At 42.7% G+C, this 57,671-nt stretch carries 60 protein-coding genes (2 of these 60 cut by a window edge); 4 read left to right on the plus strand and 56 right to left on the minus strand.

From position 1 onward, the window contains the following. From J2736_RS19250 to J2736_RS19265, 4 genes are all read right to left on the minus strand, one after another. On the minus strand, nucleotides 1-298 hold the 5' portion of the coding sequence (locus J2736_RS19250) for a tyrosine-type recombinase/integrase (protein WP_310500220.1). It extends 626 nt beyond the left edge of the window; the window shows 298 of its 924 coding nt (coding positions 1-298); it begins with the start codon at nucleotides 296-298; the stop codon falls past the left edge of the window. Nucleotides 299-467: 169 nt separating this feature from the next. Next, on the minus strand, nucleotides 468-719 hold the full coding sequence (locus tag J2736_RS19255) for a YolD-like family protein (RefSeq protein WP_310500221.1): 252 nt from the start codon (nucleotides 717-719) through the stop codon (nucleotides 468-470). Between the two features lie 23 nt (nucleotides 720-742). Next, nucleotides 743-946, minus strand: coding sequence for a YwbE family protein (locus J2736_RS19260; protein WP_310500372.1), 204 nt, complete (start codon nucleotides 944-946; stop codon nucleotides 743-745). Nucleotides 947-1,045: 99 nt separating this feature from the next. Further along, nucleotides 1,046-2,245, minus strand: coding sequence for an MFS transporter (locus J2736_RS19265; RefSeq protein ID WP_310500222.1), 1,200 nt, complete (start codon nucleotides 2,243-2,245; stop codon nucleotides 1,046-1,048). A gap of 131 nt (nucleotides 2,246-2,376) precedes the next feature. Here J2736_RS19265 and J2736_RS19270 point away from each other — a divergent pair, with 131 nt between their 5' ends. After that, nucleotides 2,377-3,228 (plus strand): AraC family transcriptional regulator, encoded by an 852-nt coding sequence (locus tag J2736_RS19270; RefSeq protein ID WP_310500223.1) that lies wholly within the window; start codon nucleotides 2,377-2,379, stop codon nucleotides 3,226-3,228. A gap of 91 nt (nucleotides 3,229-3,319) precedes the next feature. After that, nucleotides 3,320-3,604 carry a hypothetical protein gene (locus J2736_RS19275; protein WP_310500224.1) on the plus strand — a complete coding sequence of 95 codons (285 nt, stop codon included), beginning with the start codon at nucleotides 3,320-3,322 and terminating at the stop codon, nucleotides 3,602-3,604. A 105-nt stretch (nucleotides 3,605-3,709) separates the two neighbouring features. On the opposite strand, the gene J2736_RS19280 is transcribed toward J2736_RS19275, so the two are convergent. From J2736_RS19280 to J2736_RS19295, 4 genes are read right to left on the minus strand one after another with little or no spacing between them, the layout of a single operon-like run. Then, nucleotides 3,710-3,970 (minus strand): DUF3892 domain-containing protein, encoded by a 261-nt coding sequence (locus tag J2736_RS19280; RefSeq protein ID WP_310500225.1) that lies wholly within the window; start codon nucleotides 3,968-3,970, stop codon nucleotides 3,710-3,712. A gap of 55 nt (nucleotides 3,971-4,025) precedes the next feature. Continuing rightward, nucleotides 4,026-4,268 carry a hypothetical protein gene (locus tag J2736_RS19285; protein WP_310500226.1) on the minus strand — a complete coding sequence of 81 codons (243 nt, stop codon included), beginning with the start codon at nucleotides 4,266-4,268 and terminating at the stop codon, nucleotides 4,026-4,028. A gap of 59 nt (nucleotides 4,269-4,327) precedes the next feature. Next, nucleotides 4,328-5,215, minus strand: a complete 888-nt coding sequence (rsiV, locus tag J2736_RS19290; RefSeq protein WP_310500227.1) for an anti-sigma-V factor RsiV — start codon at nucleotides 5,213-5,215, stop codon at nucleotides 4,328-4,330. Between the two features lie 2 nt (nucleotides 5,216-5,217). Further along, nucleotides 5,218-5,727, minus strand: a complete 510-nt coding sequence (locus tag J2736_RS19295) for an RNA polymerase sigma factor (protein WP_310500228.1) — start codon at nucleotides 5,725-5,727, stop codon at nucleotides 5,218-5,220. Nucleotides 5,728-5,872: 145 nt separating this feature from the next. On the opposite strand from J2736_RS19295, the gene xerS reads away from it, so the two are divergent. Continuing rightward, nucleotides 5,873-6,955, plus strand: a complete 1,083-nt coding sequence (gene xerS, locus J2736_RS19300; protein ID WP_310500229.1) for a tyrosine recombinase XerS — start codon at nucleotides 5,873-5,875, stop codon at nucleotides 6,953-6,955. On the opposite strand, the gene J2736_RS19305 is transcribed toward xerS, so the two are convergent. The 13 genes from J2736_RS19305 to J2736_RS19365 all read right to left on the minus strand — a co-directional run bounded on the left by J2736_RS19305 (nucleotide 6,952) and on the right by J2736_RS19365 (nucleotide 18,790). Beyond that, nucleotides 6,952-7,281 (minus strand): antibiotic biosynthesis monooxygenase family protein, encoded by a 330-nt coding sequence (locus J2736_RS19305; protein WP_310500230.1) that lies wholly within the window; start codon nucleotides 7,279-7,281, stop codon nucleotides 6,952-6,954. The genes xerS and J2736_RS19305 overlap by 4 nt on opposite strands. Before the next feature lie 126 nt (nucleotides 7,282-7,407). After that, nucleotides 7,408-8,286: an oxidoreductase gene (locus J2736_RS19310; protein WP_310500231.1), complete on the minus strand. Its 879-nt coding sequence runs from the start codon at nucleotides 8,284-8,286 to the stop codon at nucleotides 7,408-7,410. A gap of 274 nt (nucleotides 8,287-8,560) precedes the next feature. After that, nucleotides 8,561-9,124, minus strand: coding sequence for a TetR/AcrR family transcriptional regulator (locus J2736_RS19315; RefSeq protein WP_310500232.1), 564 nt, complete (start codon nucleotides 9,122-9,124; stop codon nucleotides 8,561-8,563). An 85-nt stretch (nucleotides 9,125-9,209) separates the two neighbouring features. After that, nucleotides 9,210-9,875, minus strand: a complete 666-nt coding sequence (locus tag J2736_RS19320) for a YjgB family protein (RefSeq protein WP_310500233.1) — start codon at nucleotides 9,873-9,875, stop codon at nucleotides 9,210-9,212. A 172-nt stretch (nucleotides 9,876-10,047) separates the two neighbouring features. Then, complete coding sequence (gene mgrA, locus J2736_RS19325; protein ID WP_310500234.1) at nucleotides 10,048-11,037, minus strand: L-glyceraldehyde 3-phosphate reductase; 990 nt, start codon at nucleotides 11,035-11,037, stop codon at nucleotides 10,048-10,050. A 178-nt stretch (nucleotides 11,038-11,215) separates the two neighbouring features. Beyond that, complete coding sequence (locus J2736_RS19330) at nucleotides 11,216-12,241, minus strand: phosphotransferase (protein ID WP_310500235.1); 1,026 nt, start codon at nucleotides 12,239-12,241, stop codon at nucleotides 11,216-11,218. Nucleotides 12,242-12,265: 24 nt separating this feature from the next. Next, nucleotides 12,266-12,772, minus strand: coding sequence for an ADP-heptose synthase (locus J2736_RS19335; RefSeq protein ID WP_310500236.1), 507 nt, complete (start codon nucleotides 12,770-12,772; stop codon nucleotides 12,266-12,268). Nucleotides 12,773-12,931: 159 nt separating this feature from the next. Further along, nucleotides 12,932-13,525: a ribonuclease H-like YkuK family protein gene (locus J2736_RS19340; protein ID WP_310500237.1), complete on the minus strand. Its 594-nt coding sequence runs from the start codon at nucleotides 13,523-13,525 to the stop codon at nucleotides 12,932-12,934. Nucleotides 13,526-13,670: 145 nt separating this feature from the next. Beyond that, entirely contained in the window at nucleotides 13,671-14,630 is a 960-nt protein-coding gene (locus J2736_RS19345) for a C40 family peptidase (RefSeq protein ID WP_310500238.1), read from the minus strand. A gap of 141 nt (nucleotides 14,631-14,771) precedes the next feature. Continuing rightward, nucleotides 14,772-15,068 carry a hypothetical protein gene (locus J2736_RS19350; RefSeq protein WP_310500239.1) on the minus strand — a complete coding sequence of 99 codons (297 nt, stop codon included), beginning with the start codon at nucleotides 15,066-15,068 and terminating at the stop codon, nucleotides 14,772-14,774. 92 nt (nucleotides 15,069-15,160) lie between these two features. Further along, nucleotides 15,161-17,464 (minus strand): thiamine pyrophosphate-dependent enzyme, encoded by a 2,304-nt coding sequence (locus J2736_RS19355; RefSeq protein WP_310500240.1) that lies wholly within the window; start codon nucleotides 17,462-17,464, stop codon nucleotides 15,161-15,163. 34 nt (nucleotides 17,465-17,498) lie between these two features. Continuing rightward, nucleotides 17,499-18,509 carry a 2-oxoacid:acceptor oxidoreductase family protein gene (locus J2736_RS19360; RefSeq protein ID WP_310500241.1) on the minus strand — a complete coding sequence of 337 codons (1,011 nt, stop codon included), beginning with the start codon at nucleotides 18,507-18,509 and terminating at the stop codon, nucleotides 17,499-17,501. Between the two features lie 113 nt (nucleotides 18,510-18,622). Beyond that, a complete protein-coding gene (locus J2736_RS19365; RefSeq protein WP_310500242.1) occupies nucleotides 18,623-18,790 on the minus strand; it encodes a hypothetical protein in 168 nt (55 codons plus the stop codon). A 212-nt stretch (nucleotides 18,791-19,002) separates the two neighbouring features. Here J2736_RS19365 and J2736_RS19370 point away from each other — a divergent pair, with 212 nt between their 5' ends. Further along, entirely contained in the window at nucleotides 19,003-20,250 is a 1,248-nt protein-coding gene (locus J2736_RS19370) for a HAMP domain-containing sensor histidine kinase (RefSeq protein WP_310500243.1), read from the plus strand. A gap of 68 nt (nucleotides 20,251-20,318) precedes the next feature. Here J2736_RS19370 and J2736_RS19375 read toward each other — a convergent pair whose 3' ends face one another. The 35 genes from J2736_RS19375 to dpsA form a co-directional block, all read right to left on the minus strand. Further along, nucleotides 20,319-20,813, minus strand: a complete 495-nt coding sequence (locus J2736_RS19375; protein WP_310500244.1) for a low molecular weight protein-tyrosine-phosphatase — start codon at nucleotides 20,811-20,813, stop codon at nucleotides 20,319-20,321. Continuing rightward, nucleotides 20,810-21,544 carry a phosphonate ABC transporter ATP-binding protein gene (locus J2736_RS19380; protein ID WP_310500245.1) on the minus strand — a complete coding sequence of 245 codons (735 nt, stop codon included), beginning with the start codon at nucleotides 21,542-21,544 and terminating at the stop codon, nucleotides 20,810-20,812. The genes J2736_RS19375 and J2736_RS19380 overlap by 4 nt, the downstream gene beginning before the upstream one ends. Before the next feature lie 115 nt (nucleotides 21,545-21,659). Beyond that, nucleotides 21,660-22,124, minus strand: coding sequence for a YlbF/YmcA family competence regulator (locus J2736_RS19385; RefSeq protein WP_310500246.1), 465 nt, complete (start codon nucleotides 22,122-22,124; stop codon nucleotides 21,660-21,662). A 34-nt stretch (nucleotides 22,125-22,158) separates the two neighbouring features. Beyond that, a complete protein-coding gene (miaB, locus tag J2736_RS19390; RefSeq protein ID WP_310500247.1) occupies nucleotides 22,159-23,745 on the minus strand; it encodes a tRNA (N6-isopentenyl adenosine(37)-C2)-methylthiotransferase MiaB in 1,587 nt (528 codons plus the stop codon). A 151-nt stretch (nucleotides 23,746-23,896) separates the two neighbouring features. After that, complete coding sequence (locus J2736_RS19395; protein ID WP_310500248.1) at nucleotides 23,897-26,323, minus strand: EAL domain-containing protein; 2,427 nt, start codon at nucleotides 26,321-26,323, stop codon at nucleotides 23,897-23,899. Nucleotides 26,324-26,586: 263 nt separating this feature from the next. Beyond that, nucleotides 26,587-27,156: a phosphate propanoyltransferase gene (gene pduL / locus J2736_RS19400; RefSeq protein ID WP_310500249.1), complete on the minus strand. Its 570-nt coding sequence runs from the start codon at nucleotides 27,154-27,156 to the stop codon at nucleotides 26,587-26,589. Between the two features lie 96 nt (nucleotides 27,157-27,252). Beyond that, nucleotides 27,253-28,119 (minus strand): 2-oxoacid:ferredoxin oxidoreductase subunit beta, encoded by an 867-nt coding sequence (locus tag J2736_RS19405; protein WP_310500250.1) that lies wholly within the window; start codon nucleotides 28,117-28,119, stop codon nucleotides 27,253-27,255. Then, nucleotides 28,107-29,855: a 2-oxoacid:acceptor oxidoreductase subunit alpha gene (locus tag J2736_RS19410; protein WP_310500251.1), complete on the minus strand. Its 1,749-nt coding sequence runs from the start codon at nucleotides 29,853-29,855 to the stop codon at nucleotides 28,107-28,109. Before J2736_RS19410 ends, J2736_RS19405 begins: the two co-directional genes overlap by 13 nt. A gap of 208 nt (nucleotides 29,856-30,063) precedes the next feature. Then, nucleotides 30,064-31,005: a dipeptidase gene (locus tag J2736_RS19415; protein WP_310500252.1), complete on the minus strand. Its 942-nt coding sequence runs from the start codon at nucleotides 31,003-31,005 to the stop codon at nucleotides 30,064-30,066. A gap of 144 nt (nucleotides 31,006-31,149) precedes the next feature. Beyond that, the gene (locus J2736_RS19420; RefSeq protein ID WP_028558349.1) at nucleotides 31,150-31,410 is read right to left on the minus strand and encodes a stage V sporulation protein S; all 261 of its coding nucleotides are present in this window, start codon (nucleotides 31,408-31,410) and stop codon (nucleotides 31,150-31,152) included. A gap of 112 nt (nucleotides 31,411-31,522) precedes the next feature. Beyond that, nucleotides 31,523-32,317, minus strand: coding sequence for a TIGR00282 family metallophosphoesterase (locus tag J2736_RS19425; protein WP_310500253.1), 795 nt, complete (start codon nucleotides 32,315-32,317; stop codon nucleotides 31,523-31,525). Nucleotides 32,318-32,441: 124 nt separating this feature from the next. Next, complete coding sequence (gene rny, locus J2736_RS19430; protein ID WP_028558347.1) at nucleotides 32,442-33,980, minus strand: ribonuclease Y; 1,539 nt, start codon at nucleotides 33,978-33,980, stop codon at nucleotides 32,442-32,444. A gap of 383 nt (nucleotides 33,981-34,363) precedes the next feature. After that, on the minus strand, nucleotides 34,364-35,056 hold the full coding sequence (locus tag J2736_RS19435; protein WP_310500254.1) for a regulatory protein RecX: 693 nt from the start codon (nucleotides 35,054-35,056) through the stop codon (nucleotides 34,364-34,366). A gap of 75 nt (nucleotides 35,057-35,131) precedes the next feature. Continuing rightward, nucleotides 35,132-36,175 (minus strand): recombinase RecA, encoded by a 1,044-nt coding sequence (gene recA, locus J2736_RS19440; protein WP_068662518.1) that lies wholly within the window; start codon nucleotides 36,173-36,175, stop codon nucleotides 35,132-35,134. 169 nt (nucleotides 36,176-36,344) lie between these two features. After that, entirely contained in the window at nucleotides 36,345-37,595 is a 1,251-nt protein-coding gene (locus tag J2736_RS19445; protein ID WP_310500255.1) for a competence/damage-inducible protein A, read from the minus strand. An 80-nt stretch (nucleotides 37,596-37,675) separates the two neighbouring features. Further along, a complete protein-coding gene (gene pgsA, locus J2736_RS19450) occupies nucleotides 37,676-38,260 on the minus strand; it encodes a CDP-diacylglycerol--glycerol-3-phosphate 3-phosphatidyltransferase (protein WP_056625118.1) in 585 nt (194 codons plus the stop codon). Continuing rightward, nucleotides 38,257-39,585: a 30S ribosomal protein S12 methylthiotransferase RimO gene (gene rimO / locus J2736_RS19455; protein WP_310500256.1), complete on the minus strand. Its 1,329-nt coding sequence runs from the start codon at nucleotides 39,583-39,585 to the stop codon at nucleotides 38,257-38,259. Before rimO ends, pgsA begins: the two co-directional genes overlap by 4 nt. Nucleotides 39,586-39,713: 128 nt before the next feature. Continuing rightward, nucleotides 39,714-40,205, minus strand: a complete 492-nt coding sequence (locus tag J2736_RS19460; RefSeq protein WP_310500257.1) for a YajQ family cyclic di-GMP-binding protein — start codon at nucleotides 40,203-40,205, stop codon at nucleotides 39,714-39,716. A 146-nt stretch (nucleotides 40,206-40,351) separates the two neighbouring features. Next, complete coding sequence (locus tag J2736_RS19465; protein WP_310500258.1) at nucleotides 40,352-41,224, minus strand: helix-turn-helix domain-containing protein; 873 nt, start codon at nucleotides 41,222-41,224, stop codon at nucleotides 40,352-40,354. Nucleotides 41,225-41,275: 51 nt separating this feature from the next. Continuing rightward, nucleotides 41,276-42,019: a DUF3388 domain-containing protein gene (locus J2736_RS19470; RefSeq protein ID WP_397341162.1), complete on the minus strand. Its 744-nt coding sequence runs from the start codon at nucleotides 42,017-42,019 to the stop codon at nucleotides 41,276-41,278. A 144-nt stretch (nucleotides 42,020-42,163) separates the two neighbouring features. Beyond that, the gene (locus tag J2736_RS19475; protein ID WP_310500260.1) at nucleotides 42,164-43,045 is read right to left on the minus strand and encodes a hypothetical protein; all 882 of its coding nucleotides are present in this window, start codon (nucleotides 43,043-43,045) and stop codon (nucleotides 42,164-42,166) included. Nucleotides 43,046-43,105: 60 nt separating this feature from the next. Next, complete coding sequence (locus tag J2736_RS19480) at nucleotides 43,106-43,357, minus strand: DUF3243 domain-containing protein (protein WP_028558337.1); 252 nt, start codon at nucleotides 43,355-43,357, stop codon at nucleotides 43,106-43,108. 104 nt (nucleotides 43,358-43,461) lie between these two features. Further along, on the minus strand, nucleotides 43,462-44,217 hold the full coding sequence (gene ymfI / locus J2736_RS19485) for an elongation factor P 5-aminopentanone reductase (protein ID WP_310500261.1): 756 nt from the start codon (nucleotides 44,215-44,217) through the stop codon (nucleotides 43,462-43,464). Beyond that, complete coding sequence (yfmH, locus tag J2736_RS19490; protein ID WP_310500262.1) at nucleotides 44,214-45,503, minus strand: EF-P 5-aminopentanol modification-associated protein YfmH; 1,290 nt, start codon at nucleotides 45,501-45,503, stop codon at nucleotides 44,214-44,216. The genes ymfI and yfmH overlap by 4 nt, the downstream gene beginning before the upstream one ends. A 3-nt stretch (nucleotides 45,504-45,506) precedes the next feature. Continuing rightward, complete coding sequence (gene yfmF, locus J2736_RS19495; protein WP_310500263.1) at nucleotides 45,507-46,787, minus strand: EF-P 5-aminopentanol modification-associated protein YfmF; 1,281 nt, start codon at nucleotides 46,785-46,787, stop codon at nucleotides 45,507-45,509. 101 nt (nucleotides 46,788-46,888) lie between these two features. Further along, the gene (gene sleB / locus J2736_RS19500) at nucleotides 46,889-47,677 is read right to left on the minus strand and encodes a spore cortex-lytic enzyme (protein ID WP_310500264.1); all 789 of its coding nucleotides are present in this window, start codon (nucleotides 47,675-47,677) and stop codon (nucleotides 46,889-46,891) included. A gap of 117 nt (nucleotides 47,678-47,794) precedes the next feature. Beyond that, on the minus strand, nucleotides 47,795-50,356 hold the full coding sequence (locus J2736_RS19505) for a DNA translocase FtsK (RefSeq protein WP_310500265.1): 2,562 nt from the start codon (nucleotides 50,354-50,356) through the stop codon (nucleotides 47,795-47,797). 63 nt (nucleotides 50,357-50,419) lie between these two features. Beyond that, nucleotides 50,420-50,659, minus strand: a complete 240-nt coding sequence (locus tag J2736_RS19510) for a YlzJ-like family protein (RefSeq protein ID WP_310500266.1) — start codon at nucleotides 50,657-50,659, stop codon at nucleotides 50,420-50,422. Continuing rightward, entirely contained in the window at nucleotides 50,656-51,396 is a 741-nt protein-coding gene (locus J2736_RS19515; RefSeq protein WP_310500267.1) for a ClpP family protease, read from the minus strand. Before J2736_RS19515 ends, J2736_RS19510 begins: the two co-directional genes overlap by 4 nt. Nucleotides 51,397-51,569: 173 nt before the next feature. Next, nucleotides 51,570-53,246 carry a ribonuclease J gene (locus tag J2736_RS19520; RefSeq protein ID WP_310500268.1) on the minus strand — a complete coding sequence of 559 codons (1,677 nt, stop codon included), beginning with the start codon at nucleotides 53,244-53,246 and terminating at the stop codon, nucleotides 51,570-51,572. A 171-nt stretch (nucleotides 53,247-53,417) separates the two neighbouring features. After that, nucleotides 53,418-54,281 carry a 4-hydroxy-tetrahydrodipicolinate synthase gene (gene dapA, locus J2736_RS19525; protein ID WP_310500269.1) on the minus strand — a complete coding sequence of 288 codons (864 nt, stop codon included), beginning with the start codon at nucleotides 54,279-54,281 and terminating at the stop codon, nucleotides 53,418-53,420. Nucleotides 54,282-54,307: 26 nt separating this feature from the next. Next, the gene (gene dapG, locus J2736_RS19530; protein ID WP_310500270.1) at nucleotides 54,308-55,525 is read right to left on the minus strand and encodes an aspartate kinase; all 1,218 of its coding nucleotides are present in this window, start codon (nucleotides 55,523-55,525) and stop codon (nucleotides 54,308-54,310) included. A 46-nt stretch (nucleotides 55,526-55,571) separates the two neighbouring features. Next, nucleotides 55,572-56,609, minus strand: coding sequence for an aspartate-semialdehyde dehydrogenase (locus J2736_RS19535; RefSeq protein ID WP_310500271.1), 1,038 nt, complete (start codon nucleotides 56,607-56,609; stop codon nucleotides 55,572-55,574). Nucleotides 56,610-56,645: 36 nt separating this feature from the next. Beyond that, complete coding sequence (locus J2736_RS19540; protein WP_310500272.1) at nucleotides 56,646-57,239, minus strand: dipicolinate synthase subunit B; 594 nt, start codon at nucleotides 57,237-57,239, stop codon at nucleotides 56,646-56,648. Continuing rightward, on the minus strand, nucleotides 57,236-57,671 hold the 3' end of the coding sequence (gene dpsA, locus J2736_RS19545) for a dipicolinate synthase subunit DpsA (RefSeq protein ID WP_310500273.1). 464 nt of this gene lie beyond the right edge of the window; 436 of the gene's 900 nt are visible here — the last part of the coding sequence; the start codon falls outside the window, past its right edge — the gene reads right to left on this strand; its stop codon occupies nucleotides 57,236-57,238. The genes J2736_RS19540 and dpsA overlap by 4 nt, the downstream gene beginning before the upstream one ends.

Below are 57,671 nucleotides of genomic sequence, written 5' to 3' on the forward strand. Positions count from 1 at the left end.
TACTCGAGGGATTATGCACGACGATCTGCAGCTCCACTAGCGCTGTAAAAAAAGTGCGGATCGACGAGAGGTACCGATTCCTCGCCGCATCCCCTGCCCCGCCCTGACGCATCTTCGTCAGGAAGCGCATAATATCAATCGCAGCAATTGCTGGTAATTCCTTCTCACCGAGACTTGCGAGAAATAAACGAACATCCCCAAGGTAAGCTTGCTGCGTTCGTTTTGTGAACCCCTGGTCTTTCATCCAGGAGTCAAAAAGCTCCAAATACTCGTCATCAAACGTTAAACTAGTGTCCATGCTGTTAATCTCCGTCCGTTACAAGCTAAATTGCGTTAAATATAGATTTAGTGCAATTTTTTCGATGAAAAAATCGCTTATTCTTCACACGCTAAGCCCACCATTCTTACACTGGCTTTAGAGTTAAAGAATAAGCGTAATGTTGGAATCATTTTAGAAGATCATCTTCTTAATCCCGTGGATATTCCACCTTCATAATATCCATGAACGGCACCTTGTCCAGCTCGCCATTGCAATCCATATGTACTCTGCCCGTACGTGAATCCATCGTTGCAATTGTACCTCGTACGGTTTCTTCACGTCCCCACACGGTTAACACAATCTCAGAATTCTCCATCTTTGCTTCTGACAGCTGGTTCCCGATCTCCTCTAATACGAACTCGTCACGCGTTGGCCGTTTCGCTACTTTTGCTTTTGCCATCCCCAATTCTCCTCCATGTTCCGTCAGCTGGACGGCGTAATAATTTCTTTCACGCGACCAACTTGGCCATCTGTGAGTCTTACTTTTATACCATGAGGATGAGTGGGTGAGTTCGTCAATAAATCCTTCACTATCCCGCGTGTAAGTTTCCCGCTTCGCTGGTCTTGCTTTAACACGATATTCACTTCTTTACCGGGCATAACATCTTTTCGATTTTGTCCATTCATGCTGCGTGTGTCGCCTGCTTTCATGCCATAGTGTGATTTATTATACCATAGTTTCCCCTTCTACCCCATCTCGATAAACAATTTATTCAGGCGGGAATTCTAAGATTCCACGGCTTTCCTAACCGTCTTTTCCACGGTTTCATCGCTTTTTTTAGAAAAATACGGGATCAGTAAGACACTTGAGAAACTAAAGATCATGACAGCCTTGAAGACGAATCCATTAAAGTCTTGTATTCCGAGGATCAACGCCAACAGGAACATACGTGAAATCACCAAGATAAGCTCCCGCCATACCATAACTCTCGTTTGATGAATGGGTTCTAATTGATAGGTCATCATAAATTGTCGCGAGCTCCAAATCGTAGCGAAGAAAAACAATCCGATCGTCGTTAAGATGTTGGACAAGATCAAAATCAGCGGCGTAGGGAATAAAGCTAGCAAAAATCCTGCTGCCGCTGCCCCCATGCCAAACGTTAACCATTTGTTATCACTGATCTGACGCGTACGACTGAAGCGACGATATACAAATACACAACCAATCGTGAAGGATGTATACATAATTTGCAGCAAGGCGATGTTGAGTTTATCTTGCGTGACTGAGAAGGTAAAGATCAATGAGAAGATCCCCTGAAACTGAATGAAAAATCCGCCGGCAACCAGCGAAGGAATCATCCATTTCAACTGGGGTGTCGAGAATACTTGACCCAAGCGAAACTTACGAAACACAGGTTCATTGGCTTCTTTTAATGAAATCAGAGGAACAAAATAGGATGTGACTATCATCAGTCCGATGAAGATGAACATAATGAAGAAGGATGCTGTGAAACCCATCCACTTTATAATCACTGCGAATAGCAAAGGATTAATGAAGGAAATCAATTGACCAATGACACTTATCGCGGAAAAAAACGCGGAAAACTCCTTCCCTTTTCCAAAAAGGGAGATCCCCATATTTTGCGCAGAGCCATAAAGACCGTTCGTAATGCCAACTGGAATAGCAATCAAAGTAATATAAAGCATCTTAGGTTCAAAATGTACCCAAGATAGAAGGATGAAAGTGACACCTGCTCCAATGGCCGCAACCCGCATAACCGACCCTATCGTGAGCTTGGATAACAGATTCGCACCAAACATGAAGGCGGCTCCCCAAACTAGAAACATGATCAAATTAAACCACGCTACATCGAAGATTTGATTCCCTTTTTCCCATATAAACAGATTAATAAAGATACCCATGTAGTTAAAAATAATACCAGAGCTGACGCTCATTAATAATAATCGTTTAAGCGCGGTTGTCATGACATGTTGTGCTCTCTTTCTAAACGAATTTTTGGTAAACTGGTTATGGATGTATGAATGCTCCCTTTATAATGAAAATTACATCATACCACGGAGTTTGCTCGGAAGGAATGTATGTTATGCCTAGATTCATGGACAATACAATTAGTCCCTATCCACTAAGAATCATCACTTTACCTATTGATGCCAGTAAATTAAAGCTGCAATCTCTTCGCATTCGTCATGTGGGCCATTTGCCAGGTCGGATTATGTATCGGGAAGATGCCAAGTTCGAGAGTTTCGCAATTGTGTATATCGCAGGAGGCAAGGGGACTTACCGTGTCAATGACGGGCCGGTGCAGAAAGTCGAAAGTGGCAGCCTATTCTTCTTTCGTCCGAATCAAGTCTATCAATATGGCCCAGATCCAGGCGGATACTGGGATGAATATTACTTCACAGTAGAAGGCAGCCGTGTAGAGGAATGGCAGAACAGTTGGCTAACCGAAATAGATCAAGTGAAGCAGGTTGGCTACGAGGATACGACTCAGCTTAATCGGATCGAACGCATTTTCATGGGGATGGAAAGCGGCATTCCTTCAAATATTGATCGGGCTGCACTTCTTGTAGAGTCCCTATTATTTGAATTTATTCAACGTGCAGAAGCCACCACGGAGACGACGAAGACGCAGCAATTCATTAATCTCATTGATGAGCTCAGTCATTCATTATATCAACCCTTTGACGCGCAAAGTATTGCGAAGCGACACCATATCTCCCTTTCTACCCTTCGTAGAATCGTTAGCGAATATTCCGGTTATCCGCTAAATACCTATATGCATAGAATGAAAATGGCGGAAGCCAAAAATGTTTTGTTGAACACGACAATGTCCGTCAAGGAAATTGCTGCTTCATTAGGGTACAATGATGTCTTCTACTTTTCACGTATATTCAAGAAATATGTAGGTGTATCTCCGCTTATTTTTCGAAATACGATGCACACGTAGCTTATAAATTTATGACTACCTTGCACGACTTGTCACATCGCTGCATATGATAGATTGAAAGCAAATCTTCGTATGTGGAGGTGAATCAGACATGGCACTTACACTATCGGGTTTAATGCTTTATACTATGTGGCTTGTCTTAGGGGTCATGGGTCTTAGCTTTGTAGTAGATTTGTTCAAATCGTTCTCAGCAGGAACTTTTTCCAGCGCTACGGTTACATCCTACTTGAAAGACCTTTTGTATTTTGTTTTCCCTCTATTCTTGCTTTCCAACATGATGCCGCTCGATCATACCGATTACCTTATCAAAATCGCTTACTACATCGGTGCGCTTGGCGTCATCTACAACTATGTTGGCGGCTATTTCAAAAAGTAAAACTGCAATCGCATTCACAGCTGCTGAGACCCTCAGCAGCTTTTTTAATGCAAAAAAAGCTGTTCACCGATGGTAAACAGCTTCCTATCTCATGAACGATGCCAGCTAAAATCGAGGTAAATTCGATAAATTATTGCTAGGATCTCCATCTGGATACGAACGCAAAGTTTTTTCACCTTTTCGATTCACACCTGTGTTGGCATCCTCGATCAAATCTGCCTCGGTCATCTCAATTGCCGTCTGGACATCCACCACTTGACCATTCTGAAATTTGACAGCCTCTATACTCCCATCTTCATAATGCACGGCTTGAATCATCGCTTTATTCGGATCTATCGTATGGGGACCACTTTGACGTCGCGGCATATCGTTTCCTCCTTCGTTAGCATGAAAACCCCACAGAAGTGGGGCTACCTGCTTGCTATGACTGAGTTGACTCGCTTTGTGATTTCATTTCTTCCTTCAGTTCTTCCGTCTTTTGCTGCGCTTGCTTGATTTGTGTTTGGAGATCCTCTACTTGCTGTTCAGCTTCTGAGAGTGCCGCAGCGGTAGCCTGCGAATAGATTTGTTGTGCAACTTGCAATGTTTGTTCCGCTGCTTGCTCTGCTTTTTGGGCAACATCCTTAATTTGCGCTAAGCCAAGTTCCTTTTGTTGTTGCGGCATGGTAATACCCCCAGCTGATGTTTTGCATACCCAATTAATGTAGGCAATGGAGTCCAATTTTATTCGGGCAAAAGATAAGCATGTGTAGATAACTGAGCCGCTAATAGGTTGGTCGGAATTACAAACTCAGGCCCCCCCATAAAACCAGGCGTAACTTCATATTTCTGAAAAACAATGACAAGCTTGCCGTCTTTATTCAAGTAGAAGCTTTGATCTTTTTTTATGGACGTAAAGTTAAACTTCACCTCATTCGGAACACCTTCTACCCAATACACTTTAGCGGGATCATCCTTCATCTGTTGTCTCATTTGGGCTTTAATATAGTCACTAATTACCTGAATGTAGCCGTCATCCTTAAATAAGCTCGGCAAAGTGATTAACAACTGATTCTTCTTATCAATGGTGTCATATTGGAAAACAGTTGACGATGAAGCGGCTGTATTGACGACATACCTCCCCACCGAGAAGATCTGATCATTGTCCGTTTTTACGATATAACCACTATCTACGCCTAGATGTCCCTCTAATCCACTAGCTTTCATCTGAGCAATGTCATTCATGAAATTCGTGTAGAGCTTTTTACTCTCTTCCAAATACTTTGTATTTAAGGATTCTTCTAATGTCTTGTTCTCCAGATTCGTTATGATGGGAACTTCAACATTCGCTTTGTTTGCACCGTCATCATAGTGATATTCACGAAAGGTCAGCACTTTAATCAATTTGCCTACGACAGGTAGGTCAGATAAGGATTGTGCCATGGCTGCACTCGTATTCAGACCTGCTACGAATAGGATAGCCGCTGCAGTGATAGCTACTGGTAGCCACTTCAGATTGGTTTTAGACTTTTTTCTATGTTGGTTAATGGCTTGATTGACAATAAAATCGAGTTCATCTGGGATTGGAATCTCCATATAGGTTTGTTTCATCTTCTCTAGCTTCTCGTCCATGGTTAGTTTACCTCCACAAGCTTATCATCGTTCATTTTTATCCGTAAAAGCTTAAGGGCTTGGTAGAGCCGCGTCTTGATCGTACTCGAGTTTTCTTTTAGCACATCCGCGATTTCATCGATCTTCAAATCCTCAAAATATCGAAGCGTAATCACACTGCGATACATCGTTGGCAGATCATCCAGCGCCCGCTGCAAATCAATATTCGTATAGGCATCTTCACTCCCAGGCGTCAAAGCTTCCATGGATACATCATCCATCACGGTTAGCTTCTTATGTTTACGCAAGAAATCAAGCGAGGTATTGACGACTATTCGGTAAAACCAGCTCTTGATTGCCGCTTGGCTTTTCAATGCATCAGACCCGGCCAATGCCTTTTGAATCGCCTCTTGCACAATATCTAGGGCATCTTCTTGATTTTTCACATAGCTGTAGGCAAGCCGATACACATTCTCTTTATGTTCAGTGATGCAGGCAATTAACTCGTTTTCTAGCTTCCTATTCTTAGTCATGTCGTTGATGACGCTCCTTTTACCGCGCAGGTAATCGTGTTGTAGCTAAGACGTCTCAGGGTCTAAAATAGTTTGATTCCTATCTCTACCAATTTCGAGAATGCACTGGTATACTAACAGCAAGACGCTTATGAGGTGAACCGCTATGAATATAATTAAAGTTAAAGACCGTCATGAGTTAGATCGTCGCGTACCATCGATGCCGTGGTATATTGAGAAATTCATTAATTACAAACTACCTGATCTATCCCCATCATCCCTGCTCGAATATGTTCGCGATTATGAAATATTTCTATCCTGGCTTCTCGCGGAGGGGTTAAGTACAGCAACTGCCATGAATCAAGTTCCTCTCGAGGACTTAGAGCGATTACATATGGACAGCGTTAATAATTTTCGCATGTTCCTTGCTACTCGTAAAGCACAAGCTAATGGTAAAACAACGATCAACCGCAAGCTATCTGCGCTTCGATCCTTATTTCATTATTTGAGTCAAATTGCTGAGGATGATAACTTCTACCCGCTCCTGAAGCGCAATGTGATGGCTAAGGTAGAGATTAAGCGTGCACACAAGGCAAAAGACAGCGCGGCGAAACTGGAAGGCAAGCTGTTGCAAGAGGAAGAAATTGCGGAGTTCATTGCTTATTTGAAGGAAGGTTATGGACACGATGTCGCAACAAATAAACAAGCACTTTACGCATATGAATTAAACAAAGTAAGGGATGCCTGTATCGTAACGCTTATTCTAAATTCGGGGCTTCGTGTTTCCGAGGTATTTAATTTGAATGTCGATGATATTGATATGAAATTAAAGCTTGTCCACGTGTACCGAAAAGGTAAAAATGACGACACTTTCAAAACACCGGTCTATTTTAGACTTGATGCCATACAAACCATTACGGATTACTTGGCTATTCGCTCATCGCGTTACAAGCCAGCCAAAAAAGAAAAAGCCCTCTTCATTGCCATGGCCAATGGCAAAAAAGAAGGCGAACGTATGACGAAACGAGCGATTCAAGAACTTGTCATTAAATATGCAAAAAGGTTTGGGAAACCGTATCTTTCTGTACATAAACTGCGGCATTCATTCGCAACCGATTATTACTTACAGAACGACTTATACAAAACGCAAGAGCAGCTCGGCCATGCCTCCCCTGAGACCACGCAAATCTATGCGCATCTCACGGATCGTACGATGTCTGAAGCGATTGACAAGCGCGCGGAATCTTAATCGCCTGCTGGTTCGAAAGTTCGAACCACTTCATACATGCCGGGTTCAAATGTAGCAATCGTCATTGCTTCTTGTAGATAAGGAAGCGGCTTAGGATCGTTTCGCATAGCTTGGTAAGCTTCCGCGCTTTCCCACTGTGCATACATGGTTACTTTCGTGCCATCAACACTTCGATGAAGACGGCTAGAGATAAATCCAGGAGCGTATCGGACTGAAACGTCTGTTGCTCTGGTAAGTAACTCAATGAGACGTTCCTGATTAGCAGGTTCAACCGTAAATACATTAATGAGGGTAACCATTTCTGAATTCATAGTAATTTGTGTCATGATAGTAGGATCTCCGTTTCATATTTATAATAACTTATCCAACTGGATAAGTTTTTTTGCTTATCTTTGCGCTAAGTCTAACTTTTTATACAAGTTTAAGATAGGGACGAATGCACAGGAGCAAGCTTATTCTTCAAGCTCGTTATACATTTGTGATACGGCTGGATCCAATTTTCTTTGTTCAAAATCAGCAGAACGGCTTAACTTTTCCCAACGCTTTGTTTCGGCTAACTTGCCTGCGTCTACCGCGTTTGCGATATCAACAGCATCACTTCCGAGTAACAAGCGAAGCGGTGGATGTTCTTCATTTACCATCGTAATAATCGCTTGCGCCGCTTTATCCGGATCGCCATTCTCTTTCCCCGTTCTATCGCGCAAATGTTTCAGAAGTCCACCGACTGTTTGACGATAAGCTTCACTTGGTTCGATATGCTGCATCGATGAGCCTGCCCAATCGGTGCGGAAGCCGCCTGGTTCAATTAACGTGACCTTAAGTCCCAGCGGTGCCACTTCTTTAGACAATACCTCGGAGAAGCCCTCTACTGCCCACTTGGCTGTTTGATAAGCACCAAGACCTGGCGCGCCTGTTCGGCCACCAATCGAGGAGAACTGAACGATATGACCAAAACCTTGTTCTCTCAACATAGGCAGCGCGGCTTTCGTTACGTTGATAACACCCCACAGGTTCGTTTCGATTTGTGCACGGAAATCCTCCATCGACGTTTCTTCAATAGAAGAAACATTCCCGTAACCTGCATTATTGACAAGGACATCTAATCGTCCGAAAGTTTCAAAAGCTGTATGAATAGCTGCTTCAGCCTGATCATAACGATTCACATCCAATTTCACGATCCTTACCTGATCTCCGTAACGTGCAGATAGATCAGCTAATTGTTCGGTATTGCGGGCCGTCGCGACGAGTTGGTCACCTTTAGCAAGTACCGCCTCTGCAAGACTGCGTCCAAAACCTCGTGAACTTCCTGTAATCAACCATACTTTAGACATATCATGTGCCTCCTTCAGATGTGTTTGGAATGTTTATTCCATTGTTAGTATATCTCCGAAGAACTCTTACGTCAAGATATTTTGGAATTAATATTCCAACTTAATAATTCCGAAATATTAAATCCACCTAAATACCCCTTTATTTTACTGAGATATTATAGTTACCGGATTAATTTTCTTCTACTCGCAAGAAATATTGGAATATTTATTCCAATATATCAATAAAAAAAATAGCCTTTGTGACCACGATTCGCAGTCGTTCAAATGGCTGTTTCTATACTAGCAGCGCTTTCCAAGATGACTCTAGAACTTGTTGAATCTGGATTTCATCCAATGGATATTTCTGTACATAATATCCTTTCAGGATGGATGAAATAATACCGTGAATCAGTTGATGGGATAAGTGAGATTCCATCTCCCTAAAAATTCCTTGCTTCTGCCCTTCAACGATAACTGACAGAACAACTTCCCGGGAATTGTCGCCATCATCCATGTTACGTAACTCATGCGAAATATAAGGAGAAAAAGAAAAACTGTCAATAAACAGAAACTCCTTGGGAAAATCGATACCGAATTGAAGTCGATTCAACTGAAGTCGCTTAAAGCGCTCATAAAGACTTGCTTCGGGTGTGAATCCCTGCACGAGGTATTCACCCAAATGCATCCGCGCCTCTTTATAGACCGCATTAACGATCTCTTCCTTGTTAGCAAAATAGTTGTAAATGGTGCCAGACCCTACATTTGCTCTCTTAAATATCTTGGAGAAGGTAACTGCCTGTAACCCCTCTTCATGTATTAAGTCGAGCGTGGCAGCCATAATATCCTGTTTCTTACTCATCCATTCCACCTCTTGACACTAACATTAGTACGAGCTAGAGGCAGATGTCAAGTATACCTGGCCACACACGCTCAGTGTTGAACCATTACCCAGCCATATTGTTGACCGAATGTACGGTATCAAAGACAGAGATATGATCTACTTTACCTGTGGATTTGGGAATAATAAATTTAAGCTGAAATGCTTTGGAAGCTGTATAGATATAAATGGTATCATCCCCATTTAATTTGATATCAGCCGGTTTACCTAATGCTTGTTCAATCTGACTTAATGTCAATGTACGCAGCTGCGGATCATTGGAGCGAATATCGATAATTTGACTTCCCTTATTAAACCCAATGACAGCATTTTTCTTCGAGTATGTTGCGTAAAGCCCACTACCCGCTGATTCTGTCTTATCTGCTTTCCCCCACGATTTCTCCACATCGTCAGTAAGTCCAGTTGTAGCAGCAAACGGGATGCCGCTAACTTTTCCTGATTTCGCAAGTTCAAGCATATCTTTCAATTGTTTCGAAACCGTAGTGGTTGTTGATGAAGGTGCTGGTGTAGTAGACGGACTCGCAGACGGACTCGCAGTTGGGCTTGCCACAGAACTCGGTGTAGGCGTTGCTGATGGGCTCGATGACGCACTAGCACTAGGAGTTGGTGTGGAACTTGCCGCTGGTTCTTGTGTTGAAGAACATGCTGTTAACAGGATCATCGTTGATAGAAGCATTGTATATATGGTTGTTTTCTTATTATTTTTTTTCATCTTGGTCTCCTCTTTCTTATTACTTACTTTTTTTACTTACCTTACGGATATATGACGATCTAATTACTAAAAAGGTTGCTTAGCATTTTTATGAAATAAAATAAACCATAAGGAAAAATCCCTTATGGTTTATTTTCTTCTGTATTTGACTTTTTATGAGAAAACCAATAAATTATTTCAGAATTTGTTCAATCGCAGCCAATTCTTCAGGAGAAAACGCGAGATTCTTGAGTGCAGCAACATTCTCCTCAATTTGCGACACGCGGCTGGCACCAATTAATGCGGATGTGACGCGCTCACCGCGTAGTACCCAAGCCAGCGACATCTGCGCCAAGCTTTGTCCACGAGAGCTAGCCAATTCATTCAGTTGAATAATTTGATTCAGCTTTTCTTCCGTAATGTCTTTTTCTTTTAAGAATTGGCTTTTCCCGCCAGCTCTCGAATCCGCTGGAATCCCGTTCAAATACTTACTGGTGAGCAATCCTTGTGCAAGTGGGCAGAATGCGATACTCCCTGCACCGAAGTCATCTAAGGCATCCTGCAAGCCATCCTCGATCCAGCGATTCATCATGCTGTAAGCTGGTTGATGAATAAGTAGCGGAGTACCTAAACTTTTAAGAATTGACGCCGCTTCTTTGGTTTGCTCAGCTGAATAGTTGGAAAGGCCAACATAGAGCGCTTTTCCTTGACGCACGATTAAATCCAACGCCGCCATTGTCTCTTCGAACGGTGTGTTCGGATCTGGACGGTGAGAGTAGAAAATATCTACATAGTCTAGACCCATTCTTTTTAAACTTTGATCTAAGCTAGACACCATGTTCTTCTTAGAGCCCCACTCACCATAAGGGCCTTCCCACATGTAGTAGCCTGATTTGGTCGAGATGATAAGTTCGTCACGGTAGGCACCAAGGTCACTCTTAAGTACACGCCCCATGAGCTCCTCTGCGGAACCTGGCGGCGGTCCATAGTTATTGGCTAAGTCAAAGTGTGTAATCCCTAAATCAAATGAACGAAGCAACATCGCTCGTCCGTTCTCATGCAAATCTAATCCCCCAAAATTGTGCCACATACCGAGAGAAATAGCGGGTAACTTAAGCCCTGATTTCCCCGTACGATTATATTTCATTTCTGCATACCGCGTTGAACTTGCTTGATAGACCATGATTGTCCTCCTTCACATTCTAAGAAAATCCTTTTTAGCAAATAAATGATATCGTCACTAAAGTTTTCGCAAATAGCTCGTATCCTATGTACTAGTATAGTTGAAGGCTATCAACAAAAAAAGAACTGAAAAAAACGTGTCTTACTAACTTTCAGGTTAGTAGGACACGTGAAATAGACTACATCCGATCAAAACGTAACAAATCCTTGTGTGTTTGAAGCCATTTGGTCTTCTCATATGTATTTCGAATGATATCTACCAGTACGCCCTGTGGATCCACGCCATCTAAGTAACGACCCAAAAAATGAATGAACACATCAAGCCTGCGAAGCTCGATTAACAAGGGTAATATGCTGATTTCATCTTGTGGTAATTGAACAAACTGGCGGTATCCTTCATAGAAAGCTTTACTATTAGCATGAAGCTTTTCTTCTGGAAGCGAGGGATCAATGAGATCGGATAAACATACGGCAAGTTCCATGACTCGTACATCGACCGTTACAAATTCAAAATCTAGAATCGCCACAAAACGCCCTTCATCATCCACCAGCATGTTGGAACCATTAATATCCCCATGAACGAGCTGATGCGGCAGCTGCCGAATCGTTGGAATTGCTGAATATAAGGCCATATAGCGATTAAATATATAAGCAAGTTCCTCCTGCTGGGCTAAGAACGCCTCCGGCGGATGCTGCGCAAAAGCGCGGATCGCATCTGGCTTGCAGCTAGGATGAATATGTTCAATTTCATAATAAGGAGCATACTCCGGTTTATCCGCAATTGATATGTTAGCTAAGGCAGCGGATAATTGGCCTGCTGCTTTCCCCATTTCTTTCAGTTGACTCAAACCAATTTCGATTGGATTACTACCTGCTGTAAAAGTAAATAAAGCCGCGAGCTTTCCGTCATCATCCCCAAGCGTCACAACTGTCCCACCCGTAGGAAGCTCTAATGGCATCGGAATGTCGAAAGGAAGCTCGTCTTTCCTTTTAGCTAATTGAAGTAATACACGATGTTCAAAGTTTATTTTGTTACGGTCTCGATGTGTTTCATACAATCGCAGGACATACGTGCAGTCCTCTACTTCAACGAAACGTGTCGTATTATTCATACCACCTGCACCAACACGCAGCGTCCATGTTTGGTTTGGAAACCAATTAGCGGGAAGTAAAGCTAATTGATCTTCTTGTTCGATAACTCGCATAATGCTCAGTCTCAGCTCCTCTTCTTATACTTGATTGTCGCCTTCAACCGCGAACTCAAAATCCTCAACATCAAAAGCCTCTACGGGTATGGCAAACTCCACTAATCGCTCAATAAAGTCAAATTGATCTGTCAGCAGCTCAGCCTGCTCCTTGATCGCTGTCAAAATTAATTCTGTTTCAATAGGGTCAAATTGATCCCCGTAAGCTTCGTTATCAATCGCAAAAACAATTTGCAAAGTCACATGCTCATTAATCGGTAACGGCGGACTTTTGCCCCATGGCATAGATAATGCTTTCTCTATCTTTTTCTTATTAAAAGATTCTTCAAAGAAGGCTATAAGCTCGCCAATCATTTGTTTGACGAATCCATCATCTTCTAGTTCTAGCATAATAGGTTCGGGACTACTATGCAGCTCGTAAAGTTCTTGAATAGTCGTATAAGGTATTAAATAAGTCACAGGCTTTGATGGCAGCATGAGCTGGCCATGCACGGCTAACATCACTGCTTCGATTATAAACGTTTTGCTCATGGAATTCCCCCCTAATGCTACAATCATTCAGCAATACTTCGCTAAGTAACCGCGGAAACCCTTCTTTCTAAAATGGCATGCATAGGCTCTATACAGGGTGAATAAAACCGCCAACTCCTCGATCGCGTTGACCATGGAGCTAACGGTTGTATGCACGCTCTATAAACTGCCATCGATCACCTCATGGTCCTCGTAAGCTGGTCGGTGCGGCTTCTTCGAGTGTCGATTCGCATAAGCAGAAGCTACATAGCAATCCGGTTTAATAACGGGGACCATCCCGACAGATTCCACGCGTCTTACCATTTCTTGGACGAATTTCGCCGTCCGATTTCTATTCTCGTCATCTCCCGCATCGATATGTATGAACATATCGAATGTCGCACCTTGATAGAGATGAGGAAGAACAATATTTTCCATATCTTGTCGTTTGTTTTCGTCAAAGTACATCGCAATTTCCTCACTCAGACTAGTCTCCATGGAAAGCTTTTCTTTAATTGAGTATAGCGCCCTAGGTACAATTACTTGACGATAACACGCCCACGCTCCTTTCCCTAGCCGCTGGATCACTACACCGGTAATGAATTTTGTATGACCTGTGTGCACCTGACAATCCGTACCAATGATAAATTTATAAGTGGCTACGGGATCAAGTCGCATGAAATGTAAAATACGCTCGTGCACGGTATCCAGGTTAAGTCCTCTTTCCGTTGTGTTCCTAAATTCCAGGGGATGGTTCGTCGTCGAAGGTTTCAAAGATAAGGCTCTCCTTTTCTCCATAGCATCAAGGATAGAAATAAAGCTTATACTTTTCACACAATATGCAAAAGGCGGATGCTCAAGGCAAGCACCCGCCTCTTTCTATAGTATATGGCATACATTGCCTGTTCGAACCATCAACTTATTTTAAAACACTGCCGCCATACAAAAATCGATTATCCCACTGTTTACCCGCGATCGTATCTACACGAACACCACCGGATTCAACGGAATACGTGTGAAGCATTTGCCCATTGCCTAAATAGAGGCCAACATGAGTAATCGGCTCCGTTAAGACATTGATCCCGTCGTAATCCGATGCTTTGGACCCTTTATAGCTGCTAAAGAATAGAAGATCTCCTCTTTTCAGCTTGGTCCAATCCTTCACGATAGTGCCTTCCGAACGAACGTACATCCCTTGAGAAGCGGAATCACTCGGCAAGGACAAACGAAGCGCGTCCCAGAACATCGTCTGAACGAAATCTGAGCAATCGAATGTCGATGGATCGTTGCGAGGTGAACCGAATTCATATGGTGTTCCTAAGTAGACTTGTCCAGCATCAATGACTGCTTCGATTTCAGCCGCAACGGGCATATTCGGTTTAATAACCGAGAAATCGGCTGTGATGTATTTGGAGCTTGTGCTCACATAACCACTAATGCCATCCGCATCAATGACTTTGTACCAACTATCATTCACTTTATCCGTAACAAGTACATCTTCACCTTTGGCAAGCATTCGAATAACTTTGGAACCAGAACTTGCCTCCGAAGAAGGTAGTGTACGGAAATTTACGCCATAATTGATTTGCGCGTTGCTTACAATCGTTATGTATTTGCTATTCGTTGATACGTAACCACTTACACCTTGTGCATCCTTAACTTGAAACCAATTCGCTGTCGTATACTCGGTTACCGTTACGATTTCATTCGTCTTCAACATGCGCAGCACCTTGCTCGAAGTGCTTGGTTGGTCTCGAAAGCTTACACCTGCTACGATCTGACCTTTCGTTTCTACGCCATCTGCAGCCTGTGCAGCTTTAGGTAATAACGCCATGAAAGCTATCATACATACCGCAATAACCATCGTCCACTTTCTCATTGTCTTTCCCTCCACTGGGTATGATGTTAAAATTTTCTTTCGTACCCTTATTATAGTTTGAGGGGGTTAAATGCGAATATAGGTGGATGGTAGCGATTATTGTCAGGGGATGCGAGGCGACAAGCCTATTGACACCTAGGTTTAAATTTCCAGTTTTCGTACTTCTGGCTTTCGCGTTATGCCTGACCAAAATAACTGCCAAACGGAAGAGTTTTTAAGCTTGACATTACTTATTTTCATCTCGCTCTCTTCCCATTCAATCACTTGCCAACTATCTGGATCTTGGACAGCTTGGGATTCCAAATAGGCGTACGCTTGCTCATTCGCTTCCTCTTGCTCTATCCAGAATTTCACCCCATAATAAGCTAGTCCATAATGGTTAACAAGCGTTGTTGTATAGATTTGTTCGGTTTCTTTCTGCTGTAATACATAGGGCATTCTTCTTCTCCTCCTCGTAAAAAGGCACATTCACCACGAGGGGAATGTGCCTTCGTTTGTATGCGTGCTTCGTAATGTACGGTTACTCCGTCTTACAAATACGCATTCTCATGCTTCGCTTTCAGCATATTCCAACGACGCTCCACTTCCGTCTCGAACGATTTCAGCGAGCCTTCATATTCTGGTTTTGTTAGATGTTTCGTTTTGCCCATCGTTTTCAACCAGTCCGAAAGTGGAATCTTCTTACTCTTATCTTCGGGATTGTAAGTGATTGACGTTACCCCATGTTCAACCTCATACAGCGGGAAGAAACAGGAATCAACTGCAGCACCGACAATATTAGAGCCCTCTTGGTCATCTGACAGCCAGTTTAATGGACAAGCAATAAGGATTTTGCCATACACCAATCCCTCATGCTGTGCGTACCACTGCGCCTTCGCTGCTTTCTTCACCAAATCCTGCGGATAAGCTTCAGAACCTGTAAACACATACGGGATGTGCGTTGCGGCCATGATTTGTGCTGTATCCTTATGATGGAATACTTTACCACCTTGATGCTTTCCGACATTGGAGGTAGATGTCCGATGGCCCATTGGCGTTGAATACGACAACTGTGCACCTGTGTTCATGTAGCCTTCATTATCGTATTCCAGGATAATCATTTTATGATTACGAAGAGCAGCACCAATCGCTGGGCCCATTCCGATATCCATCCCGCCGTCACCCGTAATCATGACGAACGTGAAATCGTCTTTTAACCCCAAATGATCAAGTTCTCCGCGCCGCTTCCGCTCCCAGAACATCTCTACAACGCCTGACAAGGTGGCTGCGCCGTTCTGGAACAAATTATGGATATACGTAGCTTTATGAGCGGAATATGGATACCCCGTCGTTACAACCATCGCACAGCCTGTGTGGAAAATGGAAACAATATCGCCTTCGATCCCTTTGAAGAACAATTCCAATCCTGAGAAAATACCACAGCCTGGACATGCGCCATGCCCTGGAGCAATCCGTTTAGGCTTTTTCGTTAGGGAACGCAGTGGTGGAATACGAACATTTAACTTCCTCGTGCTTTCGTCTTGTGTGACCGTGATCAGACCCGTATTCAAATCCTCATACTTCATTGGTGTCAATACCCGCTTCGGTGTTTTCGAGGGATCTCCAGGCGTATGCCCGTAATAGTCAAAAGGCACGTCAACCTTGCCGCTTTCCATCGCGTCAATGGCGAATTGGAACAGATTATGCCCATCCTCGGCATAAAAGTCTTTGCCACCTAAGCCATAGATTCGGCTTATGACAAGCGTGTCTCTGTTCCCATGGGTGAACAGCGCCGCTTTAATTTCATTGACCATGTTGCCGCCATGCCCGCCGTAGGAATCCGCGCGATCGCCAACCGTGATCGCTTTCACGTTCGCCAGCGCCTCAGCAATTTGCTTGGCTGGGAAAGGACGGATCAGATTGGGCGCAATCGATCCTGCTTTAATGCCCTTCTCGCGGAGCTGGTCGACGACATCCTTGATGATTTCGGAAGCCGAATTCATCAGGAATACCGCGACTTCCGCGTCCTCCATCCGATATAGTTCAAGTATCGGATAGTCACGACCTGTCAATTCGGCATACTCCTGCCGAATACGGTCATAGACACCTTCGGCGTTATACATCGCCATCGACTGTTGATAACAGTTATTAATGTAATCCGGCTCATTCATATAAGGTCCGACAGTAATCGGATTATTGCGATCCAAGGTATCTGGGAAGCCCTGTGGCTTCTCACCTACGAATGCCTGCACATCAGCCCGATGTGCAAATGTTTGTACTCTGCGCTTTTGGTGTGAGGTGAAATAACCATCTGAAGCTACCATAACAGGTAGGCGCACCTCAGGATCCTCGGCTAATTTGAGCGCCATAATATTCATATCATACACAGCTTGCGGGTCACGACACATGACAATTGGCCAACCCGTATTCAAAGCATAATAAAGATCAGAATGATCGCCGTGAATGTTCAGCGGTCCGGAAACAGACCGGCAAACCAAGTTCATAACCATTGGAAAACGTGTTCCGGATTGTACCGGCATTTGCTCCAACATGTACAAATAACCGTTGGCGCTTGTCGCGTTAAATACGCGTCCGCCAGCAGTTGATGCCCCATAACATATACCTGCTGAACCATGCTCACCGTCGGCAGGAATTAACACAATATCATGCTGTCCATTGGACTTCATGAGATCTAGAAATTGAGCTACTTCCGTGGATGGTGATATCGGAAAGTATCCCATGACATGATAATTAATTTGATGCGCTGCATAGGCAGCCATCTCATTCCCTGATTCATACACGATGCGCTGTTCGACCTTGGCTACCCCAAATTCCTGCTTAATATCAATGGACATGCGTGTAGTTCCACCCTTCTCCCATAAATACTCTCTAAGAGTTTATAGCTAGATTGAAACGATGAGGCATGCGATTTAGATCAGCATAACCATCTTCTTCACGCTCACTAGAGAGCGCATCGGTTGGACAAGCCTGTACACATTTAAGACAACCTTTACAATACTGATAGTCTATGCCTTGCAGGAACATTTGGGGACGACCTTTTTTGTCAGGGAGCTCATCCCATACGAAACAAAAATCAGGACACACATTATCGCAAGAAGCGCAGTGAATACATTTATCTTCATGAAAATGCGGCATCATCCCTGCACGGGATATGCTTAAATCTTTCAATATACTATTACCAGGATTCGTAACCACACCACCGATAGGCTGCGTAGCGAAGCCCAAGACTGGGGTATCATACCGGACAAAATCTGGCATGGACTCCCCTTCTGGAAGCGCATACGTTTGGAAAACCACTTCGTTGAAGCCTCGATCGAAAGTCCGCAAAGCTGGAGCGACCGCAAGTGGGTATTTCTTCTCAAGAGACTTTCGTATTACACCACGCATGACATCCGGATCAAGGAAATCACATAATCTGAACATAGCACCTAACATCGCCATGTTAACGCGGTTTTTCTCTTCAAGTGAAATGCCAATTGCATCAATAACTGCAATCGTGCCCCCGCGAAGCTTCATCTTCGCTTTCAGTTCATCAGGTGTTTTGGTTGAATTTACTAACACGGTACTATCCTCATAGATGCCACTGATAACGTTTACAGTTTTGGAAAGTGATTCATGAAAAACACCTACAACATGCGGTCGTTCAACGGGCGATGTGTCCCGAATCTTCGTATCCATGTCACAAAATCGAATATGTGCTTTTACTGCAGAACCTTTCTTCTCAGACCCGTAGGACGAGAAACTGACACCGTTCAAACCAACGCCAACGACTCCTGCCTCTGCCAGCATCTTACCTGCTAGATTCGCGCCTAGACCGCCGATGGATTCCAGTCTTATCTCGAAAAAGCCGAGATCGTTCAATTTAGGTAAAGTTACCATGCTTGGTCTCCTTTCAAAAATGAACCGCATATAGAGTGAATAGTGTGAATAATAAATCTACTATTATTGTAACAAGAAATGGCTGGTAATCAACCTTTTTTTAAAATAGCCATTTAAAGCAAATAATCAATGATCAGTCCGCATTTTCCCAAATAAAAACTAAACGATTCCCGTTCTACTTCATTGTCACTCTCCCCTGCCTCACAATCCTCACAAACGTCTACATAATCGTCTTCAATCGGATTAAACACAACACCGCACACCTGTGAGCACAACCGCATTCACATCTCTCCTCGGCTTCAAATCCTTCAAATTTGTGAACGTTTGCAAGCTATGTTTTCTTTATTATACAGCGGTTTATACGTCAATGACTATAAGTCTTTATCAAATCTTTAGCATTCCAAACAGGGCAATTTACTTGATTCAATTTGCATTTGTGAGATAATGTAGAAACAATTACCTAATTGTCGATATATGGAAAGGATGCTTGTACTTGCTTCATTTCATCATTGCCAATGAGCTTCATAATCTCTTCTACATCTTGAGCGCTTCCCTCATACACCTTATTATTGCACCTCATTTCATGCACAAGGAACGGCAGTTAACTCTCTTTTTCGCATGCATACTAGGCACCTTTATTTTCTTATACTGGAACTTTGCGGACATAGATCCTCTGATCTACTCACTACAACTAGTACCTGTCTGTTTGCTCTTTGTTACTTTAAGCGTCGGCATCGTACCAGCGATCATGACCTGGATCGTTTTTAATATGGGTTGCATGTTCGTGCTCAACTATTATTGGGAACCCGCTTTGCTAAGCAGCACATTTTTACTCATTCTCGGCTTTCTAGTTCGAAATCGTGTAACTCATGCTTCATTGCTGATAAAACTAACGTATGCAACGGCCATTCTTCTCGTGTATGAACTCTTATATGCGCCCCTCGCACCCTATGTCTTAGCTCCAATTTCCTTATATGCTAGCTATGTAATCGGTTGTGCTTTCATCTCGCTATGGATTATGATCGCTATACTTTATTTTATTAACAAATATGAAATGCAGCGCAATCGTATCACTCATTTAGATAAAAATCGCATGCTCGCAGAGTTGTCTGCTACCGTCTCACATGAAATCCGCAATCCCTTAACTTCTACGCGTGGTTTTCTTCAATTACTACTGAGATCAGACCTATCAAATACCGATCGCAGACGTTATGTTGACTATGCTTTAACCGGCGTGGACCAAGCCATAAGCCTGCTAACAGATTTTCTCAACTTTGCAAAGCCATCGCTTAATTTACAGGAACAACTTGATATTAAAGAAGAGCTAGAACACACCATTCGGTTTATTACACCCTACGCCATTGACTTTAAAATTACGATAGATATCTCGCATGATAGTGAAGCACCTCTTTATATTCTTGGTGAGTCTCAGAAGCTTCGTCAATGCCTACTCAATCTCGTCAAGAATGCAATTGAAGCTATGCCCAATGGCGGCAGGCTGTCATTACGTACATGTAAACATCCCAGTGCTGTACAGATCTCGATTGAAGACACGGGAGTCGGTATGACGGATAAGCAATTAAGCGCCTTGGGCAAGCCTTACTATACGACTAAGGAGCATGGGACTGGTCTTGGACTTGTTGTCGTCATCAGCTTAATCAAAAAAATGAATGGCAAAATTTCTTTCTCTAGCTCTCTCAACCGTGGAACACAATGTTCGATTGTTTTCCAGCAATACTAACCCATGTCAAAAAAGCAAGCTAGACAAGAGTTTTCTCTTTTCTAGCTTGCTTTTTTATGATGATTAAGTCACTCTGTTACCAACTTCTCTTTCTCCACGATAAAAGCAAGCAAACGACTGCAGCTTTCCACTACCATCTCATATACTTCTTGAAACTTCCCCGTATAGTAGGGATCCGGTACATCGGTCGTCATCGGTTTATTCCTGGAGAACTCTAATAGTTTATGTATAGCTGCGTGCTTGGTATCTCCCACTAATTCAGGAGCAAATGATGCCAGATTGACGACATTACTTTCATCCATCGCTATGATATAAGTAAATTGATGGAAATCATCTGAACGAACCTGCCTCGCTTGTAGACCCTCATAACTGATCTCATGAGCGTCAAGAATATCGCGTGTACCTTGATGTGGGGGATGACCAATATGCCAGTCTCCAGTACCCGCTGAATCAATGGAGATGACAGCCTCAAGTCCTGCTTCCTTCACTTGATGACGAAACACGGCTTCCGCCATTGGCGATCGGCAAATATTGCCCAAACAAACGAATAACACCTTAATCATATTTGACCAAAAACAAGCATTTTTTCGTTCAATGTGAGTGGTCGAGCTGGAATATCTAATACGATTCGACCTTCCGACACACCCCAGATTCTAGTTGCGAATCGCTCAGCGAGTTCAACCTTGTGCAGTGTTGCGATAACCGTCATGTTCCGGTCTTTGCACAATGACTTCAAATCTTGCAAAATGTACTCTGTAGACTTCGGATCAAGTCCAGATACCGGCTCATCGGCCACTAGCACCTTAGGGCCAAGAATCAATGCTTTTGCAATGGCAACACGTTGCTGCTCTCCACCGCTAAGCTGACCAACTTTCTTTTCTCCTTTATCCAGCAAACCAACTTTCTCTAAGTACTCCATACTATCGATTTTTTCATTTCTCGATGATAAGCCTGTAACCATCCGAAGTGGGGCTTGATACACCCTCCCCATCAACACATTCTTGACAGCGCTTTTATTCCGATTTAGAAAAGGTTTCTCTTCGAGGTAAGCGAAATCTTTGCCTAATTTAAAACGATCCCATGGACCTGGTTTCGTAATATCATTCGAATTATAGATGAGCTGACCGCTTGTCCATTTCTCTTGATGACTAATACAACGAAGAAGCGTTGTCTTCCCGCTGCCACTGCTGCCGATTACGGCAATAAATTCACCTGCATCTACTTGAAAACTCACTTGCGATAGGACCTGAATGTCCGGAGGAAATACTTTATTTAAGTTTCGAACTGTCAGCATGACAACTCTCCTTCACGTAAGTCCATATAATTTCTATTGTTTTGAAAAAATCGCCACTCAAGTAAGCCATTGCTGTGCTCGTTGATGGCGATTTCTTACCTTCTACATGGCAAACTTAGTCACAAGAAGTCGGTGCTTCCGCCGCGCCAGCTTCAACATTAATTTTATCCGAAATCGTGTCTCTGACGACTGACATAACCAGTTGAAGCAAATAGTTAATATCCTCTTGCGTTTGTTTAAACTCATTCACAATCGGAATGCCGTCTAATTCGTCTTGAAGAACTTCGATTTCACCCTCGATTTTTTCCACCATTTTCTTGTTTTGGAACGTTTCGAAAGCAACAATCTCTTTTTGCTTTTTCTTAATCGAACTGATTAACCCTTGGATATCCGGATTTGTAGCGATTTGCTTCTCCGCTTTTTGATAGAACTGAACTTCATTAGAAGTTGTCAGCAAAGCAGCTAACTCCTTCGCTTTTGCCAAAATATCTTCACGAACGATCATTTCTGTATTCGTAAACTCCTCAACTTGAAATGCATGAGGCTGATTATCATTATGTGCATGATCACATTGGGACATTTCTTAACACGCTCCTATTATCCTGATCGAAATTTTAGACGGAAATTTGAAGAGGCTTTTGTACAATTTCACCTTTCAGAATCCACGTTTGTGCATGAGTCACTTTCACATCAATGATTTGACCAATTAAGGAAGGATCTCCTGTGAAATGGATAAGCTTATTCGTTCTAGTACGACCAGCAAGCACATCGCTATTGGTCTTACTCTCACCTTCAACCAAGACCTCAACAATTTGATTTAACAAGCGCTCATTACTGTCCTTACTTAATTTATTAACCAACTCATTCAAACGGTATAATCGTTGTTTCTTCACTTCCATGGGAACGTTATCTTCCATCTCAGCGGCTGGTGTCCCTACGCGAGGCGAATAAATGAACGTAAATGCAAAATCAAAGCCAACTTCCTCGTACAATGTCATCGTATCCTCGAACTGCTCATCCGTCTCACCGGGGAAACCAACGATAATATCCGTAGTTAACACGACATCCGGCATTGTCGCTTTAATTTTACCTGCAAGCTGCAAATAATGATCTCGCGAATACTTCCTGCTCATCCGTTTCAACACTTCGGTATTTCCCGCTTGTACAGGTAAATGGATATGCTCAACGAGATTGCCTCGTTTGCCAAGCACCTCAATCAAGCGGTCATCGAAATCGCGCGGATGCGAAGTCGTGAAACGAATACGTGGAACATCAATCTTGCGAATATCGTCCATTAAATCAGCGAAAGTGTACGTTATATCTTCAAAGTCTTTGCCATAAGCATTGACATTCTGTCCAAGAAGCGTAATTTCCTGAAAGCCTTGACGAGCCAAATCACTGACTTCTGCCAAAACATCCTGCGGTCTACGGCTTCGCTCTTTACCACGTGTATATGGAACAATACAGTACGTACAGAACTTATCACAACCGTACATAATGTTAACCCAAGCACGGATACCTTCCCGTTTTTTGGGGAGATTTTCAACGATATCGCCTTCTTTGGACCATACTTCTACAACCATTTCTTTATCGAAATAGGCATCCTTCAAAAGGCTTGGCAAACGATGAATATTATGTGTACCGAAAATCATATCAACAAAAGCATGTTTTTGCATGATACGATTAACAACCGATTCTTCTTGCGACATACATCCGCATACCCCAAGAATCAAACCTGGCTTCTGTGCTTTCAATGTTTTCAAATGTCCAAGCTCACCGAACACTTTATCCTCGGCATTCTCCCGAATCGCACATGTATTCAGTAAAATGACATCTGCTAGCTGCTTGTCTTCTGTGGCTGTATAGCCCATTTGTTCGAAAAGACCCTTCATCACTTCGGTGTCATGCTCATTCATTTGACAACCATAAGTAGTGATCAGATAAAATTTATCCGCTCCAAACTGCTGCATATCTTCCGGAATTGCGAAATCGTAATGAACCTGAATGTCCTCTTTACCACGTTGCTTCTCATCCTTATAATTGGGTGCAGAATTGATTTGGATATTCCGACCTTTAATTCGATACGTTGTTTTACCCTCTTCTTGGCTTAACACTTTCGCATCCGAGAAGTCAAAGTATTTGGAGTAATCCTTAACCTTGTCGGATTTTAAGTCCGATGTATTTTGGTTCTCCTTTGACATGATGAACTCACTTCCCTTTATCTATAAATATAGCTCTTAATTGTATTAACCCAATATCAAATTATAGCACAAAAGCTACCTGTATATCCATATGGGTTCCATAACACGCAGAATAGAAAAACCTCCTCAATAGAGGAGGCATTAAATTGGATTACCCATACGTATATTGTTGCTTAATAATACTCGTCATCTCTTTAGCGGGAACCGGCCGACTAAATAAGTAGCCTTGCGCTTCATTGCATTCACGCTGTGATAAAAATTGCAGCTGTTCCTTCGTCTCTACGCCTTCTGCAATTACCTTCAAATCCAAATTATGTGCCATTGAAATAATCGTATGTACGAGTGCAGCATCCTTGATATCATCAAACATATTTCGAGTAAACGATTGATCGATCTTTAAGCTGTCGATTGGGAAAAGTTTCAGATAATTTAAGGAAGAATAACCCGTACCGAAATCATCAATCGATAAAAAGATACCCATTAGTTTAAGTTCGTGCATCGTTTCTATCGCATACTTGGAATCTTGAATAATACTTTCCGTCAGCTCAAGTTCTAAGTATTCGGGATTTAGCCCAGACTCGTCTAACGCTTTACTCACGATATCTATTAAATTACTTTGCTTAAATTGCCTAGATGAGATGTTAACGGCCATACGGAGAGGAGCAAAACCTTGATCCTGCCAATCTTTATTTTGACGACAAGCCTCATTGAGCACCCATTCACCAATTGGAATGATTAATCCAGTTTCTTCTGCTAAAGGAATGAATTCTGTCGGTGATATAGGCCCCCACTCTGGATGTTGCCATCGAATTAGTGCTTCCACACCGATAATCTTGCCCGAATTCACGTCAATTTGCGGCTGGTAATACACATTAAACTCATTTCGCTCCAAAGCTTTGCGCAGTCCGATTTCCATCTGCATTTTTTTGGTCACAGTCTCGTTCATTTCTGGTGTGTAAAACTGGAAGTTATTCTTACCATGTTCTTTCACCCGATACATCGCTGTATCTGCATTCTTGATTAATGTCTCAATATCTCCACCATCCGATGGATATAAGCTAATTCCGATTGAAGGAGTAACAAATAATTCATGTTCAAGGATGTTAAACGATTCTGAGAAAATACGAACCATTTTGGTCGCATTCTTTATCATTTCATCTGTGGTCGTGTTCGCCCAAAGAACAATAAATTCATCGCCACCCTGACGCGATACCGTATCTCCTTTACCGATGTTAGCCTCAAATCGTTTCGCTACATCAATCAGTAATTTATCGCCCATGGCATGACCGAGTGTGTCATTAATATACTTAAATCGATCCAGATCAATAAACATAATACCAATGATTTGTTGATTCTCATAAGCTTGATCTAAGGCAAGTTCAAGACGGTCATTCAATAGTAGACGATTCGGTAGACCCGTTAGGGGATCTCGATATACCATCTGATTAATTTTCTCTTCAGTTCTTTTTCTTTCTGAAATATCTCGAATGATACAGCTGAAATACGTGCTGCCTTCTTCTTTCCAAACGGCAAGAGAAAGCTCAACTGGCAGCTCCGATTGATCTTTTCTTAACCCTTGCAACTCATGCGTTCGCCCTAGCTCATTGGGATCTTGCGTAGTTAGAAGCTTCTCCAACCGTTCTTGATGAATAGCTAAGTAGCGATTTGGAAAAATAGTTCGCAGCTTTTCACCAATAAGCTCCCCTTCCTCGTAACCAAAAATAAGGGATGCTCCTTTATTCCATGAAATGATTGTTCCATTGTCATCCGCCAAAATAATGGCATCATGAGCTGATTCTACGACAGAGCGAAATCTTTTCTCCGACATCAATAGTTGAGACTCGAAACGTTTATCAATAAACGTGCTGATAAAGGCTAGCCCAAGAATGAACAAAACACCAAAGCCTATAAGATACGCTAATAAGGACGTATTGAATGTAAGATCTGTAACTGTATGTGCATGTTCATGCTTGAAAGTTGCAGCCGCCATCCCTGTATAGTGCATACCACAAATTGCTACACCCATCACCAAGGAACTTCCTAATTTTTTTAATAGGATTCGCGGGGAACTTGCATTCTGCTTAATAGAGAAAAGTAACAGAAGTGCTACCAGTGAAACAACGTAGGCAATAACGGCTGAGAGCACCCATAAAAAGGGATTATAGACAATTGTAGCGCCCATTACCATGGCTTCCATGCCAATATAATGCATAGAAACAATACCAGTAGCAATAAATGTTGCCCCGATAAACACGTGTGATTTGTGCATAATAGGCCGGCTGATAATGTGTAGCGCTAACCAAGATGCAAATAACGCGGGTATTATCGAATAAATGACGGTAGACAGTTGATAGGTGACAGCTATTGGCAAATGAAATGCTAACATGGCAACAAAATGCATCGACCAAATGCCCATGCCCATGGCAAAAGCTCCACCAGCTAACCAAGCTTGTCTCGCAGAACCTTTGGCCTTATGAATTCGAATGCCAAGATCCAACGCAGCAAATGAGGCTAAAATGGCGATAAGAATGGAGAAGATGACGAGTGGAACGTGATACGTACTAGAGATTGTTTCCAAGAAAGTGTCTCCTAACTATAGGCAATAGTAATAACAAACCACAGGAGTCATAGGTTCTGTAGACAACTATCTTACCATGATTTACATACAGCCACTATATCTTTCGTCGAAAAAACTCGAAATCTTGCAATTCTTACATCAGAACGTAATTTCCTAGGAAAAAATCAAATAAAAAACATCCTTACACATGTCTGTCATAAGGATGTTTGTAAATTAGCTTCATTCAAATGATTAATCTAGCTAATGATTAATGACGCTAATCTTTAAAGAAGTAGTTCTGCTTCATCCCCTGTTTTAACGCCTGCTGCATTTCCTTCATCCGTATCGATATGCATATCCAATGCAAATTGGTCCGATACACGTGCAATCACATCTTCAAAAATCAAGGGACGTTCACCACGTAATTTCACTCGAAGGAGCTGTTTATCCTGAATTCCCCACTGCTTCGCATCGGAAGTATGGAAATGGATATGTCTTGCAGCTACGATAACGCCCTTTTCTAAAGTAACTTCGCCTTTGGGGCCAATTACACGCAAGCCAGGTGTATCATCAATGTGCCCGGATTCACGTACCGGTGGATGAATCCCTAAGGAGAATGCATCTGTGCGTGAAACTTCAATTTGTGTTTGCGGACGTACGGGACCTAGAATCCTAACTTTATCGAATTGTCCTTTAGGACCTACAATCGCAACCGTTTCTTGCGCCGCGTACTGCCCTGGCTGTGAAAGATCTTTGAATACAGAAAGCTCATATCCTTCGCCAAAGAGTGTTGCTAAATCCGTTTTAGACAAGTGTATGTGTCTTGCTGAAACTCCAATAGGAATTAGGAGCATGGTTTAAACTTCCTCTCATCACGTCATAAATGTCAGTATTGCCGCTCAACAAAAAAGACATACGGAATTTCACCGTATGCCTTCGTCGGAAATTGTTTATTTGAACTCAGTAAGCAATTTACTGAAGTCAGCTTCGGAAAGCTTAAGATCTTGTTTCGAAAGACCTTCTTTAGCAAATAAAGGAAGAGAATCTTCATAACTCTTCTTCTCTTTGTTTTGGTAGATGATACCTGTAAGCATGGAGTTTGTTTCCATGATTTTCGTCATCGCCATAACACGGTTCGTGTAATCATAGTCTGGAATTTCGTCCAAATCTACGATGTTCTCTTTGAACCAGTCATAGGTGTTTACTTTGTTGAAAGTTACACATGGACTGAATACGTTGATCAAAGAGAAACCTTTGTGGTTCAAACCAGCTTCGATAACAGCAGTTAACTGTTTTAAGTTACTGGAAAAGGATTGAGCTACGAAGGAAGCACCAGCTGCCATTGCGATTTCTAGTGGTGAGATAGCAGACTCGACAGTTCCTGATGGAACAGATTTCGTTTTGAAACCTTCCGCACTACGCGGGGATGCTTGACCTTTTGTCAAACCGTAGATTTGGTTATCCATTACAATGTAAGTAACATCAATGTTACGACGAATAGCATGAACAGTGTGTCCCATACCAATTGCAAAGCCGTCTCCGTCTCCACCTGAAGCAATAACTGTCAAATCGCGGTTAGCCATTTTCACGCCTTGTGCGATAGGCAGGGATCTTCCGTGAATACCGTGGAATCCGTATGCATTGATGTAACCAGAGATACGTCCGGAACATCCGATACCTGAAACGATTGCTAAGTTTTCTGGCTCCAAGCCAACGTTAGCTGAAGCACGTTGAATTGCCGCTTGTACGGAGAAATCTCCGCAACCTGGACACCAGTTAGGCTTTACATTGTTACGAAAGTCTTTTAATGTTGCCATGCTAAAGTCAACTCCTTACATTTTTGTTCAATTTCTGCAGGTAAGAAAGGATTACCGTTGTATTTAAGTACGTTCTTAATTTTATCTGCGTGGCCAACATGCAATTTAATTTGATCAGCCAATTGACCTGTAGCGTTATTCTCTACTACGATAACTTGCTTCGCTTTTTCAATAAGCGGACGCAGTTGTTCAGCAGGAAACGGATGAATCAAACGTACAGTTGCATGATTCGTTTTGATGCCTTCCAAATCAACGCGACGTCTAGCTTCGTCAATTGTTCCACCTGTTGAACCCATACCAATAATAAGAAGGTCTGGATTTTCGTGAGGAGCATCAGCTTTAATTGCATCTGTCACTTGAATGTGTTTCAACTTCTCAAGACGCTTATCCATCATACGTTGGCGGTTCTCAGTGCTTTCAGAAGGACGACCCGTTTGGTCATGCTCTACACCTGTAACATGGTGAATACCGTTTTTAACGCCTGGGATCACACGAGGTGATACACCATTCTCAGTGAATTCATAACGTTTGAACAGTTGGTTAGGTTCTTGTTCAGGAGCTTCAGTAACTAGTGCTCCGCGGTCAATGACAATGCGATTATAATCTAACATTTCTGCGGATTGCTTACCTAGCGATAGTTGAAGATCTGTCATAAGAATAACTGGAACTTGATATTTCTCAGCAAGGTTGAAAGCTTCAATTGTATCGTAGAAACACTCTTCAATCGTACTTGGGGAAAGAACGATTTTCGGGATCTCACCGTGAGTACCGTAAACCATTGCGTTCAAGTCAGATTGTTCTTGTTTAGTTGGAAGTCCTGTACTTGGACCACCACGTTGCGTATCGATGATAACAACGGGCTGTTCGGTCATACCGGCAAGACCAATTGCTTCCATCATCAAGGAAAGTCCAGGACCTGCAGATGCAGTCAATGCACGAGCGCCAGCGTAGTTAGCACCAATTGCCATAGTTACTGCAGCAATCTCATCTTCGGTTTGAATAACTGTACCACCCATTTTAGGAAGTACTTTTTGCAAGTATTCCATAACTTCGGATGCTGGTGTAATTGGGTAAGCAGGCATGAAGCGGCAACCTGCGGCAACAGCTCCAAGTGCCATCGCATCATTACCGATCATGAACAATTTTTGTTGTCCGTCAGCAGGCTCAAGTTGGAAGTCAGCGATTGGGCCGCCAGCAAGTTCTAGTACGGATTCCGCACCTTTACGAACTGCCTCAATGTTCTTCTCAACAACAGCTGCGCCTTTACGGCCAAACTCTTCTTCAACAGCTTTATTAAACACGTCAATCGGCAGGCCAAGTAGAGCCCATGAAGCGCCTGACGCGGCCATGTTCTTAAATAGGGACGTTCCTAATTCCTCTGCGATTGCAGTAATCGGCACTGGGAACAATCTAGCTTTAATTCCTTCAGGTAAAACAGGGTTAAATTTAGCATCCGCAACGATAACACCATTGTCGCGAAGTTCGTGTGCGTTGAAATCGATACTTTCTTGGTCAAAAGCAACAAGAATATCTAAATCGTCTGAAATTGCGCGAATCGGTTTGGTGCTGATGCGAATCTTGTTATTTGTATGTCCCCCCTTAATCCGTGAAGAGAAATGACGGTACCCATACAAATAGTAACCGAGACGGTTCAATGCAGTAGAGAAAATGCGGTCTGTACTTTCGACCCCTTCACCCTGCTGACCTCCGATTTTCCAAGATAACTGACTAATCACCGTACGTCCACTCCTTTTGATTGTAGCTGCGTGAAGAAAATTTGATAAGCTGATTGTTTAGTAATTTAAGATGTTCAATAAAAAAATTCTTTCACTTGTCATCCAAATTCTATGCCTTTACAGAGTAAATTGCAAGAGGTTTCAGCGTTTCTAAAAGATAGAGTTTTTAGATTGTATCCATATCAATATTAGATCGATTCTTAATTATTCATTTCGGAAGGTTACGTAACATGAAATTCCGCCAATTTCCATACAAAAACGCCTCCACCTGCGACTCCGTATAGTTTTTACACAAAGCTTCTATAATATTTCCGTAATCTCCAACATGTCTTAAATCTTTTACCCACTGTTCGATTCCATCAAAATCAGAGCCAAACCCGACATGGGACTCTCCGCCTAATGCACAGATATGATCGATATGTTTCAGTATCGAAGAAATCTGCACTGTCGATTTGGCGTTATCCAGAAAGTAAGGAACGAAGGTTATACCCATCAATCCTTTACATTGTATGATAGTTTTGATTTGATCATCTGATAAATTTCTTGGATGAGGACATAGATGATAAGCGTTTGAGTGTGAAGCTATAAACGGTTTCTTGTACAACTCAACGAGCTCCCAGAATCCTGCAACAGAAAGATGGGACACATCGACTATTATACCCATACTTTCGATTTCTTTTAACATGAGCTTCCCTTTTTTTGTAAATCCACCTTTTCGCTGCTCCATGATGCCGTCAGCTGCCCAATTCGCGTAGTTCCATGTGACTCCAGCACAGCGAACGCCTAAATGATAAAGAATATGTAAGTATGTAAAATTGCCAGCGAGTGCATCCATCCCTTCTAATGTCAAGACGGCACCTATCTCCTCGGTCTGCTCGATAGCTAACCAATCCGAAGCGGATTGGATGAATCTCATTTGAGGATGGCTTGTCACCTTCTGATGAAAGATATCTATCATTTGTAAGATATGATCAAAACTTGGGTTAGGGATGGATTCTGAGAGATAGATCGCAAAAAATTGCACCTTTACACCCGCCTTCTGCAACTTCGGAAAGCTTACATCCAGCTCTAACACATCCTGATTAAAGTCAAGCTTCGTTTGCTGATATAATTTTGTTAATGCATCACAATGTCCATCTACAATTTTCATCCTATTCTCACCTCTCCACATCAAAATTAAGTATCTAGACAGCACAAAAACCTCTATACAGAGGTTTCATAGGTACTGTGATAACATTTCGTTTGAACTGGTTGTCAGTCATGAAAGTCAACACTTATACAGTTGCCTTACCGTCTACCGAGGCTCGACAATCAATTTAATAGCTGTCCGGTCCTCCCCATCAATAACGATATCCGTGAAGGCTGGTACACATATTAAGTCGACTCCACTAGGCGCCACAAATCCTCTTGCGATAGCTACTGCTTTGATGGCTTGGTTCAATGCGCCTGCACCTATCGCTTGAAGCTCAGCGGCTCCACGCTCACGCAATACGCCTGCCAATGCACCTGCTACGGAGTTTGGATTGGATTTTGCTGAAACTTTTAACACATCCATGAATAGTACCTCCTCGGAAATGATGGATAGCTTCCAATACCCATCTTATTCGCAAGGTTGACTAAACATGCTACTTCCCCCATTATTACTGATGCCACATTCCAGCTAGTAATTAGTCCATGAATACTTGATCTTCATCATAGCGAATCAAATTAATGCCCTTCGCCAGTCCTGTCTGATCGTTTAATTCAATGACAACTGCATGGAAATGCCATTTCCCCTCATCCGTAATGAAACGAACAGGAAGCTGTGTTTTGAACTTCTGGAGCACAGCATTACGTTCTACCCCAAGAATGCCATCACGAGGCCCTACCATCCCCACATCCGTCACATAAGCTGTTCCTTGAGGTAATACTCGGTTATCATTCGTTTGTACGTGTGTATGCGTCCCTACGACCGCAGACACCTTGCCATCCAAATGCCATCCCATAGCGATTTTTTCCGAAGTCGCTTCCGCGTGAAAATCAACAAATACAAATTTATGTTTTTTCTTATCGCCTTCCAAAATTTCATCCACTTTGCGGAATGGACAATCAATAGGTGGCAAGAATGTTCGTCCTTGTAAATTAATAATAAGAAGTTCTTGATCCTTCACTTTGATTACGGTATGCCCCTTACCAGGAGTCCCAGGCGGGAAGTTCGCAGGACGAACCATTTTATCGTCTCTATCAATAAAATCGAAGATTTCCTTTTGATCCCAAGTGTGATTACCCATTGTAATCGCCTGAATGCCCATTTCATAGATTTCTTTCGCAATGGCTGCTGTAATTCCTTTGCCCGCGGCAGCATTCTCCCCGTTAGCAATGAACACCGCATGGGGATGTAATTGCTTTAATCTTGGCATGATATTTTTCAAAGCTTTTCTTCCAACAGAACCAACGATGTCACCAATAAATACAATTTTCATAACGTAAAACTAGCTCCTTTATATGACCGAATGCTCCCAAGTTTAAGTTACCTTGATGATGATCTTTATTCAGCCTTGAAAATAAGGAAAAGTGGCTATAATAGCCACTTTTCGCATCTAATTCTTATTTAGCGTATTCAACTGCTCTTGTCTCACGAATGACCGTAACCTTAATATGTCCTGGATAATCGAGTTCACCCTCGATTTTCTTCGTAATATCACGGGCTAAACGGAACGCTTCAGTGTCATCCACTTTCTCTGGCTGCACCATGACACGAACTTCGCGACCTGCTTGAATGGCGTATGATTTCTCAACACCTTCAAATGATTCTGAAATCTCTTCCAGCTTCTCAAGACGCTTGATATACGTTTCTAGCGTTTCTCTACGAGCACCTGGTCTCGCTGCTGACAATGCGTCTGCAGCACCGACTAGCATGGCAATAACAGAGGTTGCCTCCACGTCACCGTGATGTGAAGCGATACTGTTAATAACGATTGGATGCTCTTTGTATTTCTTCCCAATCTCAACACCGATTTCGACGTGAGACCCTTCAACTTCATGGTCTAATGCTTTACCAATGTCATGAAGCAGCCCGGCACGTTTCGCCAAAGTTACGTCTACCCCGAGCTCTCCGGCCATTAAACCAGCCAGATACGCTACTTCCATGGAATGTTTCAACACGTTTTGACCGTAACTTGTTCTGAACTTCAGGCGCCCCAAAATTTTGATCAAGTCAGGATGCAATCCGTGTACCCCAACCTCAAACGTCGCTTGCTCCCCATATTCGCGGATACGTTCGTCCACTTCTTTGCGGGACTTCTCAACCATCTCTTCGATACGTGCAGGATGAATACGTCCATCCGCCACAAGTTTCTCAAGTGATGTGCGAGCAATTTCACGACGGATTGGGTCAAATCCTGATAAGATTACTGCTTCAGGTGTATCATCAATGATGAGATCAATACCAGTCAATGTTTCCAAAGCACGGATATTTCTACCTTCACGACCGATAATACGGCCTTTCATTTCTTCATTCGGCAACGAGACAACGGATACCGTAGTCTCAGCTACGTGGTCTGCAGCACAACGCTGAATAGCAAGTGTGATGATCTCACGCGCTTTCTTATCGCCCTCTTCTTTGGCTTGTTGTTCGATCTCTTTGATAAGTTGTGCTGTTTCATGGCGAACTTCTTGCTCTACATTTGTAAGAATAATACTCTTCGCTTCTTCCATTGTAAGACCAGAAATTCGTTCCAATTCGGAAACTTGGCTTTTATACAACTGATCAATTTGGGTTTGTGTATCCTCGATTCGCTTCTCTTTGTTGGCTACTAACTCTTCTTTACGCTCGAGAGACTCTAATTTTTTATCCAGCGATTCCTCTTTTTGCAACAATCGTCTTTCTTGTCGTTGAATTTCATTCCGACGTTCACGAATGTCTTTTTCAGCTTCGGACCTTAGTTTGTGGACTTCGTCCTTTGCTTCCAGAACCGTTTCTTTTTTCAGTGCTTCTGCTTCCTTTTTGGCAGATTCTCTTATCTGCTCAGCGGCTGTTTCAGCACTGGAAATTTTCGCTTCTGCAAGAGATTTACGGATAAAATAACCAATCCCTAAGCATGCAGCTCCAACAACGAGAATGATCGCGATCCAGATGGCAGTCATCTTGTTCACCTCCTCGTTGGTTTCTCCAAGGTGTTAGCCTGGGGTACCTTCGGTTTTTTAATCCGATTCAATTGTTTGACTAGTCATACATACCCTTCATCAAGTAAGAGTATGGCTTTTAAATGAATGCGCACAGTGCGTTAGGGCACTATAGTGCTAATAATCCATAATCAACAGCGTAAAAATTGGCGGTTTTTACAGCTGCTCTCTCAAAATCAATGAAATTAGTATGATTTTGAATACATTATGAAAATATACACTGTTATTTTATCTTTTGTCGAAGAAGCTTGTCAAGCGAATGTCCAAGAGTTGATTATTTAGACCCAAAATCCACCAAATTATTAATTAATGTCATTAAGTAATAATCGAATTAATTAATGCCATTAATCTTCATAAAACTCATCTTCTATATAATCCATTTTTTCATCATCTGTTTCATTGCTAATCAACCCCAAAACCTTCGTAACTATAGAACCCGTATAGCCCCTTCGCATTAGAAATGCGCCAGTCTTACGCTTTCTATCCATCAATTTACCTGAGGTTTGCTTCCACTTCGTCCTCGCTATTTTTAGAGCTCCATCGTATTCATCGTCCGGATTAATGGACTCCATCGTACTTTTGACGACATCTTGATGAATTCCTTTTTGTTGTAATTCTTGTCGAATTAAATTACGACCTTTACGTTGAGCAACCACTCGGTTATCTGTCCACATCTTTGCGAATTCTTCGTCATTGATGTATTTATTTTCAACAAGTTTGTCACTCGCCCATTCGATAATAGGCGCTTCAAAACCCTTTTCTTTCAATTTGCGTTTCACCTCTGAGAGGGAATGCGGACGTCTGCCAACCATATGGAGTGCCTTCACATAGGCCAAATTTCGCTCTTCATCTAAAATAATGGCTTCTATCGCTTGCTGATAGAGGGATTCACCTTTGTTCAAGCGGTGCTTAATCAGAATATCTTCATGAACAGAAAAAGCGTATTCCTCATTCAGATAAATATTATAACGATGCCTACCTTGTTTTTGTTTTTCGACCTTCGTGATCACCTGTAATTCTTCCTCTTCGTGCTTCATATCAACAATCTCCCAAATGGACAAAAAGCACCCCAACACAAGGTTAAGGTGCTTCTTCAATCCTATATTTCAAACCTATTCAAAAGCTGTTTCCAACTCATCTTCCTCTTCATCCGTGTTCGGACCAACCACTTTAATCAAGTTGCTGTTTTCTCTAATTCTCAGTTCAATCGTTTCTGAGATCGCTTTGTTATCTTTCAAGAATTGCTTCGCGTTCTCACGACCTTGACCAAGACGTTCACCCTCGTAGGAATACCAAGCGCCGCTCTTATTTACGATATCTAGTTCTGTCCCGATATCAATAATACTGCCTTCACGTGAGATACCTTCGCCGTACATGATATCCACTTCGGCTTGCTTAAATGGAGGAGCTACTTTATTCTTAACGACCTTAATTCTTGTACGGTTACCCACCATGTCATTGCCTTGTTTGATCGTTTCAATACGACGAACATCCAAACGAACGGATGAGTAGAATTTCAATGCACGACCACCCGGAGTTGTCTCAGGGTTACCGAACATAACGCCAACTTTTTCACGCAATTGGTTGATGAAAATGGCAATAACCTTAGATTTATTGATGGCACCAGAAAGTTTACGCAGTGCTTGTGACATCAAGCGTGCTTGAAGACCTACGTGAGAATCCCCCATGTCGCCTTCAATCTCCGCTTTAGGAACTAATGCTGCAACGGAGTCAATAACAATAATATCTACCGCGCCGCTTCGAACTAGCGCTTCAGCGATCTCAAGTGCTTGCTCCCCTGTATCTGGCTGGGAAAGAAGTAACTCATCTATATTAATACCAAGCTTGCTTGCATAGGAAGGATCCAACGCATGTTCTGCATCGATAAAGGCAGCTTGTCCACCTACTTTTTGTACTTCTGCGATTGCATGTAGAGCTACCGTTGTTTTACCAGATGACTCTGGTCCGTATACTTCAATAATTCTACCACGTGGGAATCCACCTATTCCAAGTGCGATATCCAAGGCAAGCGCGCCTGAAGAGATCGTTTCAACTTGCATGTGAGTTGATTCTCCAAGTTTCATGATGGAGCCTTTTCCGAACTGTTTCTCAATTTGACGTAATGCGTTATCAAGTGCGGCACGACGATCTGACAAAACGACCACTTCCTTCTATCATTATAGGTATATGATAACTTGTTTTGGCATGTTTGCCAAGCATTTTTTCGAACATACATTCGTTTTTTTGCGAACAAACAAAAAACCGTAACAAAGTTATCGCTTTGCTACGGTTCTTCCGTCAACTATTTCTAATTATAGAGGATTTTTAGTTTTCTTTCAACTGTTTCCATAATTGATAGAGAGCACGCTTAGCGGCTCTTTGTTTGATAAACTCGCGATTTCCAGACAATTGGAGAGTAAAGACTTCTGTCTTCGCATCCTTTTGAGCCAATCCAACATAGACAAGACCTACTGGCTTCCCTTCAGACGGACTAGGACCCGCCACACCGGTCACCGAGATGCCAAAGTCACTACCAGTCCTAACAAGCAGTTGTTCGGCTAAAATGACTGCTGTTTCGCTGCTGACAGCTCCTGGAGCGCCTTCCCCCTCCAGAACTTCCATCGGAACATCGAGTAGTTTATGTTTTAAAGCATTTGAATATACGATAATACCGCCTAAGAAAGATGTTGAGCTGCCTGGAACCGCGGTGATGAGATCACTAAGCAACCCCCCCGTACAACTCTCGGCTACTGCCAATGTTTGCTTACTCTCTGCTAGTAACTGCAAAACAATAGTTTCAATGGGAACGTCCTGATCCGCATAGAGATATTCACCTAGTCGACGTTTAATTTCTTCCTCAGTCGCTTTTAATTTCTCCTCGCCTTCAGCAGCGGAATGTGCACGCGTCGTCAAACGAATCGTGACTTCCCCTTCTTTGGCATATGGGGCAATCGTTGGGTCTGACTGCGCTTGAATCAAATCCAAAAGTTGATGCTCTAGGTTAGACTCCCCGATTCCTGCAAACTTCAGCATTTTAGAATACAACGGCACTTCATCCGTCATTAAACTTTGAAGCCAAGGCACCGCATAATTCATAAACATTGGCTTCATTTCCTTGGGAGGTCCAGGTAATAGCACGAAATGTGTTCCATTGAAGGTAAGAGCATTACCAACTGCCAATCCTGTATCATTTTGCAATGGGTCACTGCCTTCAAGCATAAGGGCTTGTCGACGATTGCTCTCTACCATATGTATCCCTCTTGAAGTAAACATCGCAGTGATAGCGTCCATTGATGGCTCGTGTAGCACCAATTTCCGCCCTGTAAATGACGCGAGTACATCCTTGGTTAAATCATCTTGCGTTGGCCCTAAACCACCTGTACATATCACCACATCAGCTCGTGATGCAGCTAGTTGAAGGCTTGCCAACAAACGCTGCTCATTATCCCCAACAACGGTTTGAAAATAAATATCAATCCCTCGTGCCGCACATTCTCTGGATAAGAACTGCGCATTTGTATTCACGATTTGCCCAAGAAGTAACTCTGTTCCTACTGCAATGATTTCAGCTTTCATCGACTGGAGCCTCCTTAAATTGAGAAAACCTCTAACGTAATCGCTCGTTTCCGAACGACCGCATGTAGAGGTAGTTTGTATTATGATTTTTCTGAAAAATCGATGACATGTTTATTTTTGACGAAATATTCCACACCTGAATAAACAGTAATAATTGCTGCAGCCCAACTCGCTATTACATCAAAGGGAAAGTCTAGAAACGTAAATGGAAAATTATTAATTAGCAGTGCAATGATGGCTGTAATCTGAGCCGCCGTCTTCGCCTTACCCCATTTGCTGGCCGCCATGACAGTACCCTCTAAGAGGGCAATTTGACGAAGTCCAGTTACTGCCCATTCTCTGCTAATAATGACAATAACAATCCATGCATCAACTTTATCCATTTCTACTAATGAAACAAGTACAGCGGTAACAAGCAGCTTGTCTGCCAAAGGATCCAGCAATTTGCCCAAATTCGTGACAAGATTACGTTTCCTAGCAATGTAACCATCTAAGCTATCTGTACTCGCAGCAATAATAAAAATTAAAGCAGCAATAATTTGATTATACGTTATGCTAAACTCCTCTATCCGTATCTGAGGAAATTTTACCTTAATCAACAAAAAGAACATGATAATAGGTACTAATAAAATTCTCGCTACGGTGATGCGGTTAGCTAAGTTCATGCAATTACCTCCCCGGATAAGTCAAACTCATAGGAGTGGGTAATACGAACCTTCGCAAGTTCACCAATATTCAATTTCGCATTCGATACGAATACTTCACCATCAATTTCAGGCGCGTCAAATTGCGAACGACCGATGTAAACGTCACTTCTACCATCGTATCTTTCGATAAGTACGTCAATTTCTTGACCAATTCGGCGACCGCCACGGATATTAGAAATTTCACGTTGAATTTCCATAATCGCATTAGCACGGTATTCTTTCACATCGTCCGGCACTTGATCCGGCAGTCTTGCTGCTGGAGTATCATCTTCCTTGGAGTAAGCAAATACACCTAGACGATCGAACTGAACATCGCGCACGAATTGTTTCAAGTTCTCAAAATCTTGTTCAGTTTCACCTGGGAAACCAACAATTAATGACGTACGTAATGCAACATCCGGAATAGATTCACGAATTTTACGAACGAGTTCGCGTGTATCCTTCTGACGACCTGGTCTGCGCATACGTTTAAGAATAGAATCTTCACTATGTTGTAGAGGCATATCAATGTACTTGCACACTTTTGGATTCGTTGCCATCACTTCAATCAGTTCATCGCTGAAGAAACCTGGATATGCATAGTGCAGACGCACCCACTCGATACCTTCAACTTCACTTACTTTGTTAAGCAAGGTAGGAAGCATGAAGCTATCATAGATATCTGTTCCATAGTTTGTGGAATCTTGCGCAATTAAGCTAATTTCCTTAACGCCTTGAGCTGCAAGGTTAGCAACTTCTGCGACGACCGATTCCATGCTTCTACTTTTAAAAGCACCACGCATAATTGGAATAGAGCAGAATGTACAAGCGTTATCGCAGCCTTCGGCAATTTTCACGTAGGCCGTATAACGAGGTGTTGTCATCAATCTAGGAAGATCAGCGTCATAGTTAAATACCGGATTCCCGACTAGAACCGGTTTCTTCCCTCTGAGCGCTTCATCTACAATGTGATTAATTTTATCAAAATCGCCCGTACCCACGATGCCATCAATCTCAGGCATTTCTTCCATCAACTGCTTCTTGTATCGTTGTGTTAAACAGCCCGAAACGATAAGCGCCTTAAGATTCGCTGTTTGTTTCAGCTCTGCCATATCCAAAATTGTATTTACGGATTCTTCCTTCGCCGCATCAATGAACCCGCAAGTGTTCACGATAATGACTGTAGCATCTTCCTTATTATCAACAAGGTGAAAACCACGGCCATGAATTAAACCTGACATAATCTCGGAATCGACTAGATTCTTCTCGCATCCGAGAGTTACTACTTTAACCTTTTCTGTCATGAAAGAAACAACCTCCAATAGTCCTAAAAAACACTCCCTACCAGTATAATACAAGCCTAATGGGGTGTCAAAATGTAAAAACCCCCTGCATCCAGAGGGTTTTTCGTACATGAACCTTATTTTCCAGCTTATTTCATATTCACAAACTGCAAATCTAAGGGAATATCTGCTTTCCGAAGTAAAGCAATAACGGCCTGTAAATCGTCACGACTCTTGCCAGTTACGCGGATTTGATCACCTTGAATTTGAGTTTTCACCTTCAATTTGGAATCACGAATCAATATGTTAATTTTCTTGGAATTCTCTTGATCGACGCCTTGCTTCATGCTGATTTTCTGTCTGACCGTTTGACCAGCGGCTGGCTCCACCTTGGAATACTCTAGATTCTTGATTGAGATTCCGCGCTTCGTCATTTTCGCATGCATAATATCGAGGACGTTCTGAAGCTTAAACTCATCATCCGAAGTGACAACAAGCTGATCTTTGTCTAGTTTAATGCTGCTTTTACTGCCTTTAAAGTCAAAACGGGTTAACATCTCTTTCTCCGCTTGTTGAATCGCATTATTTAGTTCTTGCATATCTACTTTGGATACAATATCAAACGAACTCTCTGAACTCATCTACATCCCAACATCCCTTCCATCAAATTACATTAGCATTATAGCAAGAACACATAAAAAAGGAAATATCCAGCCGCCAATGGCTTTGAATATTTCCCTTACTAGCTATTTTAATTACCCGGGAAAGCGCAGGAACTGCCAAATTGCTAGCTTTTTTGCAAGTTGAGTTGAACCCGCTTCGGATTCGGCGTATCTCCAACAGGAACGAGTGTGCCATTGACCATGAGCTGCAACGCGCTAGCTGCGCCAACATTCAAGTAAGCTGAACTTGCTAAATCAAATGTATCCGTGTCGCCAGCGTTATACAGCTTCTGCCGCAGCAAAGCTCCCTTTTCACCCTCAGGCGTTAAAGCATTTACAGCGATCCAACAAGATCCAGTGATCTTAAATTCGATCTTTAAATTACCCGTTCCAGAAATAATGTAGTTATCTACACCCTTTTCCGTAGCGCTGAATTTCACTTGAACTGCAGGTGTTGGTGTTGGAGCTGGGGTAGGCGTTGGCGTTGCGATAGCCGTTGCTTTGCCATCCCCCGTTGCATTCATAGATGTGCTCGGCGAAGGATTCGTCGAATCAGTAATGCGTGGCGATTGCGTTTGGGCTGGCTTCTCATCCGCTGGCGTTCCCTTATAATTCTTGTACGTATAGTAGTAAACGATCCCGAAAATAAGCAAAATAAAACAGACAAACATAAGGCTGGATGCCCAGCGGCTCATCTTTTCTGTATTACGAACACTTGATCTATTCTTACGAATCGCTTCGACAACAGGCTTCTCAATCGTAGGGGCTGGAAGCGTCGACTGATACATATTCAGAACTTCATTCGGATCAAGTCCCAAGGCTTCCGCATAGCTTTTGATAAAAGCTCTCACATAAAAGCTTCCAGGCAATACCTTGTAGTTTCCTTCTTCTATCGCTTCAAGATAGCGTTTGCGGATCTTGGTTACTTCCTGAAGATCATCCAGCGATATCTTTTTTTCCAGACGTGTTTTGCGCAAAATATAGCCTAAGTCAGACATATGGTCACCTCCCCGACGGAATTATGAATCCTGTTATTGACGTTTGTAATGCTAAAAAGGTTCGGACGTGTACGTAAATGAATCATAGTTAATTTCTTCATCCGGACTATTCCGAAGCTCAATAATATAATCAAAGTGATTATAGGTGTATTCCGATTCACGAATAAAGATGTCTGGATGCTCAATAACCTTTGTTGAAGGGAGACCCATAATTTCTTGTAAGAGGCTGTAATGCTTTTCATTGGAACGAATCGTCGAAACAATCCCATCAATGATATATACATTGTTTGGGGCCATTTCATCCTCAGAAAGCTGGCTGCGAACTGTTTGTCTTAGGAGTGTGGAAGATACGAAGGTCCAACGCTTATTCGCGCATACACTGCCGGCGATAATTGACTCCGTTTTGCCAACACGAGGCATACCACGCAGTCCTACAACTTGATTACCCTCTCGCTTAAATATCTCACCAAGAAAATCAACTAATAAGCCTAACTCGTCTCGCGTAAACCGAAACGTCTTACGATCATCGGAATCGCGTTCAATGTATCTGCCATGACGAACAGCTAGTATGTCAACTAATTTAGGGGGTCTCAAAGCAGTAATAGTAATATTATCTACTTTTCTCAACATTTTACCCATTAAATCAATTTTTTCTTCATCATTCGTTTGCAACAACATACCACGTGTACGATCTTCAACCCCATTAATCGTTACGATGTTAATATCCAGCATCCCCATTAATGAAGCTATATCTCCTAATAACCCAGGACGGTTCTTGTGAATCTTATACTCCATATACCATTCTTTAACGTCCAATTCTTCCACCTCATCATCATCTCTGTCACACATATCTGTAAATAAACTGCTTAGTTTATGTCCATCTTATTAATTTCTACAAATTCCGCCATTTTCCTTCTCTTCATCCACACATGTCAGACATTATTTCATTTTTAGTTCTTTTAGCTCTTGCGCGTTGTAGGTTTGGACTCCTTTTTGCCAAGCATGTGTTTTCATCATCGCTAATCGGTTATCCAGAACTTGTTTCCAGTTGAGATCAGCCGTCAGCGCACCCGTATAATCCAATACCGATACACCTAAATTTTTGGCTCTCTGAAGCTGAGCTTCCTCAACAGGATTGTAAAAGACTACCCAAGTTGCATGATGTTGATGGACTTGAAGAGTCAATTGCTGAAACCATTGCGTGTTGTTTAGAAACACAATGTGGTCCGCCTCTTCTGAAGGCGCCCATACAGATGGGATCGGACGATCAGGTTGCGTCACCCATTCGATAACCGTATTTTGAAAAATGAGATTCTGTATGGCATTGTTCTTTAACGTTTCCATCTGTTGCGGATCCAATTGGAGCACAGCAGCTTGTTCGTTCACCGCACCTGCACTGCCTCCTGCAAACGGCTGACTTTGCAAAAGTGTCCATTTGCTTGCAGAAAGACCTAATGCCATTGTTTCATTAGCTGAAGGGAACAGCTCGTTTCCAACCACATATATGTAATCATATGATTTCGTTTTCAACTTTGAAACCACATTTTCGTCCAGCGCATTCAAATCTTGCACCCAATCATAAGCGATTGAATTCGCATCTCGCCAGCTTTTGAGGGCTTGACCTATAGCTTCTTTCGCGGGTGGCGTTAACCCTGCACTTGATAGCATGAGAACAGACATTTTCTGATCTAGAAGTTCTTGTTTAATTGCGGGAATTCCGCGATTGCCACAACTTGCGAGGAAAGATGATAGCAGGATTAAAATTAGAATGAGTCGTTTTTTGTGCATAAAGTGATAATTCCTTTCCAGCTTATAAAGCATGCAAAAGCCTCCGAAAGAGGAGGCTTTCACATCATACCCTATTGAATTGTAAAACGGTTATTAGCCTTTGTCTACTAATTTTACCATGAGGCGAGCAAGAGTATGTTTTTCCTGTTCATCCCCAGCATCCCACAACTCTTTGAGAACTCGTTCTTGCTCATTTTGAGGATCAACCTTGTCTGCCAAGAACTCCCCAATTTGAAAAGCCAGCTTGGAGATGGTTTCATCACTCATCCCTGCATGTCCAGCCTGACTCACGCGTTCAGCCAAAAACTCTTTCCATTTGTCGAACACCTTAAGTACAGTAGCCATTGTAAGAAGCCTCCTTTGAGTTATGAGAAATGGTCATTACATACGTAATATGCGCTTCTCAAAACGGAATTATGCGTGGGCTTCATTGCCATGGATTCCTGACCTTAAGTAAGCCAGCCCCCGTTAGGTGATATGATTTGACCTGTAATATAACCAGATTCAGGTAAGGCTAAGAAATACACGAGAGAGGCTACCTCATGCGGTGACGCCAGCCGTCCAACAGGAATTTCGTTGGTAATTGCATCGAGTTCTTCAGCCTGAAAACCAGCCATCATATCTGTCTGGACAGCCCCAGGCGCTACGGCATTCACCGTAACACCAGATGGAGCTAGTTCTTTGGCCAAAGCTTTGGTAAAGGCATTAAGACCACCCTTGGCTGTCGAATACAGTACCTCACAAGAAGCACCTGAGATTCCCCATATCGAGGAAACATTGATGATTCTCCCATACTTTTGTTGCACCATTGCTGCCATAAATGCTTGTGTACAAAGGAAGGAACCTTTCAGATTAACATTCATGACGCGATCCCAATCCTCTTCTGTCACATCGGAGAGCATCCCATAATGAGAGATACCTGCATTATTCACAATAATGTCCGGAATCATATTCATTTGAGCGAGCTTATCTTTCATTTTAAGAATTTGCTCATGGGATTGAATATCCGCCGATACGGTCATCACAGTTGCACCTTGCTTCATACACGATCGGGCAATTTCATTTGCAGCTTCATGTGAGTCACGATAATGAATCACAATCTGCATGCCTACCGCGGCAAATCGTTGCGCAATTGCAGCACCGATTCCCCTACTTGCCCCGGTAATTAATACGGTTTGTTCACTAAATGGTTTTGCAAACGTCACGTTGTTTCACGACTCTGTACAATAGAAACTGCGAGCTTACTCCAATCAAAATGCTCACGGAATCGACGATTCACATCATCAAGAGTTAGCTGCTCATAAACCGGCAAGATATCAAAAAGATCGATCCCTTTAAAACGATATTTGGTATATTCATTGGCAATGGATTCAGGGGAATTCATCATTCGTAGGAAGCTGCCAATCTTTTTCTTCCGACTGCGTTCGAAGGTAACCTCATCGAGTCCGTTCGCTTTTCTTTTTTCAACCTCTTCACGGATTCTGGCAATTAATTGTTCTGGGTCCTTCGTATCACCGCCAACAATGGAAAATGCGTAACCATCGCTGCAGTTGTATTCATGGCCGAAATTATCTGAAATAAGCTGATCATCATAAAGCGTTTGATACATCTCAGAGCTCGAGCTAAATAAAATATCTAACATTAATTTCGTTGTCAGTTCTCGTACTAACAGAGGTTTGCCTGTAACTGCTGGGGCCGCTTCTTTGAAGCCCATTAAGCATTTTGGCAGCGAAACTGGGAGTAATATAAGCCTGCGGGATTCCTTGACCTCGACCGGTTCTTCAGGGAAGAACCTTTGGATCTCGCCTTGTGGCGGAAAGGTTTTGGCAGCCTGATTCTCTCTAACTAAGGTAATAACCTCTTGCGGGTCAACGCCTCCTACAACGAACAGACTCATGTTGCTCGGATGATAGAACGTGTTGTAACACTCATATAAGGTTTCTTTGGTAATTTCGGCAATAGATGCAACGGTTCCCGCGATATCAATGTGAATGGGATGCTTTGCATATAAGGATTCAATTAATCCATAATAGCTTCTCCAGTCCGCATTGTCCTCGTACATCTTAATTTCTTGCCCAATAATCCCTTTTTCCTTTTCAACATTCTCGTCTGTAAAATAAGGATTTTGCACAAAATTAATTAATGTCGTTAAATTTTCCAAATAGCGGTCTGTTGATGAGAATAAGTAAGCCGTGCGATCAAAGCTAGTAAAGGCATTGGCTGATGCACCATTAGTTGCAAAAGTTGCGAAGATGTCTCCTTCGGGTTCCTCGAACATTTTATGCTCTAAGAAATGTGCAATACCATCCGGTACTCGCACTTCATCTTTACCTTGAACTTGAAAATGGTTATCAATCGAACCATATTGCGTTGTAAATGTGGCATACGTTTTTTGGAAACCTTCTTTGGGTAACACGAACACATGCAGCCCATTATCAAGGTTTTCATGATAAATGGTTTCGCCGAGATGTGGATATGGAATACTCTGCATGGTCTACTCCCCCTTCTGATCCCGTAAAAAGTATATCGTGTCCAATTGAACTCGTTTAGCCGCTTCTGCAATTGCTGGAATATCGACTTGTTCGACCGCTGAGATCAAGCCTGCGACTGTACGCTCTTTGCCAGACAAAATCGCATTAAAATCAAAGGAAATCAACTCAAAGGCGGAATCTTGAATCTCCCTTAATTGGTTGGAAATCATTGCTCTCGTTTGACTCCATTCAATTTCGGTAATTTCTCCTTGTTCCATCGCTTTCAATTGTTTGCGTATGATATCAACGGCTTTTTCATAATTGGCCATCTCAATACCCGACTGAATTGTTAAAATGCCTTTATGCCCATCAAAACGGGAAGAAGCATAATACGCGAGACTCGCTTTCTCACGAACATTGGTAAATAGTTTGGAATGTGGATACCCGCCAAGTACACCGTTATACATAAGTGCAACAGGATATTGTTCATCACTGTACGAAATGTTCGTGCGCAGTCCCATGTTCAACTTACCTTGATTAACGTCCAATCGTTCAACAATCGTCTTCACATCACCTGTCACGCCACGCGGTGCCGAGGTTACATAGCCAGTATCCGCATTTCGCTCGATAGCGAACGATTGCTTCACAATTTCTTCTACTTCGCTTAGGGTTGTGTTACCAACGACATAAATGTCCATTGGCGAGGTTTGGAGCCATTCTTTATATTGTTCGTATAGCTGCTTCGCATTCATACCGTCGAGATCTTCAATTTTACCTAAAGGATGAAGTCGGTAAGGTTCTCCACTGCACATTTCTTCCATACAACGCTCGGCCGCATAACGGATCTTATCATTGATGATGGATTCAATTCGTTTCTGAAGTGTTTGCTTCTCAGCATCTACATATTTATTACGAAAATGCTGATCTTCTAATGCAGGGCGCGTTAATGTCTCTCCCACAAATTCTAGTCCTTGCTTTAACAAGGAATGAGCTGATTTGACGAATCGATCATTGATAATATCCATACGTAATTGAACAATTTGATAGTCACCGCGTTTATAGATATCAAAACCAAACCCTGCACCGTATAAATCATCTAAATACTCCCTAAATTGCTTTGTTTCAGGACGTAACTCTGTCCCTCTGCGAAGGATAAAAGGTGTTATTGCGGTACTTGTGACCGTCTCCTCATCTAGTTGACGTCCTATGTATACAGAAATAGCAAATGTTTTGAAACGGTCTGTCGGCAAAACATGCATTCGGATATGCTTCCAACTGCTTCGCTCAAATTGAGTAGGCTTCAAAGGTCAGTCTCCCTTCTATGTCCGTGTAATAAATCCATTATATTCCTATACGAAGAGGAGAAGCAACCAATGCAGGTCCCTTCTCCTTGTCCAACTTTAAATTACACACAGAAAATGTGTTTACCGATTTTTTTAATTTGCTTTCGAGTCCAAATCCACTTGGACGTTGCTGTTTCTGGATTAAAATAATAGATACAACCACCTGTAGGGTCTAGGCCATTCAACGCATCTTTTACAGCTTTTTTGGATGATTCATTCGGTGTTAACCATATTTGACCATCGGCTACGGCTGTGAAAGCACCAGGTTGGAAAATAACACCAGAGACGGTATTCGGGAAACTTGCCGATTTCACTCGGTTCAAGATGACGGCTGCTACCGCAACTTGCCCAATGAATGGCTCGCCGCGCGCTTCACCATGGACCGCGTTAGCCATTAGATTAATATCTTGCTCGGAATATCCAAGATTATTGGATGGCGTTAAATTAGCTGGTTGTGAATCAGAACCTGCGGTTCCCTTATTGTTAGCACCTTGGTTAGCGTTGTTTCCTGTCTCAGCTGCTGTTGGCTTCCAGCTTTTCGTCGCTTCCCACAACTTTAATTTCGTTTTCGGGCCAACAATCCCGTCTACCTTCATGCCAAACTCACCTTGGAATCGCTTCACGGCTGTTAATGTCTTGTACCCATAATCACCGTCGACGCCACCACTATAAAAGCCGATAAACTTCAATCTGCCTTGTAATTCATATACATCAGAACCCGTAGCACCATACCGAACTTCATTTTTACTAAAAGTTTCTTCAGTCGGTGGATGCAATCTGCCCTTCAGTTGAAAAGCTACCACCAAGACAAAGACGATACAAAATGTAATGACAATTAGTCGTTTATTCATTCCCCTACTCATCCTCACTTTTCAAATTACAGCCTTTTCTTGCTTATTATGAGAAACCGAGTCAATGATTATACAAATAAAAACACTCTCCATTGGAGAGTGTTTTTATTTGACGGATTAAGAACTAATCCGATTATGATGATATTGTTCTAAGGAGATAAGTACCTCACGAGGTTTACTGCCTTCATAAGGGCCTACAACCCCTTTGGCTTCCATAGCGTCGACCAATCTGGCTGCACGTGTGTAACCGACTCTCATGCGCCGTTGCAGCAAGGAAACCGACGCTTGCTTCGCTTCCAACACAATTTGAACAGCTTGATCGTAGAGCTCGTCCTCAAATTCATTCTGTTGCTCTGGCATTTCCTCAACTTGAGGAACGAGTTCCTCACGATAATTGGCTTGCTCTTGCGTTCGTACGAAGCCAACAACCTGTTCAACTTCACCATCCGAAAGGAATGCACCTTGGATACGTACCGGTTTTGAAGCTCCTACAGGTAAGTAAAGCATATCCCCGCGCCCTAATAACTTCTCTGCTCCAACCATATCCAGAATCGTCCGCGAGTCTACTTGCGACGACACACCGAAAGCGATACGGGAAGGAATGTTCGCTTTAATAACACCTGTAATTACGTCAACAGACGGCCGTTGTGTCGCAATAATCAAATGAATTCCAGCCGCCCGGGCCATCTGAGCAAGACGACAAATTGAATCTTCCACATCATTGGCAGCTACCATCATGAGATCTGCTAACTCATCGACAATAATGACATAGTAAGGCAACGGAGCAGCTGTTCCACTTTCGACTAGCATTGCGTTGTAGCCTTCAATATTCCGTGTTCCACTTTTGGAGAATAACTCATACCTCTTCTCCATCTCGACAACGATTTTCTTGAGTGCTAGGGATGCACGCCGCGGATCCGTAACAACAGGCGCAAGAAGATGCGGAATGCCATTATACACATTCAACTCAACCATCTTCGGATCGATCATGAGGAATTTCACTTCATTTGGTTTAGCTTTGTACAGAATGCTAGTGATAATCCCATTGATACAGACAGATTTACCAGAACCAGTGGCACCCGCAACGAGTAAATGTGGCATTCTAGCCAAATTACCTACAATCGGCTGTCCAGAGATATCTCGTCCAAGCACTACGGATAAACGTGAGCTAGATTCTTGAAAAGCAGATGTTTCCATGACTTCACGCATAGTAACAATAGAAACTTCTAAGTTCGGCACCTCGATACCAATTGCTGATTTTCCTGGTATTGGTGCTTCCATTCGAATATCCTTGGCTGCAAGTGCTAACGCGATATCATCGGTTAACGACACAATTCTACTAACCTTCACACCAACATCCGGTTGGATTTCATATCGGGTTACAGCAGGCCCTCGAACTACTTCAAGCACTTTCGCTCGAACGCCAAAGCTTTCTAATGTGGCTTCAAGTTTCCTTGCATTTGCCTTATAGTCCGCCATCTCACTTCCCTTACCTAAAGCAGGTCTAGCTAGTAAGTCAAGCGATGGTATATCATATGGCCGAGTCGCAATAACAGGGGTTTCCTCTTGAAATTCAAGCGTAATCGGTTCATTCTCATCGCCTTCAACATTATTCGCTGCGGAGGAAGTCGGAACGTTAGGTGTCAGGGGAGCTGGAGTCACAGAAGGTCTTACAGCTTGTTGAGCCTCCTGAATAACTTGTTCTTGAAAATCACGAATAATCGGTGCACCTGGTTGTTCACCAGCATTATGTATCGGTTCAGCTGTTTGTTGAACCGTGTTCGAGTATACAACTTCTTCCTCGATCACTTCGTCCTCTGAACTTGACAATGGATCTTCAATATCGTCTTGTTCTCTAGCTGCTGCTTTCTTACGGCTCTCTTTGATCGGTCGCAGTAGCTCCATAAACAATGGTGATTTCTTCGCCTTCTTCACAGGTTGGAAAACCTCTTCGTCAAACTCATCATCAATAGGAACATAAGCCGGTTTCTTCGCTTTACTTGGTGGTGCTCCTGCTGTAGCGGTTTGCGGTTGACGTCCTTCTCGGTCTTGCAGCCATTCTTTCATTCTGTCTTTAAAGTTTTGACCAACATTACTGAAACGGCCCTTCACGATGTTACCTAAATCCACATAAGAAACACCTGTCGCGAGAATAAAACCCATTACAAAAAGCATATATTGGATCAATCTAGCACCAAGGTAATCAAACAAGAAGTACAGTATGCTGTATAAAAATGCGCCTACCATTCCTCCACCAATGCCATGTTCTAGTGAAGCCCTACCTGCTTCCGTTGGGTGTAGTCCATCTAACATGGCCGCCCAAGTTGAAGAAATGACCTTACCTGATGTGAAATCATTGTTAGGATACAGCTGAGCGAATAAATCGATATGATTCTTGATTAATAATCCAAGAATAAACAACAAAATGCCCGCTTTCTTGGGAGTAATCATTTGCGGCCAAGCACGTTTAATCATCGCATACAATGCCACATAAATGAAAATGAGTGGGATGAGCGAATACCAAGTCCCCACAAAAAAACGAAACAAATAAATCAAAGAATTCCCCACATGACCTTGGTGTGCAAGGGCAATCACTGAGAAAATCAAGATGAGGATTCCATATAGCTCAAATAATAAGCTTGTCTTAACAGCCTTCGTTTTTTTCCTGCGTTTTGCCAAGATTGTCACCCCCAAGTCCACATTATACCATATTTGACTCGAGGGATGATACGGGAACAGACCCTACCTATTTGAAATAGCTTCAATTTGTGGTCGATAAGAAATGAGGGTGCCTGGTGCATATTGATCATTCAAATAGTCTTGTGGATTACAACTATATAGCCTTACAATACGCGCTTGATAACCGCTTAATGGCTCAATTTGCATCATGAAGCCGTCTACTTCAATATCTAAGTACTGTGGACTAAACGCATCGAATCCTTCAAAGATAACCTCCATCGGAATCACGGAATAATGGATCACTGAACAAGCCCCCCAGAGTTCGCCACTTTCTTCGCTTCGATTCGGTTATTCAGCTCACGAATAGCATCACCGATGCCACCTACTTGATTGATTAATCCATATTTAACGGCATCGATACCAATTACGGTTGTACCAATATCTCTCGTGAGTTCGCCTGTCTTAAACATGAGCTCTTTAAATTTCTCTTCCGTAACATTGGAATGTTTCGTAACAAATCTAACAACACGCTCTTGCATTTTATCTAAATATTCAAAGGTTTGTGGCACACCGATCACCAAGCCATTCATTCGAATCGGATGAATCGTCATAGTTGCTGTTTCAGCGATGATCGAATAGTCAGCAGATACGGCAATTGGAACGCCTATACTATGTCCGCCACCCAAGACTAATGCAATCGTTGGTTTCGATAATGTCGCGATCATTTCAGCAATAGCTAAACCAGCCTCCACATCACCCCCGACCGTGTTTAGTATGATCATGACACCTTCAATTTTGGAATTCTGCTCGGCTGCTACAAGTTGAGGAATCAGATGTTCGTACTTGGTCGTTTTATTCTGTGGTGGGAGCACAATATGTCCCTCTATCTGTCCTATTATCGTTAGACAAAATATATTGGATTCACCAGAAACCGTATTCGTTTGTCCTAATTGTTGGATATTTTCGAGAACCGCATTTTTCTTGATTTCCTCTGTTCCCGGTTCTTGTTCCTGTTCTTTCGAGCCTGGTGCTGATGCCACTTCGTAATCCCCTTTCAATTTATGCTACACATACAAGATGTTCAAGATCTCCCATAGTATGAATAAACTTGTATGCTTTCATGCATGCGTCACTTTGCAGCAACAAGAAAAAGCTCCCTCCAATTGGAGAGAGCTTTACTATTTGCATAGGCTCAAGTGACTTGTTCGAGTACCTAAACTTCCATAATGATAGGAAGAATCATTGGTCTTCTTCTGGTTTGTTCATATAAAAAGCGTCCGAGAACATCTTTCACGTTTGTTTTTAAAGATGCCCATTCATTTACATTTTCATTCATAAGCTTTGTTAAAGTATTTGTTACGATACGATTGGCTTCTTCCAGAAGTCCTTCGGATTCACGAACATAAACAAATCCGCGTGAAATAATATCCGGGCCAGACAAAATTTTGCCATCTTGTTTACTTAATGTAACCACGACAACTAAAATCCCATCTTGCGACAGTAATTTACGGTCACGCAATACGATGTTGCCTACGTCCCCTACACCGAGTCCATCAATTAGGATATTGCCGCTTTGAACTTTGGATCCTTTGCGTGCAGCACCATTTTGAATTTCAACGGTATCACCAATATCGCACATAAAAATATCTTCTTTAGGAATGCCGACAGATTCGGCAAGGATAGCATGTTGACGCAGCATGCGATATTCGCCATGAATTGGAATAAAGTATTTAGGCTTCATCAGGTTCAGCATCAGCTTTAATTCTTCCTGACTTCCGTGACCTGACACGTGAACACCTGTTACGGATCCCGGACCGTAAATTACGTGGGCACCAATGCGCATAAGCTCATCGACCGTTCTACCAACGTAACGCTCATTTCCTGGAATCGGAGTTGCCGCAATAATAACCGTATCCCCTGGTAAAATATCAATTTTACGATGGGTGGAACGTGCCATTCTTGTTAGTGCAGACATCGGTTCGCCTTGGCTACCTGTAGAAAGGATAACGACACGGTCAGCTGCAAGTTTATTAACTTCCTCTGGCTCAATCAACATGCCGTCTGGAATGTGCAGATAACCTAATTCGCTAGCGATCGATACAACGTTAACCATACTGCGACCAATAACTGTCACTTTGCGATTCGTTGCTGCCGCTGCATCAAACACCTGTTGAACACGGTGAATATTGGATGCAAAAGTCGCAATAACAACTCTTTGCTTCGCTTTACGAAACACTTCTTCAATCTCAATCCCTACGCCGCGCTCAGAGCCCGTGTAGCCAGGACGTTCTGCATTCGTACTGTCTGAAAGTAAGGCAAGTACGCCTTTCTTCCCGATCTCAGCCATACGATGCAAATCTGCATATTGTTCATTAACAGGCGTTTGATCAAACTTGAAATCTCCCGTATGGACAACAACACCTTCTGGCGTATCAAGTGCGACACCCACAGAATCCGGAATACTATGATTGGTTTTAAAGAAAGTTGCCGTAAGAACGCCCAGTGGAAGGACAGATTCCGAATTGATTAGAATTCGGTTTGTCGTTCCGAGCAAGTTAGCTTCCTTCAGCTTAGCTTCGATAAGTCCCATCGTTAACTTCGTAGCATAGAGGGGAACGTTAAGGTGTTTAAGCACGTAAGGTAAGCCACCGATGTGATCCTCATGGCCATGAGTGATGATGATGCCGCGTACTTTATCCCGATTCTCTGTTAAGTACCCGATATCTGGTATGACAATGTCAATCCCGAGCATGTCCTCCTCAGGAAATTTCAAACCACTGTCAATGACAATAATATCGTTCGCATACTGAACGCAATACATATTTTTTCCGATTTCGCCCACGCCGCCAAGAGCGAAGATCAAAAGTTTATCAATATTTTTTTTGGACAAGAATATACCTCCTTCATAGATTGGACGACGAATTTTAAATGAAAAAACCGAACTAGTCACTTGCAACCATTATACATGAAAAAAAACAGCAAATACAAGTCAATACTGAATACGTTTAGATTTCCCAAAAAAAGAAAACCGATGCCGGAAGCACCGATTCATTAGGCATGATCATACAAAAAGTGATTGAATGAATTGTCCTTCTTGCTCGGATACACGAACTAACGGAAGTCGCACGCCACCTGTTTCAATACCTTTGAGTGCAAGAGCATGCTTAATTGGAGCAGGACTCGGTGCACAGAAAATCCCAGTGAATACAGGATGAAGCTTACGATGAAGCTCAGCAGCTTGCTGGATATTGCCTTCTAGATAATACTTTATCATAGTTTGCATTTCTTTTCCAATCACATGACTCGCAACGCTGATAATTCCTTCACAACCAATAGCCAATGCAGGCAATGTATTGCTATCATCACCGCTATACACGAGGAAATTAGGAGCAGCATGCGTAAGTATACGTGTCATTTGATCCGTATTCGAGCAATCTTTCGTTGCCACGATATTCGGGATTTGGGAAAGTCGGATCGTAGTGTCTGCATCCAGGTTCACACCTGCTCGGCCAGGCACATTATAAAGCACAATAGGTGTCTTCACAGCTTCGGCTACAGCCTTGAAGTGCTGATACAACCCTTCCTGTGACGGACGATTGTAGTAAGGCGTAACAAGCAGCAGCGCATCCACGCCTAGTTGTTCAACTTTGCGCGAAAAAGCGATCGTATGTGCTGTATCATTGCTTCCAGTACCTGCAATTATTTTGCAACGTCCCGCTGCTACACGAACGGATAGTTCAATGAGTCGCAGCTTTTCATCTTCCGACAGCGTAGGTGACTCCCCTGTCGTCCCACAGATCACAAGACCGTCTGAATGTTGTTCTTCAATTAAATAATTAATTAATGGCTCTACTTGATCCCAGTTGACCTGTAATTGCTCGTCAAATGGTGTAACCATTGCCGTGACTACTCTTCCAAAACTCACTGGTACGCCTCCTGACTTTCTCAAAATTATTTAAATAAATGAAATTTACGATGAAGGGCTCGAACCGATTTGATCATATCGACACCTTGAACAAGCACCCAAATGGTGGTGTTCGAATCCGCAGATTGCAGAATCCGAATATCCTCCACAGTTAATGCTTCGACAATGTGCGCCATAATTCCTGGTACACCATTCATTCCGCCACCAATCACGGAAACCTTCGCACAACCACTCGTAAACTTGGGCTCGTAGCCTTGCGTTTTAAGTAAATGAACTGCACGTTCAGCTTCGTGATCAAAGACTGTATATACAACGCCTGAGGGGTTCACATTAATAAAATCAACACTAATCTGATGCTGCGCCATCGTTTTGAATACACGAAGTTGAAGATCAAATTCGCCATCAACAGCTGCAACCTGGATCTGTGTAATATTCGTGAAATGAGCTATCCCCGTAACAAAGCGATCTTTAACATGGTTACTATCTGCTAAAGTGGTATCGGTTGCAGTAACTAGCGTTCCTTCTTCTTTGGTGAAGGTGGACCTCACGCGAATAGGGATATTCGCTTGCATGGCAACTTCCACTGCTCGAGGATGAATGACTTTCGCACCGTTATGAGCCATGTTGCATATCTCACTAAAGCTTACGCGCTGTAGTGGCTTCGCATCATCAACAATTCTTGGATCAGCTGTCAAAATACCGTTAACATCCGTGAAAATATCAACAATCTCTGCCTTTAAAGCAGCGCCAAGTGCTGTTGCTGAAGTATCACTACCACCGCGGCCCAATGTTGTTAACTCATCCTGACTCGTTTTGCCTTGGAAACCTGTGACAATCACAACCTGGTCTTGCTCTAATAATTCAAGGATCCGATTGGGCTTCATTGCGATAATCTGAGCATTACCATGGTTTTCATTCGTGATAAGACCTGCTTGCCCACCCGTCAAAACGGTAGAACGGATTCCTGTTTTGTTCAATAAACTACACAAAAGCACTGCAGAAATTAATTCTCCGCAGCCCATCAACATATCGAGTTCCCTCGCCGGCAGCCCTTCTCCATTCTTACGAACAAGATCTAGGAGCGTGTCAGTCGCATAAGGTTCCCCTTTTCTTCCCATCGCAGATACAACAACAACTAGTTTATAATGTTGAATTAGTGCGTCTTGAATATGTCCAATAACGTGTTCTCTAGCTTGTGCGGTGGAAAGCGAAGTACCTCCAAATTTTTGGACTAGAATTCGCATGAGTTTCCCCCATTTTCACTGCTACAAGTTAGCAGTAGGCTGATTATTATTGCTCTATAGCAATATATTCAGCAATTTGTACCGCATTCCAAGCAGCACCTTTTAACAAATTATCTGAAACAATCCACATGTTAAGCGCTTTGGGGTTACTCAAATCCCGGCGCACACGCCCTACAAAAGTTTCAAGCTTGCCTGCTGCGTCTGTAGCCAGTGGGTACTGTTGCTCTGCTGGATTGTCAACAAGCACAATACCAGGTGCATTTGCAAGCAGTGTCTTCACTTCTTCAATATCAAAATCTTCTTTCAATTCTACATAAACGGATTCCGAATGCCCGTAAACAACAGGAATACGCACGCATGTGGCGGTAACTTCAATAGACTCATCGCCCATAATTTTCTTTGTTTCAAGAATCATTTTCATTTCTTCATTCGTAAATCCATTATCAAGAAATTTATCGATTTGCGGGATAGCATTGAATGCAATTTGATGCTTGACTGGTAAGGAGCCTACAGGTAAAATGTCCGGATTTGCCGGATTACCTGACAATACTTCTTGGGATTGTCTAAGCATTTCGTTAATCGCTTTTGCGCCAGCGCCAGATACCGCTTGGTACGTAGAAACAATAATACGCGAAATTCCATAGCGGTCATAAAGCGGCTTCAACGCTGCCACCATTTGGATCGTGGAACAGTTTGGATTCGCAATAATCCCTTTATGTTCATTGATTTTATCTACATTTACTTCAGGAACTACGAGTGGCGTCTCTGGGTCCATCCGGTAAGCACTTGTATTATCAATACAAATAGCACCCGCTTCAACTGCATGTGGAGCCAACGCTTTGGTGACATCGCCACCAGCACTGAATAGCGCAATATCAACGCCTTGAAAGCTCTCAGGTGTTGCTTCTTGCACAACAATATCATGACCTTTAAAAGACAACTTTACGCCCGCAGACCGAGCGGAGGAAAGTAATTTCAATTCCTTGATGGGGAAATTCCGTGCTTCTAATAGACGGATGATTTGCTCGCCTACAGCGCCAGTAGCGCCTACGACTGCAACATTGAAAAGTTTCTGGTTGGACATATGCTGGTCTCTCCCCCTCAAGTTGTCATCTATCCGTTAGTATTGAAATCTCTCAATAATCATCGGCTGCAACTGTTTACCTTCTAGCGCAGCTTCGCAAGCTTCCATAATCAGATCCATTCGAGCCACCAACGAATTTGGTTTTGCTCCAGGAGCATCTTGACCATAAGGTACAAAATAAATATTTTTCGTAATCAACAGCTTCGCAATATTCATTGCATTTAAACCCAAACCATCATTCGTTGAAATCGCTAATACGAGCGGTCTCAAGTTTCTCATTTGTGCTTTGGCTGCCATAAGAACTGGACTTTCTGTCATGGCATTTGCTAGTTTACTAGTGGTATTACCGGTACAAGGCGCTATCACCATGACATCCAATAACTTAGATGGACCTAACGGTTCAGCATCTACAATGGTAGATATGATTTCTTGCCCTGTAATATCCTTTAGCATTTGCTGCCAATCAGCTGATTTGCCAAAACGTGTGTCGGTCGTCATAACCGTATTCGATACGATCGGAATAACCCGAGCACCCGCATCTACAAATCTCTTAATTTGAGGCATAACCTCTTCAAGTGTACAGTGAGAACCGGTTAATGCATAACCGACTGTTTTCCCTTGCCAATTCATTCCACATCGCTCCTGTCTTTGAAGTCTTCCTCGATCAGCTGACTTAACGTGTTAGCCATAATTCGGCCAGCTGTTTTGGGGGCGACGATTCCAGGTAAACCGGGCGCTAGCATCGCTTTAATACCTCTCTTCTCGGCAAAACGAAAATCCGTTCCGCCAGGCCTTGAGGCTAAATCGATAATAAGCGCGCGATGTGGGATATTGGTAATAACTTGCGCTGTGACTATCATAGTCGGAATTGTGTTAAAAAGCAAGTCAATATTCCCCACTTCCGGGTACAGATCCTTCGTATAAAAAGGCTGAAAACCCATCTCCCACGCCCTTGCATAGTGCTCTGGCTTCCTGACGCCAACCTTGACGGTTGCCCCCAATCCCTGCAATGTTTTGGCCATTGTAAACCCAGTTCGACCAAAACCCAAAACCATACACATA

This window comes from Paenibacillus qinlingensis, assembly GCF_031455095.1.
Taxonomy (GTDB): domain Bacteria; phylum Bacillota; class Bacilli; order Paenibacillales; family NBRC-103111; genus Paenibacillus_E; species Paenibacillus_E qinlingensis_A.

What these genes read in the sequence shown, in the direction of transcription:
- J2736_RS19255 (WP_310500221.1), bottom strand. Translation starts at nt 719, where the DNA reads ATGGCAAAAGCAAAAGTAGCGAAACGGCCAACGCGTGACGAGTTCGTA.
- J2736_RS19260 (WP_310500372.1), bottom strand. Translation starts at nt 946, where the DNA reads ATGAATGGACAAAATCGAAAAGATGTTATGCCCGGTAAAGAAGTGAAT.
- J2736_RS19265 (WP_310500222.1), bottom strand. Translation starts at nt 2,245, where the DNA reads ATGACAACCGCGCTTAAACGATTATTATTAATGAGCGTCAGCTCTGGT.
- J2736_RS19270 (WP_310500223.1), top strand. Translation starts at nt 2,377, where the DNA reads ATGGACAATACAATTAGTCCCTATCCACTAAGAATCATCACTTTACCT.
- J2736_RS19275 (WP_310500224.1), top strand. Translation starts at nt 3,320, where the DNA reads ATGGCACTTACACTATCGGGTTTAATGCTTTATACTATGTGGCTTGTC.
- J2736_RS19280 (WP_310500225.1), bottom strand. Translation starts at nt 3,970, where the DNA reads ATGCCGCGACGTCAAAGTGGTCCCCATACGATAGATCCGAATAAAGCG.
- J2736_RS19285 (WP_310500226.1), bottom strand. Translation starts at nt 4,268, where the DNA reads ATGCCGCAACAACAAAAGGAACTTGGCTTAGCGCAAATTAAGGATGTT.
- rsiV (WP_310500227.1), bottom strand. Translation starts at nt 5,215, where the DNA reads ATGGACGAGAAGCTAGAGAAGATGAAACAAACCTATATGGAGATTCCA.
- J2736_RS19295 (WP_310500228.1), bottom strand. Translation starts at nt 5,727, where the DNA reads ATGACTAAGAATAGGAAGCTAGAAAACGAGTTAATTGCCTGCATCACT.
- xerS (WP_310500229.1), top strand. Translation starts at nt 5,873, where the DNA reads ATGAATATAATTAAAGTTAAAGACCGTCATGAGTTAGATCGTCGCGTA.
- J2736_RS19305 (WP_310500230.1), bottom strand. Translation starts at nt 7,281, where the DNA reads ATGACACAAATTACTATGAATTCAGAAATGGTTACCCTCATTAATGTA.
- J2736_RS19310 (WP_310500231.1), bottom strand. Translation starts at nt 8,286, where the DNA reads ATGTCTAAAGTATGGTTGATTACAGGAAGTTCACGAGGTTTTGGACGC.
- J2736_RS19315 (WP_310500232.1), bottom strand. Translation starts at nt 9,124, where the DNA reads ATGAGTAAGAAACAGGATATTATGGCTGCCACGCTCGACTTAATACAT.
- J2736_RS19320 (WP_310500233.1), bottom strand. Translation starts at nt 9,875, where the DNA reads ATGAAAAAAAATAATAAGAAAACAACCATATATACAATGCTTCTATCA.
- mgrA (WP_310500234.1), bottom strand. Translation starts at nt 11,037, where the DNA reads ATGGTCTATCAAGCAAGTTCAACGCGGTATGCAGAAATGAAATATAAT.
- J2736_RS19330 (WP_310500235.1), bottom strand. Translation starts at nt 12,241, where the DNA reads ATGCGAGTTATCGAACAAGAAGATCAATTAGCTTTACTTCCCGCTAAT.
- J2736_RS19335 (WP_310500236.1), bottom strand. Translation starts at nt 12,772, where the DNA reads ATGAGCAAAACGTTTATAATCGAAGCAGTGATGTTAGCCGTGCATGGC.
- J2736_RS19345 (WP_310500238.1), bottom strand. Translation starts at nt 14,630, where the DNA reads ATGAGAAAGTGGACGATGGTTATTGCGGTATGTATGATAGCTTTCATG.
- J2736_RS19350 (WP_310500239.1), bottom strand. Translation starts at nt 15,068, where the DNA reads ATGCCCTATGTATTACAGCAGAAAGAAACCGAACAAATCTATACAACA.
- J2736_RS19355 (WP_310500240.1), bottom strand. Translation starts at nt 17,464, where the DNA reads ATGTCCATTGATATTAAGCAGGAATTTGGGGTAGCCAAGGTCGAACAG.
- J2736_RS19360 (WP_310500241.1), bottom strand. Translation starts at nt 18,509, where the DNA reads ATGGTAACTTTACCTAAATTGAACGATCTCGGCTTTTTCGAGATAAGA.
- J2736_RS19365 (WP_310500242.1), bottom strand. Translation starts at nt 18,790, where the DNA reads ATGCGGTTGTGCTCACAGGTGTGCGGTGTTGTGTTTAATCCGATTGAA.
- J2736_RS19375 (WP_310500244.1), bottom strand. Translation starts at nt 20,813, where the DNA reads ATGATTAAGGTGTTATTCGTTTGTTTGGGCAATATTTGCCGATCGCCA.
- J2736_RS19380 (WP_310500245.1), bottom strand. Translation starts at nt 21,544, where the DNA reads ATGCTGACAGTTCGAAACTTAAATAAAGTATTTCCTCCGGACATTCAG.
- J2736_RS19385 (WP_310500246.1), bottom strand. Translation starts at nt 22,124, where the DNA reads ATGTCCCAATGTGATCATGCACATAATGATAATCAGCCTCATGCATTT.
- miaB (WP_310500247.1), bottom strand. Translation starts at nt 23,745, where the DNA reads ATGTCAAAGGAGAACCAAAATACATCGGACTTAAAATCCGACAAGGTT.
- pduL (WP_310500249.1), bottom strand. Translation starts at nt 27,156, where the DNA reads ATGCTCCTAATTCCTATTGGAGTTTCAGCAAGACACATACACTTGTCT.
- J2736_RS19405 (WP_310500250.1), bottom strand. Translation starts at nt 28,119, where the DNA reads ATGGCAACATTAAAAGACTTTCGTAACAATGTAAAGCCTAACTGGTGT.
- J2736_RS19415 (WP_310500252.1), bottom strand. Translation starts at nt 31,005, where the DNA reads ATGAAAATTGTAGATGGACATTGTGATGCATTAACAAAATTATATCAG.
- J2736_RS19420 (WP_028558349.1), bottom strand. Translation starts at nt 31,410, where the DNA reads ATGGATGTGTTAAAAGTTTCAGCAAAATCCAATCCAAACTCCGTAGCA.
- J2736_RS19425 (WP_310500253.1), bottom strand. Translation starts at nt 32,317, where the DNA reads ATGAAAATTGTATTTATTGGTGACATCGTTGGTTCTGTTGGAAGAAAA.
- rny (WP_028558347.1), bottom strand. Translation starts at nt 33,980, where the DNA reads ATGACTGCCATCTGGATCGCGATCATTCTCGTTGTTGGAGCTGCATGC.
- J2736_RS19435 (WP_310500254.1), bottom strand. Translation starts at nt 35,056, where the DNA reads ATGAAGCACGAAGAGGAAGAATTACAGGTGATCACGAAGGTCGAAAAA.
- J2736_RS19445 (WP_310500255.1), bottom strand. Translation starts at nt 37,595, where the DNA reads ATGAAAGCTGAAATCATTGCAGTAGGAACAGAGTTACTTCTTGGGCAA.
- pgsA (WP_056625118.1), bottom strand. Translation starts at nt 38,260, where the DNA reads ATGAACTTAGCTAACCGCATCACCGTAGCGAGAATTTTATTAGTACCT.
- rimO (WP_310500256.1), bottom strand. Translation starts at nt 39,585, where the DNA reads ATGACAGAAAAGGTTAAAGTAGTAACTCTCGGATGCGAGAAGAATCTA.
- J2736_RS19460 (WP_310500257.1), bottom strand. Translation starts at nt 40,205, where the DNA reads ATGAGTTCAGAGAGTTCGTTTGATATTGTATCCAAAGTAGATATGCAA.
- J2736_RS19465 (WP_310500258.1), bottom strand. Translation starts at nt 41,224, where the DNA reads ATGTCTGACTTAGGCTATATTTTGCGCAAAACACGTCTGGAAAAAAAG.
- J2736_RS19470 (WP_397341162.1), bottom strand. Translation starts at nt 42,019, where the DNA reads ATGGAGTATAAGATTCACAAGAACCGTCCTGGGTTATTAGGAGATATA.
- J2736_RS19475 (WP_310500260.1), bottom strand. Translation starts at nt 43,045, where the DNA reads ATGCTTTATAAGCTGGAAAGGAATTATCACTTTATGCACAAAAAACGA.
- J2736_RS19480 (WP_028558337.1), bottom strand. Translation starts at nt 43,357, where the DNA reads ATGGCTACTGTACTTAAGGTGTTCGACAAATGGAAAGAGTTTTTGGCT.
- yfmH (WP_310500262.1), bottom strand. Translation starts at nt 45,503, where the DNA reads ATGCAGAGTATTCCATATCCACATCTCGGCGAAACCATTTATCATGAA.
- sleB (WP_310500264.1), bottom strand. Translation starts at nt 47,677, where the DNA reads ATGAATAAACGACTAATTGTCATTACATTTTGTATCGTCTTTGTCTTG.
- dapG (WP_310500270.1), bottom strand. Translation starts at nt 55,525, where the DNA reads ATGCGAATTCTAGTCCAAAAATTTGGAGGTACTTCGCTTTCCACCGCA.
- J2736_RS19535 (WP_310500271.1), bottom strand. Translation starts at nt 56,609, where the DNA reads ATGTCCAACCAGAAACTTTTCAATGTTGCAGTCGTAGGCGCTACTGGC.
- J2736_RS19540 (WP_310500272.1), bottom strand. Translation starts at nt 57,239, where the DNA reads ATGAATTGGCAAGGGAAAACAGTCGGTTATGCATTAACCGGTTCTCAC.